Source organism: Burkholderia sp. AU30280 (genome assembly GCF_020420125.1).
GTDB lineage: Bacteria > Pseudomonadota > Gammaproteobacteria > Burkholderiales > Burkholderiaceae > Burkholderia.
This window is the reverse complement of record NZ_JAIZRY010000005.1, coordinates 288,358-344,675: the sequence shown is the minus strand read 5'-3', so window position 1 is coordinate 344,675 and position 56,318 is coordinate 288,358. Positions and strand designations below refer to the sequence as shown.

Genomic DNA, 56,318 nt, shown 5'->3' with positions numbered 1-56,318 from the left:
CGCTGCCCGCCACCGCCGGTTCGACTTAATTTCCACACATAGGTCAATTTCTTGCCTACAGCTGCAGGACCGCGAAGGTTCGGAAACCAATGATGAAACGTTGGTTTTGCAGACACGGTAAAACGCCCATTGCCGACTAGCCGAACCTTATTCATCGGGTTAAACGCCCTGGTTGTGTCAATGAATCAGCGGATCGGCCAGGCACGCGGGCGGAGCCGGGAAGAAGCACTGCTGTATCAAGCATTCGAAGATGGGGCACCATCGACTTCCCTGCTAGCCGTACTGAGTTTGCGCACCCACGCCGTCGTCGCGATCCGCCGAATCACGGCGCAGACCCAATGGGTCGTATTCAGAAACGCGCCCGGTGCTTCGATCTTCATCCCACGTCGACCAGATCTCACGCGGCCCAACGCTCGCCGACTTGCATTGTATTGCTGCGTCTCCAAAGTAAAAAACCGCGAGGCTTTCACCTAGCGGATTTCGTCTTCTATTGGTGCATCCGCCCCACGAGGAGGGACTGCACCGACGTGACATCAATGATCCGGCACATAATCAAAAAAATAATCGACAACAATTTCATTTAATTCACTACCCCCACGACGCCCGAAAAATTCAGCCCCGCATCACCACAAATCCAAAATTTGTTGACCCGGCAAATTCACCAAAATCAAATTTGCATTCTTGCAAATCCCTCTCGATCAACCTATTCTGAATTTCAAATTAACACCCCAGATAAAAATACACATTGAATTATCAAACATCCAAGACCATTCTCGCTTGATCAATTTTTCCCGCCATTGTTAATGGAAACGATCGCGCCAATAAATCACCCACTCGATCAAATCTCTTAAAGGGATGATTGCCGCCACCAGGAATCATCAGTCGAGCTCGCGCAATTATGTGTCGGATTGGGGGGCAGGTTCACCACAGCGTGGTTGAGCCCATATGCGGGGTCCGCACAATCACACGAAAGGAAACCAAAATGAAGAAAACGCTCGCGTCGCTCGCTATCCTGGGAACGCTCACATCACCCTCATGGGCCGAAACAGCTCTCTCTCCCCCAACTTGCCAGAACCCGATCGGCTCGTGGCGCAATGAGCTGGGCTCAACCATGAAAATCGGCGCCGTTTCGGGAACGGGTGCCATTCAAGGCACGTATATTTCGCCTTCCGGAACAACAGGGCAGACTTTTGCGCTCTCCGGTTGGTACTATGCCGCGCCGCCTTCAAATAGCGGGCTTGATCAAGTTACGCTGCTTACTTTTTCCGTAAACTGGAACAATAGCTCAGCCAGCTACAACAGCATTACGACGTGGTCAGGACTTTGTCGAGTGACGAACGGCACGCCGACTATCACTGCGCTCTACTACTACGCAAACGCTTTCGCCCAGTTTTCGTGGAAGCACACCAATGTAGGGCAAGATGTTTTCACACCGAGCGGCTCACAGTAAGGAGGCTGCATTCCCTATTCCCGAACCCACCTCACGTGTCAGTGTCAGGACTTGAAACGAAAGCGCCCCGCTGCCGAAGAATCGGCGCGGGGGCGCGGGTTGAGCCGCTCACAAAAGAGCCCTGAGAACTTTCGCACTCAGGGCTTCGGCATTCATTTCGTCAGGGTGAACGCCCGCCCAACAGATCCCGACAGACAGTTGTCGTTGTTGGTCGCGGCGCTCCCGCGATTCAGTACGCCTGTCGTGCGATTGTTGCGACACGAGTGTGCGGCCGCTCACGTATCCAGTGACGCGGTAAAGGATGCGCGGAATCTACGCGATCCGCTCTTGAAATGGACTCCGTTTCATCCCCGCAATCGCCGACACAATGTGTCGTACACCGATCCATCTACCGTCTCCAACAGCGCGAGCATGTCGTGAAATCGCCACGACCGGTTCCGCCGATACTCGTCGAGCGATATGCCGAGCGCGTGCGCGCCGACCAGCATCATCGACCTGCCGCTAGCCGGAACCGGGACAGTCGGGACAAATGTGCCGCCCCTTCCTATCCGAAGCCGGCGGCGCAGCGATTCTCCCCAACCCGCCGCAGTCGTCGCTTAGTTCGCATTCCAGAAAGACCAACGACACGTTACGCCCTTCGAAGAACGGGATACGTTTCCGATACACACACCTTTTCGCTGCCCCCACGTACATCGCACACGTGCGTTGACATCGTGACGGGACGCACGCGACGCACGACGCCCGCCCCCCGCACTCGACGCACTGGTCGTTCACCCACTCATCCGGCAACCGGAGCGCGAACCGCTCGGCGATGTCGGGCGGTGTGGCGAATTCGGCCTGAAATTCTGAAATCGAAATCGTCCGGTTACAATGCCGATCGACCGGCGCGGACGGAAGGAAAGGCGCGTTACCAAGGTCCATCCGAAAGCGCGGCGGCGTCAATTACCTCGATCTTCGTACGCCAGGCGGAGAAAGAATCCGCCGCTCTTGTGGGACTGCCGACCGGAAGGAAGCGGACGAGTATCACGACAAGCTGAAAGCGGAACGGTGACGCGTGCATAAGCGCGGGGAGCGGCGACGCTACGTCTGCGAGGAGGCCGTGGCGAGATACCTCAACGAGCACGCAGCGAAGCGAAATGACGTCCACTTCGTGGGCCACCCAAGACACTTCGGCGCGTATTTTCAGGGGCGCCGCATCGCCTCCCGAACGTCGGCCGAGATCATGGAAGCGCTTCCGGAAAAGTGTGGCCGCTGGCGTCCGGACAAGGCTGCCTCGGTAGCAACGCGAAACCGGCATCTTGCAACGATTCGCGGCATGCTCAACGCTGCCGCAAGGTGGGAGTGGATCGATCGAGCACCGATACTGACGTGCACCAAAGCGTCCAGCAAGCGGATGCGCTGGATCGCGAAAGAGGAGGCGCCGTGGCTACTTCGCGAACTCAATCGCGACTGGATGCGTGATGTTGCAGCCTTCGGGTTTGCGACCGGGCTTAGACGAGCCAACATTCTCGGCCTCGAATGGTCGCAACTCGATCTGGTGACTCGTCGCGCATGGATTCATCCAGATCAGGCGAAGGTGGGTAAGTCGATCTGCGTTGCGCTGCACTGAGCAGCGAGGCGATCGGACTCATCCGCAAGCAGATCGGCAAGCATCACCGGTTTGTATTCGTCCGAAACGGCAAGCGGATCACGTCGTGGGATCGAGAGCAATGGCCCGCCGCATGCGCTCGGGCCAACGTCGAGAATTTTCGATTCCACGATGTGCGGCACACTTGGGCTAGCTGGCGCGCTCAGCGTGGCCCACCGCTTGAGCGACTGAAGAAACCGGGTGGAGGGTCGAGTGACGACATGGTTCTCCGGCATGCGCATCGAGCGCCAGACCATCTGGCACAACATGCCGAATCGGTTACGGTTCGATCCCAAGGTGGGACCGATTGGCATGTCACACTTGATCACCCAGCGTCATGATCGGCCGCAACGCCATAACCAACAAGGCTTCATCGTTTTGAGTATCACAATCTGTCTCGGGCTATCTGATCCATGTCTCTGACGATCGATTCGAAGCAAGCCGCCGCGCTGCTGGCCGTCGCCGACACCGGCAGCTTCGAGCAGGCGGCCGTACGGCTGCACGTGACCGCATCCGCCGTCACGCAGCGGGTCCGCGCGCTGGAGGCCAGCCTCGGCACGCCGCTCGTGCTGCGTACGCGGCCGTGCCGCCCGACGGTGGCCGGCCAGCGCGTGCTGCAGCACCTGCGCCGCGTCGCGCTGCTGCAGGCCGACCTGCAAAGCACGCTCGCGACCGAGCGCGAATTGCCGATCTCCGTCACGATCGCGCTCAATTCCGACAGCCTCGGCACGTGGTTTCTGCCGGCGCTGACGTCGGTGCTCGCGGGCGAGCGCATCCTGTTCGAGTTGATCGTCGAGGATCAGGACCACACGTTCGCGCTGCTCGAAAGCGGGATGGCGGTCGGCTGCGTGACGACCGAGCCGAAGCCGATGCGCGGCTGCCTCGCGACGCCGCTCGGCACGATGCGCTACCGGCTGCTCGCGGCCGCCGCGTTCGCGGTGCGCTGGTTTCCGCGCGGGCTGAACCGCACGAGCGCGCGCAAGGCGCCCGTCGTCGCGTATTCGCGGCGCGACACGCTGCAGTCGTCGTTCCTGAAGGAGAAGTTCGGGTTGCCCGAGGGCGCGTACCCGTGCCACTACGTGCCGGGCACCCATTCGCACTTCGCGGCGGTGCGCCACGGGCTCGGCTACGCGATGGTGCCGGAGCCGCTGATCGGCAGCGCGCCGCTCGACGCGCAGGGGCTCGTCGATCTCGCGCCCGCGCATCCGACCGACGTCACGCTCTACTGGCACGCGTGGACCGTGCAGTCGCCGACGATGGCGTCATTGTCCGAGCGGGTCGTCGAAGCGGCGCGCCGGCTGCTCGCGCCGCTGCCGTGACGCGCGTTTGAGCGGCGCGGTACGCCTGACGGCGAGAATCGCCGCCGCGCCGCCTATACTTTTTTCATCGGCCTCGCGCGCGCGCCGCGCGGCCGATCACGCACACCCGGCCATTCCCTTTCCCGCAAGGAGAACATCATGTCTCGCCGCTACATCGATTGCCGCGAGTTTCCCAGCGCGATGCATTGCTCGGTCGCGATTTCCGCCGACTCCGACGACGAACTCCTGGAGGCCGCCGTGCAACACGCGGTGCTGGTGCACCAGCACGCCGACAGCGCCGAACTGCGCACGCAACTGCAAGCGCTGTTCCACGACGGCACACCGCCCGCCGACGCACCCCAGCAAGCGTAATCCGCCGGCTCGCCCGATATCGACAGACGGATCGCCACGTCGCCCCCGTCGCCTCTCCGCCTCCTGCTTCGCGCCCCATCGGGCCGGCGCCCCCGCCGGCCGGCGCATTCCACCTTACGCGCGGCGCTGCGCGAAATACGTCCCGACCGCGTCGATAAACGTATCGATATCGGCGCGCGACACGTCGCAGTGCGTGACGAAGCGCGACGCGTACAGCATCTGCGTGAGGATCCCGCGCGCCTTGAGCCACGTCTCGAGCGGCGCGCAATCGGCTTCGGGGAATTGCGCGAACACCATGTTCGTCGCGTGCGACAGCACCTTCACCGAGTCGATGCGTGCGAGGCCTTCAGCGAGATGCGCGGCATTCGCGTGATCGTCCGCGAGCCGCTCGACGTTGTGGTCGAGCGCATACAGGCAGGCGGCCGCGAGAATGCCCGACTGGCGCATCGCGCCGCCGAGCACCTTGCGCCAGCGCTGCGCACGCTCGATCAGCGCACGGTTGCCGACCAGCACCGAGCCGACGGGTGCGCCGAGCCCTTTCGAGAAGCAGATCGACACGCTGTCGAACGGCGCGCACAGCTCGGCGATCGAACGGCCCGACGCGACGGCCGCGTTGCACACGCGCGCGCCGTCGAGGTGGAGGGACAGCCCGCGGCTGCGCGCGAACGCGGCGGCTTCCTGCACATAGCCTTCCGGCAAGACCTGGCCGCCGATCGTGTTTTCGAGCGCGAGCAGGCGCGTGCGGGCGAAGTGATTGTCGATCGGCTTGATCGCCGCGGCGATCTTCGCGAGCGGCAGCGTGCCGTCCGGCGCGTTCTCGATCGGCTGCGGCTGGATGCTGCCCAGCACGGCCGCACCGCCGCCTTCGTACTTGTAGGTGTGCGCGAGCTGGCCGACGATGTACTCGTCGCCACGCTCGCAATGGGCCATCAGTGCGGCCAGGTTGCTCTGCGTGCCGCTCGGGAAGAACAGGCCGGCTTCCTTGCCGGCCCGCTCCGCCATCACCGCCTGCAGGCGCAGCACGGTCGGGTCGTCACCCCATACGTCGTCGCCGGTTTCGGCGGCAGTCATCGCGGCCAGCATTGCCTGGCTCGGACGTGTCACGGTATCGCTGCGTAAATCGATCATCGCTGAGTCCTGGGTAAACGCGGACCGGAACCGATGCGTCCGGCCCTGCCGAAACGAGACTCAGAGTGTACGCAATTCATCCGGCGTGGTGTACCGACGGTCGATGCGCGCACAGCGCACTGGGCGCACCTGCTCGCCATGCCGCACGACACCGCCCCGCCCACCGTCAGTAGCGCGGCGGCGGCGGCTGAACGCCCGCCGGCGGCATCGGCGGCGCCGCGCGCGGTGCGCCGTCATATCCGCCACCGCCATACCCGCCACCGCCACCACCGCCGCTCATCCCGCCCGGCACCGGCACGCGGTTGCCGGTCGCGTACATGCATTGCAGGTAGCCGTAGTCGTAGCGGCGCTGAATGTCGTAGGCCGAGCCTTGCGCCGCACCGGCGCCGACCACGCTGCCCGCGAGCAGCCCCGCGCCCGCGCCGACGGCCGCACCCGTGCCGCCGTTGAACGCCGCGCCTGCCGCCGCACCCAGTGCCGTGCCGACGGCCGCGCTGCCGACCGCGCTCGCGGTCGACGCCTGGCTCGCGCTCACGCCGCCCGATTGCTGGAACGCGTATTGACGGCAGTTCGCATCGTCGGCGCGGAACTGGTCGAACGACTTGCCGGTGCCGGGCAGCGCCATCACGCTCGGCCCGGTCGGCATGTACGCGCACGCGCCGAGCAGGCCGGCCAGCGCCAGCGCGGCCGGCACGCGCAAAGGTCGAAATACGGATTTCATCGTCGCGTCTCCGTCATTGCGGCCGCGCCGGCACCGATCGCCAGCCCGACTTGCAGGTCTTCACATACGGGTAGTAATGCTTCGACGCGTCGCAGTAGTACCAGACGTTCGCGTCGCCATCGTCCTGCGGCTGCCCCTTCTCGACGTACTCGGGCGGCGGCCCCGGATCGACGGGCACCGCGACGACGGGCGGCGGGTAGTAGTAAGGCGCAGGGACGACGGGGTAGTAATACGGGTAGCCGGGGCCGATATAGACCCCGACCCGGGCGGCATGCGCCACGCCGCCCGTCGCGATCGCCACTGCGGCCACCGCGCCCAGTGCGAGCTTCAATCCATTCACGTCACGTTCTCCGGCTGGCGGTTCGTCGATGCGAACCCGATATACCGAACGCTACGCCGCGCGCGATCCGCCATCCATTACAGGCGCACGCGCCAATGTTGCGCGGCGTTACCAATGTGACAGACCCCATCGGCCACGGCCCGCCGGCGCGACCGGGCGTGTTACGCGTTAACGCATTGCAACGGTTCGGCCGTGCACCGGCGCCGCACGGGGCGATGTCACGCGGCGTTTGCATCCGCACCAAACCGTTCCGATGACGCGACGCGCCATATTGACGCACGTGCGTCAGACCGCCACGCCGCGACCGCACGCGCCGCAAGCAGCCTTCTTGATACGAATCAACGATTTATCCCGAAATCGCGCGCGGCGGGCTGGACATCTGCGACGAGTTGGCGCATTTCGCGGCGCAACATCGCGGCACATACTCCAGCCAACCCCGACGCCCGTCCGCCGGGGGCCGCCGGCACCCGCCGGCGGGTATCGTCAGCCTCGGTCAACTGGTATGGACACCGCTCTTTCGGCCCTCGATCTGGCCCGCCTGCAATTCGCGTTCACCGTCTCCTTTCACATCGTTTTCCCGGCGCTGAGCATCGGCCTCGCCAGCTTCATCGCCGTGCTCGAATATCGCTGGCTGAAAACCGGCAAGCAGTACTACAAGACCCTCTGCCTGTTCTGGTCGAAGATCTTCGCGGTCGCGTTCGGGATGGGCGTCGTCTCCGGCGTCGTGATGAGCTACCAGTTCGGCACGAACTGGTCGGGCTTCTCGAGCTTCGCCGGCGCCGTCACCGGGCCGCTGCTGATGTACGAGGTCATGACCGCGTTCTTCCTCGAGGCCGGCTTCCTCGGCATCATGCTGTTCGGCTGGAACCGCGTGAGCCCGCGCGCGCACTTCGGCGCGACGCTGATGGTCGCGATCGGCACGCTGATCTCCACGTTCTGGATCCTCGCGTCGAACAGCTGGATGCAGACGCCGCAGGGCTTCGAGATCGTCGACGGCCGCGTCGTGCCGACCGACTGGTTCGCGATCATCTTCAACCCGTCGTTCCCGTATCGCCTGTTCCACATGGCGATCGCCGCGTTCATCGTCGCCGCGCTGGTCGTGGCCGCGACCGGCGCATGGCACCTGCTGAAGGGCCGCCGCGACAAGGGCGTGAAGAAGATGTTCTCGATGGCGCTGTGGCTGCTGCTCGTGCTCGCGCCGCTGCAGGCCGTGATCGGCGACCAGCACGGCATCAACACGCTGAAGCACCAGCCCGCGAAGATCGCCGCGATCGAAGGGCTGTGGGAAACCGAGAAGGGCGGCACGCCGCTCAACCTGTTCGGCATTCCGGACATGAAGGCGGAAACGACCCGCTACGCGGTGAAGGTGCCGCACCTCGGCAGCCTGATCCTCACGCACAGCTGGGACGGCGAGATCCGCGGCCTGAAGGAATTCCCGCCGGAAGACCGCCCGAATTCGACCGTCGTGTTCTGGAGCTTCCGGATCATGGTCGGCCTCGGCTTCGCGATGATCGGCCTCGCCGCGCTCGCGTGGTTCCTGCGCCGCCGCGGCCGCCTGTATGAATCGAAGGGGTTCCAGCGCTTCGCACTCATGATGGGCCCGACCGGCTTCGTATCGCTGCTCGCGGGCTGGGTGACAACCGAAGCGGGCCGCCAGCCGTGGGTCGTGTATGGCGTGATGCGCACCGCGCACGCCGTGTCGCCGCTGTCGGTACAGCAGGTCAGCCTGTCGATGATGACGTTCGTGATCGTGTACTTCCTCGTGTTCGGCACCGGCGTGTACTACATGCTGAAGCTGATGAAGGCCGGCCCCGCGCTGCCCGACGTGAAGCACGACGACACGCCCGACACGCGCCCCGATCACACCGCGCGCCGCCCGATGTCGGCCGTCGACGAGCCGCTCGAGACCGTCTGAGCCCCACCCTTTCCGCACACGAGAAAACCTATGGACGTCACCGTAATCTGGGCCGCGATCATCGCATTGGGGCTCTTCATGTACGTCGTGCTCGACGGCTTCGACCTCGGCATCGGCATCGTCTTCCCGTTCTTCCCGGACGAGAAGGAACGCGACCTGATGATGAACACGGTCGCGCCCGTGTGGGACGGCAACGAGACGTGGCTCGTGCTCGGCGGCGCCGGGCTGTTCGCGGTGTTCCCGGTCGTCTATTCGACCGTGCTGTCCGCGCTGTACCTGCCGCTGATCTTCATGCTGGTGTGCCTGATCTTCCGCGGCGTGTCGTTCGAGATCCGCGCGAAGGCGCGGCGCACGAAGCAGCTGTGGGATCTCGCGTTCATCGGCGGCTCGGCCGGCGCGACGTTCTTCCAGGGGATCGCGCTCGGCGCGTTCCTGCAGGGCATCAACGTGAAGGACGGCGTGTTCGCGGGCGATGCCTTCGACTGGCTCACGCCGTTCAGCCTGCTGACCGGCCTCGGCCTGATCGTGACCTATGCGCTGCTCGGCTGCTGCTGGCTCGTCGCGAAGACGGAGGGCGACCTCCAGCGGCGCCTGCATCGCGTCGTATGGCCGCTGACGGTCGTGCTGCTCGGCTTCATCGCGGTCGTCAGCCTGTGGACGCCGCTGCAGGATCCGGCGATCGCGCAGCGCTGGTTCGATTCGGGGCTTTTCTGGCGCCTGCTGCCGGTGCCGTTCCTGGTCGCCGGGTGCGCGGTGTGGATGCGCCGCGCGGTGCGCGACCGGCATGACATGACCCCGTTCGTGCTTGCGCTGGCACTCGTGCTGCTCGGCTACGTCGGCCTGCTCGTCACGCTGTTCCCGTACGCGATTCCTCAGACGATGACGATCTGGGAAGCCGCGGCGCCGCGCTCCAGCCAGACCTTCACGCTGGTCGGCGCAGCGGTTATCCTCCCGATCATCATCGCCTACACGACGATGGGCTACTGGGTATTCCGAGGCAAGGTGCGCCATGAAGACCAGCATTACTACCACCACTGATTCCGCCGACCGCCCCGCTGTGGCGCCGCGGTCGCGGATGCGCGGCTGGATGTGGTTCGTCGTCCTGTGGGCGGGCGGCGTGATCGGCGCCGTCACGCTCGGCTATGCGTTCAAGATCTTCATGAACCTGACGCTGTTTGCAGTGAAATAGGCCTCACCCGCGTGGCACGCCGGGGCGGTCGCATGCCCCGGCTTTCACACACCGAGCGGGCACGCCGCTCACCGCTCGCACTTCGTCGTGCACATCGCCTTGTCCACTTCCGTGAAGAACGCCTGGTAGTACTCGGGCTCCAGGACGGTCTTGGTACGCGAATCGCCGGCACTGTCCCACACCGTGCGATCGAATCGTGCACGCACGATCGCCGCGTGCGCGTCACGCCCCGCCCGAACCGTCACGATCGCGGCCACGCGTTCGTGATCGGGCTTCGTCGGCAGCATTCCGATACGCGCCTTCAGCGCACCACGCAACAGCTGACGCCATTTCGGGATCAGCGTGTCGCTGCGCCCCGCTTCCACCAGCCCAGAATCGCGATCGACCGTCACCGGCGCATAACCCTGCGCGCGCAGCACGCCGGCCACCGCGTCGAGCACGCGCGCCTGCGTCGCGTCCGCATAGCGGCGGTCGCTGAGCATGCGCAGCGTCTGCTGCTCGCTATCGGTCAGGTCGACCTCGGTCTGGCTGGAGCTGTAGCGCACCAGCGATCCGCCGCTGCCGATCTGGCGTTCGTTGTCCGGTTTCGTCGCGCATCCGGTCAGCGCCGCGAACAGTCCGGCACAAGCGAGCGCCAGCGCGCCGCGACCGCATACGGGCGGCACTGCGGTCGAGCGGTGCATCACGCGCCGCGCGGCGCGCCGGAGGCGAAGACGGTGGCGAATTCCGGTTGCTCGTGCATCGGGTGGCGATATGATCGTCATCGGGGCGTTCTCTCCTGTCGGCGCCATCATAGGGATGGCGCCCCAGTCGCCACAAACGACATTTTTTGACCCACTGTGTAGCTTTTCTTCTCGATCTCACGATGCGCCGCTTGCCGCCCCTCAACGCGCTGCGCAGCTTCGAAGCTGCCGGCCGCCTGCAGAGCCTCACCCTCGCCGCCGACGAGCTGAACGTGACCCAGAGCGCCGTCGCGCAGCAGATCCGCGTGCTCGAATCGTTCTTCGGGCAGAAGCTGTTCGAGCGCGACGGGCGCTCGTTGCGGCTCACGCCGCGCGCGCGGCACTACCTCGTCGACGTCGCGAGCTGTCTCGGCCGGCTCGCGCAGGCGACGGGGCAGATGTTCGAACCCGTCGGCGGCCATCCGGTGCGGATCAACGCGTCGGTGTCATTCGCGCACGGATGGTTGCTCACGCAACTGGCCGTGTTCCAGGCCGAGCATCCGGATATCGACGTGCAACTCGTCGCGACGCCCGACAACGAGCGCGACCAGTTCGACGAAACCTGCGACATCGTGGTTCGCCGGTATACGCCGGAGCTGCGCCGCAAGGGATTCGTGTCGCGGCCGCTGCTCGCGACCGTCGCGGTGCCGGTGTGCGCGCCCGGCCACCCGGTGCTCGAACAGGCGCGTACGCCGGCCGACCTGCGCCACGCGCCGCTGCTGCATTACGCGGGCTTGCCGCAGGCGTGGCAATACTGGTTCCACCAGGCGGGCTCGGCCGTCACCGAGACGCTGCGCGGGCCGTTCTATCGCGAGTTCTTCCTGATGACCAAGGCTGCCGCGAGCGGGCTCGGCGTGTGCCTCGCGCCGCGCGCAGTGGTGCGCGACGACCTCGAACACGGGCGGCTCGTCGCACTGTTTCCGGAAGTCCACCTGGAAGGGCCGCCGTTTCATTGCCTGTATCGCGACGACGACGATCCGTCGCTGCGCACCTTCGTCGACTGGCTGTTTGCGCGGGCGGAAGCGCTGGAGGGGGCGCCGCCGGGATAGCCAGCGAAGGGGGGAAAGCGGAATCCGATGAAGCAGCCCGAGGCGGATGCGTTGCCGACGACAGGACGGATGCGCCGTCACGTCCGGCTATGTGATGTGTTCTGCCGCAGGACGCCGGGCTACAATCCCGGCATGCCGAAGATGCGGTACATCGTCTGCACCGCCCCGTCGCCCCGACCTCGTTCGATATCCTGAGTCGTCTTCGTCGACACGCCTGCGAGCCTGGCCATTTCCGCGCTCGTGAGCCGCATCGTCTTCTTCAGACGACGCACGGATTCCCCTTCCGCGATCTATCACCGCCCGCGCAGCGCCGCCTCGATCTTCCGGTCGGTCTTGTACTGGCTCAGCGCATACACCGACCAGATCGCGGCCGGCAGCCAGCCGATGATCGTGATTTGCAGGATCAGGCAGATGATCCCGGCGATCGGGCGGCCGATCGTGAAGAACTGGAACCACGGCAGCAGCAGGGCAAGCAGAAGGCGCATGAACAAACCTCTCGGTGCGTCGTTGAACGGGTGATGCGTGGCGAATATGCCGGTGCGGGCGACAGAATTCAAGCCGTTCGTCGCGATGCGTGCCTGCTACACTCGCGCGTCGTCAAACGAAGCCGACCAGAACAACAACGGAGAGAGGGCAATGAACACCCCGTCGTCACACCGCGGCCGCATCCGGCGGCCCGCCATCACGCACCCGAAAAAAACCTGGCATCGCTGCGCTGCGGTCGCGCTCACCGCCTTCGCCGCCGTCGGCGTCGCGCACGCCGAGACAAAGCCGACAACGCGCTACGCGATCAACCTGACCCGCGACAGCGGCAGCGAAATACCGCTGAGCAACGAGCCCTACAGCTGGACCACGCACGACGGCAAGGCGCTGGCCAAGGGCGTGACCGATGACAAGGGACGCGCCGCCGTCGCACGGCAGGCAGGCGAGACGCACTATGTGCTGGAGACCGTCAACACCCGCTGGATCTACACGGTCGACAACGCGTGCTGGACGCACCGCGACGATGCCTTCGCCCGCTGCGCGAAGCTGACCGACACCGTCGACCTGGTCGCGCAGCGCATGGCCGACGACGCGCGCGACGAGGAGGCCGCCGCCATCCGGCGCCGCGATGCCGCGCTCGCCCGCTACCGCGCGGCCGCGGCTGCCCATGATGACGAACTCGCGTGGCTGGGCCCGCTGCCGGCCGAATGGTCGAGGGACGACGTCCAGAAACAGCTCGACGACGTGTACGGCAAGATCAAGCACGAACTCGACCATCTCGGTGACGCCGACATCGACGTATCCCGCTTCGTGTGCAGGTCGCCCGACCAGATCGGCCCCGCACCCGACCAGCAGGCCGTGATCGACTACATGCGCAGCCTGCGCGAGCCGGGCTCGACGACGCCCGCGCAGTGGACGGCGCTCGTCGAGGCCGCGCGCCAGGGCAACTGGCTCGCGCGGCTGCAGATCTTCGTCGCGCTCGGCGCGCGCCCGAAAGACGATCTCGTGTCGGTCTACCGGCGCATCCAGCTGATGGCGTGGCTGCAGGCGAACCACATCGGTGCGCTGTACACCTACTACCTGGGCGAACTCGCCGCAACCGGCTATTTCGAAGGGCCGAGCCCCGGCGCCACGTCACCGATTCCGTTGTATGCGGCGATGCGCGGCAGCTACGCGGCGATGAAACGCGCGGGCGATTCGCTCATGGCGCAGGACGAGCCGGACGTGCAGGCGATCGGCAAACGCATGCACGATTGCGCGTTGCAAATGATGCCAGTGCTGTTCGCGAAGTAGGCGCGGACAGCGCCTCACAGCCCCTCACGCGGCGCACAAGCGGCCCGCCGCGCGGCCGGCGGCGGGCTGTGCCGCGGCGTCGCGTCGCTCAGCGATCGATGCCGAGCCCCGGCAGCACCTCCGTGCCCTCAGCCACCACCGCATGCAGCAGGCGCGGGTTCGCACCGAGCAGCCCGAGGATCGTCGGCGCGACCTGCTTCGTGCCGACCGTGTCGGTCACCGTGCGTGCGCGATGCAGGCCCGGATACGACACGAGCAGGCCAAGGTGGCTGTCATCCGGTGCGTTGCCGCCGTGCTCCTCGTCCTTCTTCGTGCTCGACGTGTAGATCACGCCCGGATTCGGCTGGACGATGATGTCCGGCGTGCGGCCGTTGGCCGGATCGCCGAAGCGCTCGGCGAGCGCCGCGCCGTACAGGATGTCGGCCTGCGAGCCATCCGCGCAGATCCCCGGCGCGTTGCAGCCCAGGTTCGCCTTCAGCGTCTGCACCACGGCCGTGCGCTGGTTGCGGTCGCGCAGCCAGATCAGGCCGACGTCGTCGGTCTGCACGAAGCCCGTGTCGACCAGGCCGGAGCCATCGTTCAGGTTGCCCGTCTTCGTGTTGTTCTGGCCGAAGTTGCCGTTCGGGTCGAGGTAGTTGTTCGTTTCGAGCAGCTTCGTCAGCGTGTCGCCGTTCTTCACGAGCTTCGTGTGATCGGTCGGCGACTGGCCGTGCTTCGACGTGACGATCACGGCCGTCGACGAATACAGGTTCGCCTGCTTCAGCGCCGTGACGACATGGCCGATCGCGTTGTCGACGTACGTGATCGCGTTCGCGACCTGCCCGTTCGGCGTGAAGTTCGCGTCGAGATAGCCGCCGCCCGTCGCGACCGTCGCCTTCTGCGCGACGCTCAGCGTCTGGAAATCGGCGCCGAACAGCGTCGGCACCGGTGCGCGCTTCGTGCCGGTCGAGTCGCGGCCGTTGATCTGGTTGATCAGCGCCTGCACGTGCAGGTTGTCGAAGCGCGCGGTGTGCGAGTAGACATCCGTGTAGTTCGTGCCCGTGGCCGGGTCGATCGAGTTGATCTCGGTGCGCATCAGATCGTCGACGCCGGTGCCCGACGGCCCGTTCAGCCAGTCGTAGCCCCATGCGTGCTTGTCGGCCCACGCAGTGGTCGCGTTCGGGATGCCCGCCTTCACGGCCTCGAACACCGTGTTGGTCTTCACGTAGTTGTGCGGATAGACCGGCACGCACTTGCCGTTGACCTTCGCGTTCGGGATCGCCTGCGGGTTGAACGCACCGCCGCCGTCCAGGTGGACAAGCGCGCCGCCGTTCTGGGCATCGATGCCGGTCGTCTCGTCGAACACGACGTTCCAGCCCTGCTTGCCCGAGCAGCTCGTGTCGCCCGGCGCGTAGAGGTTGCGGTCATACGACACGTCGTAGAACAGGCCGGCCGTCTTCGGCGAGCCGCCCGTCACGAGCGCGGCGAGGCCCGGGAACGAATCCGACAGGCCAGGCGTATAGGCATTCGCGTACGTCACGCCGCTCTTCGCGAGCACCGCGATGTTCGGGCACGTGTTCGCGCCGATGCAGCGCGCGAGATCCTGCTCGTGCAGGCCGTCGACGCTGATCAGCAGCACGTGCTTCACGACGCGGCTCGCGTGGTCGCGGTCCTCGCGCTGGCTGTCGCCGTCCTGCTGCGCCGCGTGCGCACCCGCGCCGGCAAGCGCCAGCGCGCCCGCCACCACCGCCACCAACCTCCGCTGCTTACCAAGGAAAGACATGATCACCCCACCTCATCGATTGACGTTGAACTGCGTGACTTGCCATCAGGCGCGCAAAATATCGCCGGATCGTGCGGCGGTCGCATGAAGCGGGGCTTTCTGTTTTCTATCAAACGTAACGAATCGCAAGTGACACGAAGCGGTCGCAAAGCAAGGTGGCCTGGCGCACGCCGCAACGTGCGCGTTCGCCTGCCTGCACCGCGCGGGGGCATCGGTCAATCCTGACGCAGCGTCACTTGCCGCATGATTTTTTTTCCGGCTTGGCGCGCGACTATTGGCGTGTGATAAAGGGTTTTCCCTGACCCGGAGCACGAGTATGTCGACCCTGGAAGCCCTCCGGTTCGTGCTGGACGATGCACGCACCCCCGAAATCATTCGCCACCACGTCGTCGACGCGTTGCAGTACGCGTTGCGCAACTACGGACAGGTGTTCACGGCGAAGGAAGTCGAATGGCTGGCGCAGTGGGACGACGCGCGTCTGCCGCTGGCCGCGAAGAAGGAACTGGGCAAGCGCGAGGAACCGGCGATCGCCGCGCGCTGAAGGAAGCACGCCGCCGCGCCCGAACGGATGGCCGGACGCGGCGGCGGCGGATGGCCCGCTTACTGCAGGCCGAAGTCGACGCGGGTGGTCGCGCCCTTGTCCTCGATGCCCTTCGCATCGAGCTTCGGCGCGACGACGAACACGCGGCTCGAATCGATCTTCCCGTCGAGGTACTGGCGCACGGCCTGTGCACGCTGCTGCGCGAGCGCACGCAGCGCGTTGTCGTCGGCCGGCGCATGTTCGGCGAGCGCCTTCTTCATGTCGGCGTCGGGCAGCGTCTTCTGCAGGCCGATCAGGTTGCGCGGCTTCTTGAAGTCGGCGGCCTTGTACGCGCGCGTCAGGTACTTGCTGTACTCGGCCGGCTCGACCTTCACCGACATCGGGTCGATGCTCTCGCCCTGCCCGACCACGTCCTTCAGCTTCTGCTGGCGCACCAGCCGGTCGACGTACGCGTCGCCGAGCCCGGACGTGTCCTTCGCCGGATCGACGCGGCCGATCAGGTCGAGGCGGATCGACGGCTTCTCGGTCAGCATCTTCACGACGGTGTCGAGCTTCTTCTGCTGCGCGTCGTCGAGCTGGTACGAGCCCGGCGCGAATTCGACGTAGCCGAGATCCTCGCCGCCGCTGCCGAACGCATGCGCAAGCAACGAGAACGGCGACGTGACGGCCTTCGCGATCAGGTTCAGCACCGCGCGCCAGATCAGCCCGCCGACGCTGAACTCCGGATTCGACAGCGAGCCGGACACCGGCAGGTTCACGTCGATCTGGCCGCGCGTGTTCTTCAGCAGCGAGATCGCGAGCTTCACCGGGAGCTTGGTCGCCGTGTCGTTCTCCACATGGTCGCCAAACGTGAGCTGGTCGATGAAGATGTGGTTGTTCGCCTTCAGCTGGTCGTTCTCGAGCGCGTAATGCAGGTCGACGTTGAGCTTGCCCTTCGTGATCGGATAGCCCGCGTACTTCGCGGAGTACGGCGTCAGGTTGGTCAGCTCGATGTCGTGCGCGGTCGCGGTGAGGTCGAGCGCCGGCTTCTCGATCAGCGGATTCACCGAACCCTTGATCGAGATCGGCCCGTTGCCCGCGAGGTTCGCGGCGACGTCGACCGGCGCGGACGTCGTCGAATCCGTGCCGAACGCGCCGACCGTGCCCTTGATTGCGACGAGGTTCGCCGTGTAGTTTGGCTTGATGAAGTTGTCGGTGTACGTGACGCGGCCGTTCTGCAGCAGCAACTCGCCGAAATGCATCCGCACCGGGTTCTGCGGCGGCTGCGCGGCCTTCACGACCACCGTCGCCGACGCGGCGGCCGGCGCGGACGCCTGCTGCGCAGCCGCCGGCGCAGATGCGGCCTGCGGCGACAGCGCCACCGGCTCGCCCTTGCTCGCGTCACGCGTGAGCGATTGCGCGGGGCCCGATTCCTTCGCGACCACGTCCTTCAGATTCAGGCGCCCTTGCGCGTCGAGCAGCACGCGGCCGTAGAAGTTCGAGAACGTCACGCGCGCGGCGTCGACGTCGGTGCCCTTCTCGTCATAGTTCGCCTTCAGGTTCGTCAGCGCGAGCGAGCGCCAGCCCGCGAACGGGTCGGAGGTCGCCTTGTCGAGCATCCGCACGTCGACGAGCGCGACGTCGCCGCGATAGGTCGCACGCGGCGCGTCCTTCACCTGCGCGAACGTCAGGTTGCCCTGCGCGTTGAGCAGCGCGCTGGCGATCGTCGCGTTCAGTGCGCTGCCGAAGTACGGCTCGAATGCGGCCGCGTCGAGGCGGTTGCCGTTGATCTTCAGGCCGAGCTTCAGCGGCTGCGCGGTCACGTCGCCCGTCACGTTCAGCGAACCCTTGCGGTTCAGCGTCGCCTTCAGCTGCACGGGCAGCGGCTTGGTCATGTCGTCGCTGATCTTCTGCACCGACAGGTTCAGCGGCTTGAGCGCCAGCTTCACCGGGCGCGGCGTCGACAGGTCGGTGAAGTTCGCGGCCGCATCCTTCACGTTCAGCGCGTCGATCCGGTAATGCCACGAGGGCGCGGCGGCCTCGGCCTTGCGTGCGACCGTGCGCTTCGGCACCGACGCCTGCGCGGGTTCGGCCAGCGCCGCGAGGTCGATCTTGCCGTCCTTCAGGCGCTGCACGTCGAGCGCGAGCCCGCTGGCGTCGACGCTCGCGATCTCCGCGGTGCGCGTGGCCACGTCGACCTTCGCGATCTTCGCGCTCGCGTCGGGCAGCACGATCGCGGGCGCCTTCGCGTCGGGCGTCGCGATCTTCAGCGACTTCAGGCTGACCGTGCTGTCGGCGACCTGCGCGGCGAGCGGCGTCTTGCCCCAGTCGGCCTTCGCGTTGACGGTCGCGCCGAGCGTGCCGTCGAGCACACGCGCACGGGTCGCTTCGCCGAGGTACGGCTGCAGCGCCGGCAGCGCGAGCACGGCGACCGTCAGCTTGCTCTCGACCTGCTTCTCCGCGAGATTGAACGTGCCTTCGGCCGTCACGTCTCCGCCGCGCGACAGCGACGTCGACAGCGTGTATTTCGCGGGCGTCTTGCCCTGCATCGAGAAGCCGTCGAGCGTCGCGGCGAGCTTCGTGAGCGACAGCGCGGTCGGCGTCGCCGGCACGCGGTCGTCCACGTTGACCGTGCCGCCGTCGATCGCGAAGTGACGGATCGTCAGGTCGAGCGGCGGCGCCTCCTTCGCGCCGGCTTCGGCCTTTGCGCCGCTGGCGGCCGTTTCGGCGGCGGCGGAAGCGGTCGCGGCGCCCGACGCCGCCAGCTTGCCCTCGGCAGCCTTCGGCGCGGCTGCCGGCTGCGCGGCGAGCTTCTCGACGTTCAGCACGCCCTGCTTGTCGCGCGACAGGTCGACCACCGGCTGGTCGATCCGGATCTCGTCGAAGTGCATCGCGTTGCGCAGCGGCTCGAGGCTGGCCGCCGCGACGTGCACGCCGCGCGCGGCGAACAGCGGCGCGGACGCGTGGTCGGTCACCTTCGCGTCGTTCAGGTCGACGGTGCCCGATACGCGCAGCGCGGGCGTCTCGCCGCTCATCACGAAATCGATCTTGAGGTCGCTGCTCAGCAGGCCGCTCGTCACGGCCACCGGCAGCTTCGCCGGCACGTACGAGATCAGCTTCGGCACGTCGAGGCCGTCGAATTTCAGCGCGATCTCCGATTCGCGCGACTCCGCGAACGGCTTGGTCTTGCCGTCGATCGCGATCGGGCTGCCGTCGAAGCGCGCCCGCAGCTTCGGCTCGACGAAGATATCGGTCTTCGATGCCAGCGTCGCGATGTACGGAATGCCGAGCGTCCAGTTGTCGACGACATGCTTTTCGTTCAGCAGGCGGTCGTCGAAATCGATCCGGCCGTTGTTGACCTGGATGTTCGACACCGAGAACTGCGTCGGCTTGCTTTCGGGTTTGGGCGACGGCGTCGAGAACTTCTCGATCAGGTCGGTGAAGTTGAAGCGCTGCGCGTCGTAGCGGACGATATGAAAGCGCGGCGAGTCGAGGCGGACTTCATTGACGATCGGCGCGCCGCGGAACAGCGACGACCACGACGGCCGCACGACGAGCTTCGCGATGTCGATGAAGTCGCCCTGCCCGCCCTTGTCGCCGAGATGGATGCCGTCGGCTTCGAGGTTCAGTGTGTACGGGTTCAGCGCGATGCGCTGGATCGTGGCGGGCCGGTCGAGCTGCTTGCTCAACTGCTGCTCGGCGATATGGCGGATCAGCGGCGGCGCCGCGAAGAACCCGAGCAGTCCGAATAAAACGAGGAAGATCAGCAGGCCGATGCCGATGCGCCGGGTCCGGCGCGAGCGTGCAACGCCACCGAGGGCATGGAGGGTCGAGGATACGGTTTCTTTGTCTGCGCTTGCCATGCTTGAATGTCTCGGGATGGAATGCCGGGCCGCACCGGACAACCGGGCGGCCGTGCACGCTATCCCGAAAGTATAGGCTCAGGAGGTGACGGTACGGGGTTCGGGCGCCGTCGCGCCCGCCGGTCGGACAACGCCGCCGGTCATCCGTTCATTTCCGGACGACGACGGGCGGCATCCACGAGCCGTCGCTCGCCTGCGGCTTCGGCGCGTACAGGCGCAATGCGAGTGCGAAATCGGTACGCGGCGCCGGCAGCCAGTTGGCCGCATGCGTGCCGCCCGGCGACGCCGACACGATGATGTCGATCGAGCCGTCGCGGTTGCGGCGCAAGCGGTCGCGATCGCCGAGCGAGCGGCGCGCCGATCCGACGTCGGGCAGCGCGCCGTTCGTCGTATAGGGCGTCAGCGTCCAGAACGCGCGCACCGGCGGCAGCACGCCCGGCGCGAAATGCAGCACGTAGCGGTTCGCACCGTTCAGCGCATGACCGTCGCTGTCGACGCGGACGACCGCGAGCGTTTCGTCGTCGCGCGTCGCGGTGCCGAACTGCGTGTAGGCCGCGTACGCGCGCAGCGTGTAGTCCTGACCGTACTTGCCGGCCGTATCGCCGATCCAGCTCCAGCCGTTCGCGTTCAGCAGGTTCGACGGCGGGGTCGCGAGCCGCGCGCGCGCCTCGGCGACGCCGGCCGTCGCGGCCGCGAGGCGGTCACCCGTCCACAGCACCGGGTAGCCGGCCGACACGCCGATGTCGCCGAGCAGCTCCAGTGCGTGCGCGTCGTCGCCCGGTGCCGGGTTGTCCTGCAGCGCCTGCGCGAAGCGCGCGAAGAACGCCTTCGGATCGAGCGCCGCCACCTGCTCGGCCGCCGTGCCGCCGCCCACCGCTTCGGACGGCCCGCTGCCCGCATGGACCGCGACCGACGCGCCGCGCGCCGCGCCTGTAAAGACAGACAGCGGCACCACGCGGATCGCACGCTGCAGTTTCTTCGCGTTCGTCAGGTCGCGCCCGCCGCTGGTCTGCAGCCGGACTTCGAGCCACGCGTTGGCCGACGGGACGTCGATCCGGACCGCGCCCTTCGGCAGCGTGCCCTGCCAGTCCTTCGCGGCGAAGGCAATCGTTTGCGATCGCGGGCCGCCGCGCGCCCCGCGTGCGGCCACGCTCGACGACGACCACAGCACGTTCGTCCACATGTCGAGTGCGCGCGCATCCCAGTAACGGCCGCGGGTGTCGGGCAACGTGACGATCACGGGTTCGGCAGCGACGTCGAGCCAGCCGGTCGAGTCGAGCGTGTCGACGCCCGGCAACGGCGGATTGACCGCGCCGACAGGCGGCAGCGCCTGCGCGTGGCGCAGCGTGTTGAGCGGCGCCTGCCCCGGTTGCGCACCGTCGCCGCCGGTCGCCGCTTCCTTCGCGACGTCCATCAGCACGAGCGGATACGCGTAGACGTAGGAGTCGGCGACTTCCGCGCGCATCCAGCCGGTTTTCCGCTGGATTGCGTCCGGTTGCGACGCGCACCCTGCTAGCAACGCCGCCATGGCCAGCGACGCGCACACGCGCCGCAGAGAAACTGATTCCTGCTGGTTTTCAATCATCGATTACTGGCCGAATATCGTTCTTTTCAGTCAACGCCTTGTTCGACTTGCGAATGGCGAAAACAAGGCGCCCCAGCCTGCCCGGACAACCGTTTCGCTACGGTTCGTAACGGTGGGCGCTGATGTCAGGCCGGTATCATAGCGCCTCAGGGCATCCCCCAATATGCCGATTAGCTGGCGGCGCGTATCCGAGCGCCGTGCAGGTTCGAAATCTTTCGCCGGATCCTCAGGCAAATTGGGGTGGCATCGAAGCGGTTTCAGCCGGCTTCGTATCTGTCTCGGCGCCGATCGAGCCGGCATCCGGATTGACAAGGGGTGTCGCTATTGACGCCATTCCGCATGGCAAGCGATTGGAAGATCCTCGAGCAAATGGGGCGCGAGCCCGCGAATGTGCGATTCGGCGATCGGTTCAAGGTCTGCGACGCACACTTCGGACCGGCCCCGCCAATCCGGTTCATGCCATGCCATTTGCGAGACACAGTGGCAAGGCGCCCTTGAGCGAACAGAACGATCGCGTGCAGGCACATGACGCCCGGCTTTCCGCCCGGAAGCCGGGCGTTGGCTTTTTCCAGTCCGTGGCACCCTGTGAACAGTAATGGCCTCGAGCCGATCCGCCCGCCTTGCATCGCATCGCCATGCACCGCTTGACCTTACCATCATGGGAATGTTGATACTGGGATCATTGGCGGCATGAGCCGCGCAATCAGGGAATCCGACATGACTGAACCACTTGCCTCCGCAGCGCTGCATACGATCGAGCTGAGCGTCGACGGCATGCATTGCGGCGGCTGCACGGGCCGCGTGCAGCGGGCGCTGGCCGCGGTGCCGGGCGTCGTCGAAGCGACGGTCGACCTCGACACTCACACGGCGACCGTGACCGCGCAAGAAACGGTCGAAGCCGCACAACTCGTCGATGCGGTCAGAGCAGCTGGCTATCGCGCCGCCGTGCGTGCGCCGGTGCTCGAAGCCGCCACGACCGTGCATGCCCATCCTGTCGAAGCGTCGCCCACGCCGATGGCTGCGGCCACTTCCATTGCCATTGCCAGCCGGCAGCGGCCGGCCGACAGCACCGTCATCGAACTCGATATCGACGGGATGACCTGCGCATCGTGCGTGTCGCGTGTCGAGAAAGCGCTGGCGAAGGTACCGGGCGTCACGCGCGTGTCGGTCAACCTCGCGACCGAACGGGCCACCGTCGACGCCACGGCAAACATTTCCGCCGCGCAACTGGTGGACACCGTCAAGCAGGCCGGCTACGGCGCGACGCCGACCGTAACGGATGCCGGCGTCGCCGCGTTCACACCTTCGTCGCCTGCCGCGCCCGCCAGCATCGAACTCGATATCGACGGGATGACCTGTGCGTCCTGCGTGTCGCGCGTCGAGAAGGCGCTGGCGAAGGTGCCGGGCGTCACGCGTGCGTCGGTCAACCTCGCGACCGAACGGGCCACCGTCGACGCCACACCCGACGTGACCGCCGCCCGGCTCGCCGAAGCCGTGAAAGAAGCCGGCTATGGCGCGACGCCGGTTGCCGGCGGGGCAATCCCGCCGGTAGCCGCCACCGCCCCCGCCGATCTCGAACTCGACATCGGCGGGATGACCTGCGCGTCCTGCGCCGGCCGCGTCGAAAAGGCGCTGGCCGCCGTGCCGGGCGTCGCGCGCGCTTCCGTCAACCTCGCGACCGAGCGTGCGTCGGTGCACGGCGCCGGCGCGCTCGATGCCGCCGCGCTGATCGCGGCCGTCACCACAGCCGGCTACCGCGCGTCGCTCGCCGCCGCGTCTTCAGACGGTGCGACGACCGGCACTGCCGCGCAACCGGCCAGCTCGCCGCAAGACCCCGACGCCCGCAAGCGCCGCGAAGCGATTCGCGAACGCAACCTCGTGATCGGGTCCGCCGTGCTGAGCGCGCCCCTTGTCGCACCGATGCTCGTCGCGCCGTTCGGCATCGACCTGATGCTGCACGGCTGGCTCCAGCTCGTGCTCGCCTCGATCGTCCAGTTCGGCTTCGGCGCGCGTTTCTATCGCGCCGCCTGGCATGCGGTGAAGGCGCGCACCGGCAACATGGATCTGCTCGTCGCGCTCGGCACGTCGGCCGCGTACGGGCTGAGCCTGTGGATGCTGCTGCGCGACCCCGCGCATCCCGGCCATCTGTATTTCGAGGCGTCGGCCGTCATCGTCACGCTGGTGCGCTTCGGCAAATGGCTCGAATCGCGCGCGAAGCGCCAGACCACCGACGCGATCCGCGCGCTGAACGCGCTGCGTCCCGACCGGGCGCGCGTCATCGAGCACGGCGTCGAGCGCGACGTGCCGCTGGCGCAGGTGCGCGTCGGCACCCGCGTCAGCATCCGCCCCGGCGAGCGCGTGCCCGTCGACGGCCGGGTCGTGTCGGGCCGCTCGCATATCGACGAATCGCTGATCACCGGCGAAAGCCTGCCCGTGCCGAAGGACGACGGCGACGCCGTCACGGCCGGCTCGATCAACGGCGAAGGCGCGCTCGTCGTCGAAACCACGGCGATCGGCGCGGAAACGACGCTCGCGCGCATCATCCGCCTCGTTGAATCCGCGCAGGCCGAGAAGGCGCCGATCCAGCGGCTCGTCGATCGCGTGAGCGAGGTGTTCGTGCCGACGATCCTCGGCATCGCCTTGCTGACGCTGGCCGGCTGGCTGGTCGCCGGGGCCGGCACGGAAACCGCGATCCTCAACGCGGTCGCGGTGCTCGTCATCGCGTGCCCGTGCGCGCTCGGCCTCGCGACGCCCGCCGCGATCATGGCCGGCACGGGCGTCGCGGCCCGGCACGGCGTGCTGATCAAGGATGCGCAGGCGCTCGAACTCGCGCAGCGCACGACCGTGATCGCGTTCGACAAGACCGGTACGCTGACCGAAGGCAAGCCGTCCGTGACGGCGTTCGAAGCCGTCGGCGTGCCGCATGACGAAGCGCTCGCGCTCGCGGCGGCGGTACAGCGCCAGAGCGACCATCCGCTCGCGCGCGCCGTCGTCGCCGCGCACGATGCCGACCTGGCCGCACGCGGCGCTGCGGTGCTGCCGTCGGCCGTCGCCGCCGATGCGCGTGCGGTGGCGGGACGCGGCGTGGAAGCACGCGTCGGCGGCCAGTTGCTCGCGCTCGGCAGCACGCGCTGGCGCGACGAGCTCGGCATCGCGGTGCCGCCCGCGCTCGACGCCCGCACGGCGGAGCTCGAACGCGCGGGCAACACGATCTCGTGGCTGATGCGCGCCGATGCGCCGCGCGCGTTACTCGCGCTGATCGCTTTCGGCGACACCGTGAAGCCGGGCGCCCGCGACGCGATTGCGGCGCTGTCGGCGCGCGGCGTCGCGAGCGTGCTCGTGACAGGCGACAACCGCGGCAGCGCGGCCGCCGTCGCGGCGACCCTCGGCATCGGCGAGGTGCATGCGCAGGTGCTGCCCGACGACAAGGCGCGCGTCGTCGCCGAGCTGAAGCGCACGCATGGCGGGATCGTCGCGATGGTCGGCGACGGGATCAACGATGCGCCCGCGCTCGCCGCGGCCGATGTCGGCATCGCGATGGTGACCGGCACGGACGTCGCGATGCACACGGCCGGTATCACGCTGATGCGCGGCGACCCGGCGCTCGTCGCCGACGCGATCGACATCTCCCGGCGCACTTACCGGAAGATCCAGCAGAACCTGTTCTGGGCGTTCGTCTACAACCTGGTCGGCGTGCCGCTCGCGGCGCTCGGCTGGCTGAACCCGGTGATCGCGGGCGCGGCGATGGCGTTTTCCAGCGTCAGCGTCGTGACCAACGCGCTGTTGTTGCGGAGATGGAAGGGGCGCGCGCGGTGACGCGTGCCGGTGACGTATGCCGAGCGGCCGGATGGCCGTTCGGCACTTTCGCCAAGCGGAAGTAGCGAGAGAGTGGGCCGGTATTGGCCGATCGCGGCGAGTCGAATCGCCAGCGCATGACGATGCGGTGCCGGCGGCGGCTTCAGTCCGAAATGACTGGCTTGATCAAGGTCGTCGTGATCGGCGCGAAGCCGCAAGCACGATACAGCGCGCGGGCCGCCGCGTTGTGATTGAACACCGACAGCCCGATCTCGGTGACGCCGTACCGGCGCGCCTCGGCATCGAGCGCTTCGAGCGTGCGCGTGGCCCAGCCCTCACGGCGCCGGGATGGGGCGATGTCGAGGTCGTAGATGAACAGCGTGCGGTTCGGCCCTTCGGGCACGATCGCGTACCAGAGGTCGCCCACCGCGTCGCCGCTGGCGCCGTCGATGAGCACCACGAGGGTCTGGCCGGAGGTACGCAGGCCGTCCGGCAGCAGCGTGTCGAAACAGGCGCGCGCCCGGTCGGCCGCGTCTTCGACAGCATTTTGTCCGGATGAAACGAGATCGTTCGCGTAGCCGTCGATGGCTCGCGTGCGGTACGCGTGGAATTCGCTGGCCGTCATCGGTCGCATCTGCAGCATGGCCCGGTCACCATGAACGGAATCGAGCTTCCAGTGTAGCGGGACGGTCGCACCGGCGCGTGATGCGGCGGCGGAAAGCGGGCAGGCAGGTGCGGCGAGCGCCCGCGCTGACAGCGAATCAGCGAATCAGCGAATCAGCGAATCAGCGAATCAGCGACGGTACAGGACGATCGGCACGAGGTGCGCACGGCGCACGCGCTCGGCTTCGGCACGACGCGCTGCGTACGAGTATTCGGCGTCGAGCGGCAGGTGCGGGGACACGAAAAGGTCGTCGATCTTTTGCAGCAGGGCGAGGATGAAGCTCATGTGAGACTCCTGACAGATGTGGCTAGGGTTTTCCCTTAGATTGACTCCATTCTAAGGGTTTTCCCTGAACTCTGCCAGCGCGCCGCATCAGTTTGCCGCGTGGACGCGACGGCCGATCGCCGAAACATAACGGCGATCCTTGCGCCGTCGGCGCTCCCAGGATAGGGTCGAAACGATTAACGCGTACGGCGAGCACGCTTCGCGACGGCCGCCTCGCGATTCGCGTTGCGCTGAAGCCTGTCGACCTGCGACAGAAGCGCTTCGTGATGCTCCTCGAGCGTCATCAGCGTTGCCTGCTGCGTCGACAGATCGGCCGCGAGGCGATCGATCCGCTGCTGCTTCGTGGCTGCGTCCTGCTTCAGGTGCGCGATCTGCCGCGTCTGCATCACCAGCGCGACGAGCCCGGCCAGCACGACGACGGCCAGCGCCAGCAGCAGGCGGTTGACGCGGCGCATCTCGCGATCGGCCACGCGCGTCAGGCCGTCCACGTCGGCTTGCAGGGCGGCGAGCCGGTCGGTCAGCGGGCGCAGGTGTATATCCGGATCGAAGGCTGGCACGGCCGGTTGCGCGCGCTCCGCCGACGGCTTCGTGACAAAGGAGGCAGCGGAAGCCATCGGCTGCGTGACGGGGGATACGGTGGCGTCGGCACGCGGCGCGGCGTCATGGGTGTTCGCGGTGTTCGCGGTGTTCGCGGTGTTCGCGGTGTTCGCGGTGTTCGCGGTGTTCGCGGTGTTCGCGGTGTTCGCGGTGTTCGCGGTGTTCGCGGTGTTCGCGGTGATTGCCGGCTTGGCCGGCTGCGTCGACATCTGCGGCTCGACCGTCGCCACCGGGTCCGGCGTCGTGCTCGCCCCGGCCGCCTCCGGCGCCGTGTCGACGCCCGTCACGACCGGCGCGGATTGCTCCGCTGTCACGTCGCTTGCACCGGCAGTCGCCCGGCGCTTGCCGCCCGACGACGCACGACGTTCCTTCACGGCGCCATCGGAAGATCGCCGATCGCGGGATTTGACGGCAGCAGCAGCCACAGCCTTCTCGACTTCACCGCCAGCCGCTTGAGATTCGGTCGCCTTCGCCGCAGCATCATCGGTTGCTTGCAGCTGGGTCGCCACCGTGGCGGCGCCATCGTCCGCAGGCACATCGGCGGCCTTCGTCGCAGCGCCATCGGTTGCTTGCAACTGGGTCGCCACCGTGCCGGCACCATCGTCCGCAGGCACATCGGCGGCCTTCGTCGCAGCGCCATCGGCCACGGAAATATCGACAGCCTTCATCGCAGCGGCGCCAGAAGCCGGCACGACGCCGGCGTTCGCAACGTCCTCGCCTTCAAGCGCCGAAACGCCATGCGCCACGGTCGTGATTTCCCGGATCTCCGCACCGTCTGCTGGTTCCGCCAGTCCTGCCGTGGCCACACCTTCCGGCGTGCTGAACCCGTCCAGCGCGGCCTGCCGTCCGGAGGCCACATCGTCCGCGACATCGACGGCCGCGTCGATTTGCGAACCCGCTTCGTCACGCGCCGCAGCCGGCGCGCGCTCACCCGGCTCGAGCACCGGATCGCCAAAAAGGTCGAGCGTCCGTTCGTCCCGCGACGCCTCACCGGCCGGGGCACTGCCAGGCCGCGCCGTCGCCCTTGCGGATGTACTGCCCGCGGCGGCAGCCGAACGCTGACGAGAACGGGCCGACGAACGATTGGAACGGAAGCGGGAGCGAGGCGAGGAAACGGATTCGGTCATGGAAATCGGATGGCAGGGCCCGCAAGCGCGGACCCGGATGTCGAACGGAATCGGTGATCGTCCATTGTCGCATGCCCCGCAACCGATTCAGCCTATTCGTCGCCCGACAACCCGTTGCCCTCTTCGAAACGCGTCACGCCCTTCAGCGCACGCAGCTTGTCGCAGATCGCCCGGTATTCGAGTTCAGACACCCGCGCGAGCGCGATGCGCACCTCGTCGTGCTCGCCCGTGTCGTCGGCGCGCTGCACGATGAACTGCTTCACGCGCGCACTGTCCGAGCCGAGCGCCGCGTGCAGCGAATCGAAGTTCAGCGTGCCGCTCACGACCGTCAGCGCGAGCTGGCGCCGCTGGCGCACCGTGAAGTAGCGCCGCTCCAGCGGCTTGATGCCGGCCAGGATGATCAGGATGATGAGCGTCGCCGAAATCGACGCGACGTAGAGCCCGCCGCCCACCGCGAGGCCGATCGCGGCGACCGACCACAGGCTCGCGGCGGTCGTCAGCCCGCGCACGATCTCGCCGCGCAGCAGGATCGAGCCCGCGCCGAGGAAGCCGATGCCCGACACGACCTGCGCGGCGATCCGCGACGGATCGAGCACGATGTGCTCGTTGCTGCCGAGCACGTCGGCGAACCCGAACGCCGACACGATCATGATCAGCGTCGAACCGACACAGACGAGCATGTGCGTGCGCAGGCCGGCCGCCCACGCCAGGCGCTCGCGCTCGAAGCCGATGACGCTGCCCAGCGCCGCCGCGAGAACGAGCCGCATCACGAGTTCCAGGTTGCTCAGCATGCGATTTATCTCCTTTTTTGGTGCCGGCCGTGCGGAATGTTTTATCCTTGGCCCCGGCCGCTCCGCTCCTCCGGGCCGCGCCGACACGTTTCGAACCCAGTGCTCAACCCCGTCATGTCCGTTTCCGACTCCGCTTCCGCCCAGGCCGCCCAGCTGCGCCACCACTTCGCGCACGTCGTCTTGCCGATCTGGCGGGGTTCAGGGTTCGACCACACGTTGCAGCTGCCGTTCGAGGCCGTCGATCCGGCCACCCACGCGCCGATGCCTGTCACCCGTTATCGCGCAATGGCCTGCGCGCGGCAACTGTTCGTGTTCGCGCAGGCCGGCGACACCGCGCACGCGGCCGCGCTGTTCGACGCGCTGGGCCGGCACTTTCGCGACCCGCGCCACGGTGGCTGGCACTACAGCGTGGACGCGCAGGGCGCACCGCTCGACACGACCAAGGATCTCTATACGCACGCCTTCATCGTGTTCGCGTGCGCCGCGTGGTATGCGGCGTCGGGCGACGCCGCCGCGCGCCAGGCGGCCGAGGAGACCGCCGCGCTGATTCAGGACCGTTTCACGCCGCGCCCCGGCGACGCGCTGCTCGATGCGGCGCGCCACGCCGATTTCTCGTCGTCCGGCAGCGGGGCGCTGCAGAATCCGCTGATGCACCTGACCGAAGCCTGGCTCGCGGCGGCCGATGCATTCGGCGACGCGGCGTTCGACGACGCGCTCGCGCACACCGCGCAGGCCGTCGAGCGCACATTCGTCGACACGGCAACCGGCTGCGTGGCCGAGCTGCCGCTCGGCGCGGCCGACAACCGTTTCGAGCCCGGCCATCAGTTCGAGTGGTTCTATCTGGTCGATGCGGCCGGCGCGCGGCTCGCACAGACCGGGCTCCCCGGCGCGCTGGCGCGCGCGTTCGCGTTCGCGGAGCAATACGGCGTCGATGCGCAGACGGGCGGCGTCTGCGCGGCGCTCGACGCGCAAGGCGCGTGTATCGACGGCACACAGCGGATCTGGGCGCAGACCGAGTACCTGCGCGCGCTCGCGACGCACGGCGGCACGCCGGCCTCCGCGCCGCTCGCGCGGCAGATCGAACGCTTCGCCGCGCGCTTCCTGCATCCGCGCGGCTGGTTCGAGTGCAAGACGGCTGACGGGCAGGTGTCGCGCGCCGACATGCCGTCGACGACGCCCTACCACCTCGCGACCGCCTACGCGGCGCTGCCGGCCGGCGCGTAACCTGCGTCGGCGCGCGACGGCGCCGCGCGCTCGCCGCGTGCGGCGCGGCCATCGCCCAGTTCGAACACCGACACCGCCTGCATCAGGTGCGCGGTCTGGTCGTTCAGCGACGCGGCCGCCGCCGCGACCTCCTCCACCAGCGCCGCGTTCTGCTGCGTGAGCTGATCCATCTGCGTGACGGCCTGGTTCACCTGCTCGATCCCGACGCTTTGCTCGACCGACGCCGCCGTGATTTCGGACATCGTCTGCACGACGCGCGTGATCGACGCCGACACCGTCCGCATCGCATCGCCGGCGCGCTCGACGAGTTCCGCGCCGCCGTTGATCTGCGCGACCGAATCCTCGATCAGCGCCTTGATCTCCTTCGCCGACTGCGCGCTGCGCTGCGCGAGCGAGCGCACTTCGCCCGCGACGACCGCGAAGCCGCGCCCCTGTTCGCCTGCGCGTGCAGCTTCCACCGCCGCATTCAGTGCAAGGATGTTGGTCTGGAACGCGATGCCGTCGATCACCGAGATGATCTCCGCGATCCGCCCCGAGCTTTGCGCGATACCGCGCATCCGGTCGATCACGCTGTCGACCACCCCGCCGCCGTGGCTCGTCGCCTCGAGCGCCGCGTCGGCCAGCGCGCTCGCCGCGCGCGCACTGTCGGTGTTCTGCCGGACGGTCGCCGTCAGTTCCTCCATGCTCGCGGCCGTTTCCTCGAGCGATGCGGCCTGGGTGCCCGTGCGCGCCGACAGGTCGGCGTTGCCGCCCGCGATCTCGCCCGCGCCGAGATGGATCGCGTCAGACGCTTGACGCACCGTGCGCACGGTACCCGCGATGCTCGTCTGCATCGCGGCGAGGCCGCGCAGCATCCGGTCGATCTCGAACACGCCGCCTGCCCGCACGACTTCATCGAGCCGGCCCTGCGCGATCCGCTCGAAATGGCGGCCGGCCTCTTCCAGCGGCGCGACGACCGCGCGCCGCGCGGCCGCGTAGATCGCCGCGCTCGCCGCGAGCATCGCCACCAGCAGCACGATGCCGACCGACTTGAACCAGAGCATGCCGCCGTCGATCGTGTCGAGCGCCGTGCGGCTCGATGCGGCGCCATAGTCGGTAAAACGGCGCAGCTCGGCGACGTAGGCGTCCTGGATGCTCTGCGTCGGCTGATCGAGGAATGCCTGGATGTTGTCGGCGTCGAGGAACTGTACGAGCTCGCCCAGCGCGCCGCGCAGCGCGCGATAGCGCTCGGCGAGCGCCGCGACGCGCGCGCGGTTCGTATCGTCGACCGGCTGCGCGGCCGTCAGCGCGGCGAACGCCTTGTCCGCTTCCGCGAGCGAAACGCCCGCATGGCGAATGATGTCCTCGGGTTTCGGGCCGCCGCGCACCATCCGCGTGCCGGCGCGCGACAGGTTGATGCGCGCGTCGAGCAACTGCTGGGTCGCCTGGCTGGCCGCCTCGACCTGCGTGATCGCGACGTTCGACAGATCGTCGACCCCGCTGCGCGTCGATTTGAGCGCCCAGAAACCGAGCGCCTCGATCGCGAACAGGAAAAGGCAGAACACGGTCAACACGCCGAGCAGACCCGACGCGAGCTTGATTTTTCCAAACATGGGGGAGATTCCTGGAAAGCGGACGATGAGGCAATGCCCCGGCATTAGCGGCATTTCTTCGTCGGACTTTAGGTGCGGACGGCGGCGAAGTTCGCGTTGCCCGCGCATTCCCGTCGAATTGCCCGCAAACAGGGAAATCTACGGCATTCGACGCAATAATCGCGTCGCCTCGCGCCGGAAATTGCACGAAATGCGGACGAATTTCCTTGCTTATCCGCATCCCCCTTCCTAGAGTTCAGCGCAAGCGGGCGCTCATTTCGAGGAAAGTCGATGACCGACATCACGGACCACGCGCGCGGCGCATTGCGCGCGCAACCGTTCAGCATGCTGCTGGGCACGGAGCTGATGCACATCGGCGACAACGAAGTGTCGCTGTGCCTGCCCGTGCGCGAAGAACTGCGGCAGCAGCACGGTTTCGTGCACGGCGGCGTCATCAGCTACCTCGCGGACAATGCGCTGACGTTCGCCGGCGCGCTCGTGCTCGGCCCGCGCGTGATCACGGCGGAATACAAGATCAACTACCTGCGGCCGGCCGTGAACGGCACGCTCGTCGCCCGCGCGAAGCTCGTCTATGCGGGCCGGCACCAGGCGACCTGCCAGTGTCATGTGTTCGTCATCGACGGCGATCACGAGCGGCTCGTCGCGATCGCGCAGGGTACGATCAACCGCGTCGGCGACGGCAAGATGCCGGATGCGCCTGAGGAAACGGCGTGAGCGGCTGCCCTGCCCGAGGTCAATGGGAGAAAAGGCGAACACGCAGCGCGTATCGCGCTAGCGTTTCCTTGGGGCGAGATGAACCGCATCGCGCACTTCGTATACGAGACGATAGCCGACACTGCGCAGCTCGATCTTGTAGCGGTCCGGATGACCGTGCAGCTTCGCCGAGGGAATACGACGATTCTCGAGCGGTTCGGCGAGTCTGGCCTTGAACTGATCGCGAACGGTGCGATCGAGCTTCTTCCACTCCTTCAACGCAGGTTCGAGAAAGGCGAGCTCAAAGGTCATTCAGCTTGACCTTGACGGTTTTCTCCTTGGCGTGCGAGTCAGCCAGCGCGTTGTCTTCGATATCTTCGAGACGTTCGACCATCGCCTCCCATGTCTTCGCCGGAATGCAATAGAACGCAGGCTCGTTGTGATTCAGGATCGCGACCGGGAAGCCCTCGCCCGCCGCAACGGTTCCCATCGGGTTCCGCTTCAGCTCCGAGACGCTCGCCGTCACACTGGCCAGGATGGTGTGGGGCATGTCCGCTCCTTTTTCGATTGAATTTCCATTGCACTTTATTTGGCACCATATTTAGCACGATTCCAGGTGCCATACCGGCCATGCCGAATTCGCTCCCGAGCCGTAAAGTTCGGCACGCCTACTCGGCCTCACCGCCCGTCAGCGGCAGAAACCGCGGCGCCACCCGCGCGCGCACGTTGCCGTTCTCATCCGTCCGATAGATCCCGCGCGCCGCGTTGTGCGGATGCGCGGCCGCGTCGGCCACGCTCAATACCGGCGCGAAACACGCGTCGGTGCCCTCCAGCAGCGCGCGCCAGTGCGCGGACGGCTGCTGCGCGAACACGTCGGCGAAACGCGCCTTCAGCGCCGGCCAGCGCGCGCGGTCGTACTGCGACGCCGGATCGACGTCGGTGAGCCCGAGCCGGGCGACCAGCAGCGCATAGAACGGCGGTTCGAGCGCGCCGATCGTCACGCATTCGCCGTCCGCGCAGCGATACACGTCGTAGAACGGTGCGTCGTGGAAGAGGCTCGGCTGCGCGCCGTCGAGCTGCCCGTTCGCGCGCGCCCACAGCGCAAGCGAACCGAGCATCGACACGATGTCGACGATCGCGCCGTCGACCACGCGCCCCAGGCCGCCGCCGCGCACATCGAACAGCGCGCAGACGATCCCGAACGCGAGCCCGAGCGCGCCGCCCGCATCGCCGACGACGGTCGGCGGCAGGCCCGGCCGGCCGTCGTTCGGTGCCGATAGCGACAGCAGCCCGGTCAGCGCGACGTAGTTCAGGTCGTGCCCGGCCGCGGCCGCGAGCGGGCCGTGCTGGCCCCAGCCGGTCATCCGCCCGTACACGAGCTTCGGGTTGCGACGCGCGCAATCGTCGGGCCCGAGGCCGAGCCGCTCCATCACGCCGGGCCGCAGCCCCTCGATCAGCGCGTCGGCCTGCGCGATCAGGTCGAGCGCGACGTCGCGGCCGGCCGTTGATTTCAGGTCGAGTTCGACGATCGTCTTGCCTTCACGCAGCAGGTCGCCGTCGCGGGCCTTCAACGCGTCCGGCGCGCTCGTGCGGCCGGACGGGCGTGCGACCAGCGTGATCCGCGCGCCCATCCCGGCGAGCATCCAGCCCGCGAGCGGGCCGGGGCCGAGGCCTTCGAATTCGACGATGTGGATGCCTTCGAGAGGAAAATTCATCGACATACGATTCTCCTTTAACGGTTGCAGATCAATCAAGGGCGTCGCTCGATCGTATAGACCTCCAATCCATGAGAAACCGTCCGCAATGCAGCCGACATCCCGCAAATCCAACACGGAGGTGATTCGCGTACATATTGACCAGGCCGCATCGGTAATTAATCATCAATATGTTTTTAAGGTCGGAAAACCAATCCACTCGTTCCGGGAAAAATCCATGAGCGTCACAAATAGCGAATTCTTCAAGATCCTGAAAGCTCTTGACGAAATGAAGCCCTTGTCACCCAGATCGACACAGACTAGATTCGAAAAATGGGTAGCCCGCATCGCCAGTGTTTTTCGATGGTCTGGTGCGGGTCTATTTGTCGTGTTGTTAGCCTTCGCCGGATGGGTCAAATTTTTTCGCCCTATCCACGGAAGTTGGCTGACAGTCGCGATATTCATCGGGATCGCATCAATGATTTTCTCCTTGGTGTCTCTCATTGTCGACGTCATACCAGCCGCAACAATGCTCGCACGCTTTAAGAAGAATTCCCTCGAACAACTGATCTTGGAAATCGATCACGACTCGGAGCAAGCAAAAAAGCTTCTGATTTTTGACAAGAAAACACTGGAAAAAACGGATTCTTGGCTCTCGATCAGGATCACTCGAATCAGGGAGCGACTAGGCTTTTTCCTAGGAGGAGCGGACAAAGTCGCCATTTTGGCCCTCGGGAGTATGGGCTGGGCCACGGTCAACGCAATCAAGAACCTGGAACAGGGCTGGCAACAAGACTTGTTCCTCTACGGCGTTGCATTTCTGGGTGGCCTTGCCATTGGTGGCGTCATGCTGAACCTAATCGTACGACGGTACACCTATCAGCGAGATTTGCTCGCTCTAGCGCTGGACCGCCTCAACCGACGCGACGAACTGGATCGCTTGCGTCAGGAGCAGCGCCGCAGATAGCGGGAAAGTCGACAGCCTCCTCAGTCTGTTCCGAATGGGGTGGTGGGCCGCATGTGTTCCTCGACGCGCGGCCTTCCTGTCGCGATATCACCACGAACGCACACCCTAGAACGCATCCCCCGGCACCCTCACCCAGCCTTCCATCAGCACGCGTGCGCTGCGGCTCATGATCGCCTTTGTGACGGTCCACTCGCCGTTCTCGAACTGCGCTTCCGCGCCGACGCGCAGCGTCCCCGACGGATGCCCGAAGCGCACCGCGTTGCGTTCGCCGCCGCCCGCCGCCAGGTTGACGAGCGTGCCGGGGATCGCCGCGGCCGTGCCGATCGCGACCGCCGCCGTGCCCATCATCGCGTGGTGCAGCTTGCCCATCGACATCGCGCGCACCAGCAGGTCGACGTCACCCGCGTTCACGCGCTTGCCGCTCGATGCAACGTAATCGGCCGGCTTCGCGACGAACGCGATCTTCGGCGTGTGCTGCCGCGTCGCGATTTCATCGAGCGTGTCGATCAGGCCCATGCGCAGCGCGCCATGCGCCCGAATCGTCTCGAACTTCTCGAGCGCCTTCGCGTCGCCGTTGATCGCGTCCTGCAGCTCGGTGCCCGTATAGCCGATCGCTTCCGCTTCGACGAAGATCGTCGGAATGCCCGCGTTGATCATCGTCGCCTTCAGCGTGCCGACGCCCGGCACCGCGAGATCGTCGACGAGGTTGCCGGTCGGGAACATCGACCCGCCCGCCCCCTCTTCCTCGGCGGCCGGGTCCATGAATTCGAGCTGCACCTCGGCGGCCGGGAACGTGACGCCGTCCAGCTCGAAATCACCCGTCTCCTGCACCGCGCCGTTCGTCACCGGTACGTGCGCGACGATCGTCTTGCCGATGTTCGCCTGCCAGATTCGCACGGTCGCGATGCCATCGCGCGGCACGCGCGCGGGATCGACGAGCCCGCCGCTGATCGCGAACGGGCCGACTGCCGCCGACAGGTTGCCGCAGTTGCCGGTCCAGTCGACGAACGCCTTGTCGATCGAGACCTGCCCGAACAGGTAGTCGACGTCGTGGCCGGGCCGCGTGCTCTTCGACACGATCACCGTCTTGCTGGTGGACGACGTCGCGCCGCCCATCCCGTCGATCTGCTTGCCGTACGGATCGGGGCTGCCGATCACGCGCAGCAGCAGCGCGTCGCGTGCGGCGCCCGGCGCCTGCGCGGCGTCCGGCAGATCCTGCAGCCGGAAGAACACGCCCTTGCTGGTGCCGCCGCGGATATAGGTCGCGGGAATCCTGATTTGAGGAATGTGAGCCATGTCTGTGTTCTCAAGTTGCGCGGGTCACGCCGCCTGCGACGATTCGAGGAAGTCCTGCGCGAAGCGCTGCAGCACGCCGCCCGCTTCGTAGATCGACACTTCCTCGGCCGTATCGAGCCGGCACGTCATCGGCACCTCGACGCGCTCGCCGTTCTTGCGGTGAATCACGAGCGTCAGGTCGGCGCGCGGCGTGCGCTCGCCGATCACGTCGAAGGTTTCGGTGCCGTCGATGCCGAGCGTCGTCCGGTTCGTGCCCGGCTTGAACTCGAGCGGCAGCACGCCCATCCCGATCAGGTTCGTGCGGTGGATCCGCTCGAAGCCTTCGGCGGCGATCGCCTCGACGCCCGCGAGCCGCACGCCCTTCGCGGCCCAATCGCGCGACGAGCCCTGGCCGTAGTCGGCGCCGGCCACGACGATCAGCGGCTGCTTGCGATTCATGTACGTCTCGATCGCTTCCCACATCCGCATGACCTTGCCTTCCGGCTCGACGCGCGCGAGCGAGCCCTTCTTCACCGCGCCGTCGACCACCGCCATCTCGTTGACGAGCGTCGGGTTCGCGAAGGTCGCGCGCTGCGCCGTGAGGTGGTCTCCCCGGTGCGTCGCGTACGAGTTGAAGTCTTCTTCCGGCAGGCCCATCTTCGCGAGGTATTCGCCGGCCGCGCTGTCCAGCAGGATCGCGTTCGACGGCGACAGGTGGTCGGTCGTGATGTTGTCGCCGAGCACCGCGAGCGGGCGCATCCCCTGCAGCGTGCGCTCGCCGGCCAGCGCCCCCTCCCAGTACGGCGGGCGGCGGATGTACGTGCTCTGCGGCCGCCAGTCGTACAGCGGCGCCGCGCGCTCGCCCACATCGGCGCTGCGCGCGAACATCGGCTCGTAGACCTTGCGGAACTGCTCGGGCTTCACGCTCGACGCGACGATCGCATCGATCTCCTCGTCGGTCGGCCAGATGTCCTTCAGCGTGACGGGCTTGCCGTCCCGGTCGTGGCCAAGCACGTCCTTCTCGATGTCGAAGCGGATCGTGCCGGCGATCGCATACGCGACGACGAGCGGCGGCGACGCGAGGAACGCCTGCTTCGCATACGGGTGGATGCGGCCGTCGAAGTTGCGGTTGCCGGACAGCACGGCCGTCGCGTACAGGTCGCGATCGACGATCTCCTGCTGGATCTTCGGGTCGAGCGCACCCGACATCCCGTTGCAGGTCGTGCACGCGAACGCGACGATGCCGAAGCCGAGCTTCTCGAGTTCGGGCAGCAGGTTCGCTTCTTCCAGGTACAGCTCGACCGCCTTCGAGCCGGGCGCGAGCGAGCTCTTCACCCACGGCTTGCGCGTCAGGCCCTTCGCGTTCGCGTTGCGCGCGAGCAGGCCCGCCGCGATCACGTTGCGCGGGTTGCTGGTGTTCGTGCAGCTCGTGATCGCGGCGATGATCACCGCGCCGTCGGGCATCTCGCCCGCCTTCTCTTCCCACTCGCCGGCGATCCCGCGTGCGGCGAGGTCGGACGTCGGCAGCCGCTTGTGCGGGTTCGACGGGCCGGCCATGTTGCGCACCACGCTCGACAGGTCGAACGTCAGCGTGCGCTCGTATTGCGCGTTGTCCAGCGTATCGGCCCACAGGCCCGCCGCCTTCGCATAGGTCTCGACGAGCTTCACCTGCTCGTCGCTGCGGCCGGTGAGGCGCAGGTAGTCGGTCGTCTGGCCGTCGATGAAGAACATCGCGGCCGTCGCGCCGTATTCGGGCGCCATGTTCGAGATCGTCGCGCGATCGCCGAGCGTGAGGCTCGCCGCTCCCGCACCGCGGAATTCGAGGTACGCGCCGACCACCTTCTCCTTGCGCAGGAACTCGGTCAGCGCGAGCACGATGTCGGTCGCGGTGATGCCGGGCTGGCGCTTGCCGGTCAGCTCGACGCCGACGATGTCGGGCAGGCGCATCCACGACGCACGGCCGAGCATCACGTTCTCGGCTTCGAGGCCGCCGACGCCGATCGCGATCACGCCGAGCGCGTCGACGTGCGGCGTATGGCTGTCGGTGCCGACGCAGGTGTCCGGATACGCAACGCCGTCTTGCGCCTGGATCACCGGCGACATCTTCTCCAGATTGATCTGGTGCATGATGCCGTTGCCCGGCGGGATCACGTCGACGTTCTCGAACGCCTTCTTCGTCCACTCGATGAAGTGGAAGCGATCCTCGTTGCGGCGATCCTCGATCGCGCGGTTCTTCGCGAACGCGTCCGGATCGAAGCCGCCGCATTCGACGGCGAGCGAGTGGTCGACGATCAGCTGCACGGGCACGACCGGGTTCACCTTGGCCGGGTCGCCGCCGCCGTCGGCGATCGCGTCGCGCAGGCCGGCGAGATCGACGAGTGCGGTCTGCCCGAGGATGTCGTGGCACACGACGCGCGCCGGGAACCACGGGAAATCACGATCGCGCTTGCGCTCGATGATCTGCTTCAGCGAATCGGCAAGGATCGCCGGATCACAGCGGCGCACGAGGTTTTCGGCGAGCACGCGCGACGTGTACGGCAGCGTGTCGTAGGCGCCGGGCGCGATCGCTTCGACCGCGGCACGCGCGTCGAAATAGTCCAGCGACGTGCCGGGCAAGGGTTTGCGGTGGGCGGTATTCATGGTGTGGGGCGGGAAATCAGGGGATGACGTCCGGCGCGCGCCGGCCGCCGGCGCGCGGCGCCGGCGCCCCGCCGGCCGCCCCTCCCGGGGGGCCGGCCCGCGGCTGGCGGATCAGCGCTTCTCGATCGGCACGAACTGCAGGTCTTCCGGACCGGTGTAGTTCGCGCTCGGGCGGATGATCTTGTTGTCGATGCGCTGCTCGATGATGTGCGCGCTCCAGCCGGACGTGCGCGAGATCACGAACAGCGGCGTGAACATCGCGGTCGGCACGCCCATCATGTGATACGACACCGCGCTGAACCAGTCGAGGTTCGGGAACATCTTCTTCGCTTCCCACATCACCGATTCGAGGCGCTCGGCGATGTTGTACAGCTTCAGGTCGCCCGCTTCCTTCGACAGCTTGTGCGCGACGCCCTTGATCACCTTGTTGCGCGGATCGGAGATCGTGTAGACCGGGTGGCCGAAGCCGATCACGACTTCCTTGTTCTCGACGCGGCGGCGGATGTCGGCTTCGGCGTCGTCCGGCGAGCTGTAGCGGCTCTGGATTTCATACGCGACCTCGTTCGCGCCGCCGTGCTTCGGCCCGCGCAGCGCGCCGATCGCGCCGGTGATCGCCGAGTAGATGTCCGAGCCCGTGCCCGCGATCACGCGGCCGGTGAACGTCGACGCGTTGAATTCGTGCTCTGCGTACAGGATCAGCGACGTGTGCATCGCCTCGACCCACGACTTCGACGGCGTCTTGCCGTGCAGCAGGTGCAGGAAGTGGCCGCCGATCGAATCGTCGTCGGTTTCCGTCTCGATGCGCTTGCCGTTGTGCGAGAAGTGATACCAGTACAGCAGCATCGAGCCGAGCGATGCCATCAGGCGGTCGGCGATGTCGCGCGCGCCCGGCAGGTTGTGGTCGTCCTTCTCCGGCAGCACGGTGCCGAGCACCGACACGCCCGTGCGCATCACGTCCATCGGGTGCGCGGACGCCGGGATCTGCTCGAGCGCCGCCTTCAGCGCGCTCGGCAGGCCGCGCAGCGCGCGCAGCTTGGTCTTGTACGCGGCCAGCTCGGTCATGTTCGGCAGCGTGCCGTGCACGAGCAGGTGCGCGATTTCCTCGAATTCGCACGATTCGGCGACGTCGAGAATGTCGTAGCCGCGATAGTGCAGGTCGTTGCCGGTCTTGCCGACCGTGCACAGCGCGGTGTTGCCGGCCGTCACGCCCGACAGCGCCACCGATTTCTTCGGCTTGAATGCGCCTGCGGCGGCCGGTGCAGCTGCGTCTTTCGTCTCGCTCATGTTTCCGTTCTCCAATGTGTATCGGGGGTATCAGCGGTCGGTTGAACCGGCGCCGCGGCGCCGGGCCCGACCGATGCAAAGCCGTCGGGCGGACTTGGCGCTTCAGCGCCTAGTGCGGCCCCATGCAAAGCTCTCCGGAATCGTGTCCCGGCGCGCGGGCGCGTTACTTCTTGCCCTGCGCGAACAGCTCGTCGAGCTTGCGCTCGTATTCGTGATAGCCGAGGAAGTCGTACAGCTCGGCGCGCGTCTGCATCGTCGGCACGGCCGCCTTCTGCGTGCCGTCACGACGCACCGTCTCGTAGAAATTCAGCGCGGCCTTGTTCATCGCGCGATACGCGCCGCAGCAGTACAGCGCAATGTCGACGTTCGCCTCGCGCAGCTCGTCGGTCGTGAAGAACGGCGTCGAACCGAACTCCGTCAGGTTCGCGAGGATCGGCACCTTCACGGCGGCCTTGAAACGACGATAGTCGTCGAGCGTCTTCATCGCTTCCGGGAAGATCATGTCCGCACCGGCTTCGACATAGGCCACCGCGCGCTCGATCGCCGAGTCGATCCCTTCGGCGGCAGCGGCGTCGGTGCGCGCCATGATCACGAACTGGTCGTCGGTGCGCGCATCGACCGCGGCCTTGACGCGATCGACCATTTCTTCGATCGGCACGACTTCCTTGCCCGGGCGGTGGCCGCAGCGCTTCTGGCCGACCTGGTCTTCCATGTGCACGGCCGCGACGCCGGCCTTGATGAACGAGCGGACCGTGCGCGCGATGTTGAATGCGCCGCCCCAGCCCGTGTCGATGTCGACGAGCAGCGGCAGGTCGGTCGCGTTGGTGATCCGGTTCGCGTCGATCAGCACGTCTTCCATCGTGCTGATGCCGAGGTCGGGAATGCCGAGCGAGTTCGCGGCGACGCCGCCACCCGACAGGTACACGGCCTTGAAACCGACGGCCTGCGCCATCTTGGCGGCGTAGGCGGTGATCGCGCCGACCACCTGCAGCGGCTGCTCGGCCGCGACTGCCGCGCGGAATTTCGCGCCGGCGCTCTGAAGATGCGTATTGCTCATGAACGGCCTCCTGAAGGAACGACCATTAACAGCAAGGACCGGGCCAGCTCGCGCAACGTCGCTAACTCACTGATTCTTAAGCACCCGGCACGGGCGGGGCAGCGCCTGATGATTTCAATTTGGCAATTTCATGTTTCAAAAATGAAATCGCGCGCGCATAATCGACCGCCATGGACCTCTCCTCGACCAAGCCCGTCGGCCCGACCGATCGCGCGGCGCGCCCGCGTATCTGGGCGATGGGCATCAGCCGCCTGCGCGAACTTTTTCGCGAGATCGCCGGCGAATTCGACGAACGCGCCGACGTGCGCATCGTCACGCGCGCCTATGAGGATGCGCTCAGCGCGATCGCCGAGGCCGGCACCGCGCGGCCCGACGTGATCGTCGCGGCCGGCTCGAACGGCGGCTTCCTGAAGACGCGTGCGCAGGTGCCGGTGGTGGTCGTGTCGCCGACCGGCTTCGACGTGATGCAGGCGCTCGCACGCGCACGGCGCGACGCGTCGCGGATCGCGCTCGTCAGCGCCGGGGAAACCCCGCCCGAAGTGCGCCGCTTCGTCGCCGCATACGGCCTCGACGTGCAGTTTGCGTCATATCAGTCCGCACAGGAAGCGGAAGCCTGCGTGCACGAACTGCGCGACCGCGGCATCGAGACGATCGTGGGCCCCGGCCTCGTCACCGACCTCGCGGCCAGCGCCGGCATGGGCGCGGTGTTCCTGTATTCGCACGCCTCGGTACGCAAGGCCGTCGATACCGCGCTCGAAGTCGCGTATGCGACGCATGCGGAAGCGTTCCGCCGCCAGCGGCTCGACAACCTGCTCCAGCACCTGCGCGACGGCGTGGTCGCGCTCGATGCGCACGGCCGTGTCGAAGCGATCAACGAGCGGCTTGCGTTGGCGCTCGGGGTCGAACCCGCGGCGGCCGTCGGCCGCGCGCTCGTCGACCTGCGGCCCGAGTTGCGCACGCTGCGCGGCGAGGATGGCGATGCGCTCGCAACCGTGCGCGGCGTGCGCTACGTCGTGCATCGCGGGCCGCTCGTCGATCGCGGCGTCACGTCGGGCAGCGTGCTGACGTTCCAGGAATCGCGCGCGGTCGAACGGCTCGATCGTGCGCTTCGTTCGCAGCCCACCACGCAGCAGTTCGCGGCGCGCTACGCGCTCGACGACGTGGTCGGCGCATCGGCGCCGATGGCGCGCGTGCGCGATCTCGTGCGCCGCTACGCGAAATCCGACGCGACCGTGCTCGTGCTCGGCGAAAGCGGCACCGGCAAGGAGATGATCGCGCAAAGCCTGCACGCGCTGTCCGCGCGGCGCAGCTACCCGTTCGTCGCGGTCAACTGCGGCGCGTTTCCGGAAGCGCTGCTCGAAAGCGAGTTGTTCGGCTATGAGGAAGGCGCGTTCACCGGTGCGCGGCGCGGCGGCAAGACCGGCCTGTTCGAAGCCGCCCATCGCGGTACGCTGTTTCTCGACGAAATCGGCGAAATGCCGCCGTCGCTGCAGAGCCGGCTGCTGCGCGCGCTGCAGGAGCGCGAGGTGATCCGCCTCGGCTCGACCGAGCCGATCCGCATCGACGTGCGCGTGATCGCCGCGACGCACCGTCCGCTGCTCGCGGCCGTCGAGGCCGGCACGTTCCGTGCGGATCTGTATTACCGGCTCAACATCCTGAACGTCGGCCTGCCGCCGCTGCGCGAGCGCGCAGCCGACATCCCGGCGCTCGCGGCCACGCTGCTCGTGCAGGCCGCACGGCGCGAGCCGCGCCTCGCCGAACGCCTGCGCGACGCAAGCGACGCCGCGCGCGTGCTGGGCGCGACGCAGGCAACGCTCGCGCGCTACCGGTGGCCCGGCAACGTGCGCGAACTGCAGAACGTGATCGAGCGGATCGCGGTGGAGCTGGCCGAGGAAGCCGATGAAAACGATGCCGCCGCCGCATGTGCCGCGCTCGCTCCCGACGCGCTGCAGGCGATCGCACCCGAGTTGTTCGCGGCGCCGCCCGACGCGGCCGACAGCGACGATGCGCAGACGCTGCACGCGCGCCGCCGCCGCGCGGAAGCCGACGAGATCCGCGCGGTACTCGACGCGTGCGGCGGTGACCGCGACCGCGCGTGCGCGATGCTCGGCATCAGCAAGACGACGCTGTGGCGGAAGTTGTCGGCGAAGTAGGGCGGCTGACGCGCAGTGAACGGGCCGACCGTCAGTCGGCCTTGTGATAGTGGCGGTACGCCTTCGCGCGATTGCCGCACGACGACATCGAACACCAGCGGCGGCTGCCGTTCTTGCTGTCGTCGATGAACAGCCACTGGCAGGCGTCGTTCGCGCAACGCTTGACCTTCGCAAGACGCGCACCGCCGAGCAGGTCGATCGCCGACCAAAGCACCGGGCTCAGCAGCCCCGCGAGCGTTGCGCCCGTATCCCCGATCCGCCACGCATAGCCTCCGTCGACGCGCGCCAGCGCAACGCGCGGCGACGCTTCCGCCAGGAAGCCGCCGAGCAGCGCGAGATCGTCCTCTTGCGGCTCGCGCCGCTCGGCCTGCGCATAAAAGAGCCGATACAGCGCCTCGCGCAATGCGAGCGCACGCGCGAGCATCGCCGGCTCGCCTTCCGCCACGCCGCGCACGCGGCACTTGTCGGCCAGGCCGGCCGGCACCCCGGCTTGCTCGCGGCACCACGCCAGCAGGTCATCCATCGTTCCGAAGGTTTCCGTCGGCGGGTCGCTGCCACGCCAGTACAGCGTGTTCGCGAAATCGATGCTCAGGGTTTCGGGTGGCGCCGGAATCAGGCAGTCCGTCGTGACGGAAGGTTGCGTATCGCTCATGCCCGGATCGTATCTAACCACCATGCCGGTTGACAAGCCCGCGGACGCTTTCTAACATAACCCGCATGGTGGTTAAAGAGGTTTGCTGCACCGACGTCTCCCTTCAGTTCAAGGAGCCACAGATGATCGATCGCCTTTCCTGCGGAGTTATCCACAACGACCGAAACCGTGCGTTCTACGACAGCGCGCTCGGCGCGCTCCGCTACAAGCGGCTGGCATGGTGCCTATAGGCGGGTTTGCCGCACTGACGTCCCCCTTCAGTTCAAGGAGCCAACAGATGATCGATCACCTTTCCTTCGGCGTCGCCCACATCGGCCGCAGCCGCGCGTTCTACGACAGCACGCTCGGCGCGCTCGGCTACAAGCGGCTGTACAGCGACGACGGCTCGATCGGGTACGGCGCGACCGAGCCGCAGCTGTGGTTGCAATATGCGCCTCGCCCCGTCGCGCCTGATCCCGACTCGGGGATGCACCTGTCGTTCAAGGCCGCTTCGCCCGTCGAGGTCGACGCGTTCTACCGCGCCGCGCTCGAGCACGGCGGCCAGGACAACGGCGGGCCCGGCAAGCGCGAGCACTACGGCCCCGGCTACTACGCGGCGTTCGTCGTCGATCCCGACGGGTATCGGCTGGAAGCGCATTGCGAACTCGACAACGTCGTGTGATCGAACCCGCGCACACCGCGTACGAACGGCAAGGGCCCGATTCCGCATTACGCGGATTCGGGCCCTTGGTTTTGACGCGTCAGCGTCAGCATCCGGTTTCCGGCGACCGCCTGCTGCGGTCGCTCAACGGGATCGCGGCTCGTTCGGTTACTGTGCGCCGCGCGTGTGCTGCAACTGCTCGCCGAGCCCTTCGACGCCGAGGCGCACGATCTGGCCGGCCTTGAGGAATACCGGCGACGGCTTGATGCCCATGCCGACCCCTGGCGGCGTGCCGGTCGTGATCACGTCGCCCGGCTGCAGCGTCATGCAGCTCGACAGATAGGCGATCAGCTGCGCGACGGTGAACACCATCGTGCGCGTGTTGCCGTGCTGATAACGGTGGCCGTCGATTTCGAGCCACAGTTCGAGACGCTGCGGATCGGGCACCTCGTCGCGCGTGACGAGCCACGGACCGATCGGGCCGAACGTGTCGAAGCCCTTGCCCTTGTCCCACTGGCCGCCGCGCTCGAGCTGCCATTCGCGCTCGGACAGGTCGTTGACGACGCAGTAGCCCGCGACGTAATCCAGTGCGCGCGCTTCGTCGACGTCCTTGCAGGTCGCGCCGATCACGACGCCCAGCTCGACTTCCCAGTCGGTCTTGACCGAGCCCTTCGGAATGTCGATGCCGTCGTTCGGGCCGCAGATCGAACTCGTCCACTTGCCGAACACGACCGGCTCCTTCGGCACCGGCATGCCGGCTTCGGCCGCGTGATCGGCGTAGTTCAGGCCGATGCCGATGAACTTGCCGACGTGCCCGACGCACGCGCCGATGCGCGGCTCGCCCGGCACGAGCGGCAGCGTGGCCGGATCGATCGCACGCAGCCGCGCGAGACCCGCGTCGGACAGCACGTCACCGGACAAGTCCGGCACATGCGCGGACAGGTCGCGAATCCGGCCGTCCGCGTCGAGAATCCCGGGCTTTTCCTGGCCGGACGGGCCATAGCGAAGCAGTTTCATCGTGGTCAACCTCTGTTGTCGAATGGGACAGGATTCCGGCCGACGCGGCCCTTCGCGGCCGCACGCCGGACTGATTGTCGATCGTCGATTGCCCGCGTCGGCGCCGCATCCGGCATGCCGTCGACACGCGAGGGTCGCGCGGGCGCAGCGATCGTGGCGCCGCACGGAAGTATGGCGCACATCGAACGGGCGGCCGCCGGTCTGCGCATCGGCGACGACGGCCCGGCACCCGCGACATGGTCCGGCCCGTACCGGCCGGCTTCATGCGCGGCCGCACCGTCGCTGGCCCGCCAACCTTTGTACCACCGGCCGTGCGCGATGAAATGACGCGCGACGGATACCGACTATTGGTGCGCCCGCGGACGCTGCGGCGCAGCATCGCGAATAGCGCCGCCGCCCGATTTCCTTTCGAACACCTTGAACCAGTGCCACCTGTTACAAATACCGGGTATTCGGGGCTTCCCTGTCATCCTGAAAATCAACTGATCCGTTCTTATCCGGTAACGATCGGTAAAAAGACGCTGCATTGCACACTAAATGTTTGTTGTTAAGCTCAAACGGTGGCCTCCGTTGCCACACGCGGGCTCGACACAAGCGAGTTGCAGAATTGGTCAGCGTGCGTCGCCAACCGACCGACGGCAATCCCCCAACCTCACACCGACAATGCAAACAACCAACGACCTGCTTCCCGGCTGCGACGCTCGGGAATCGATGGGCGCAATCGACCGCTATCGCGCGCCCGCGCTCGACAAGGGTCTCGACATTCTCGAACTCCTGTCGGAGCAGAAAGAAGGCCTCACCCGCACCGAAATCACGAAGGAACTCGGACGCAACGCGAGCGAAATCTACCGAATGCTCGAACGCCTCGTCGCGCGCCGCTACGTGATGCGCTCGACCGGCGGCGACCGCTACACGCTCAGTCTCAAGCTGTTCTCGCTCGCGCACCGGCATCCGCCGATGAGCCGGCTCATTGCCGAGGCGTTGCCGCCGATGCAGCGTTTCGCCGACGCCTCCGAACAATCGTGCCACCTGTCCGTCTACGATCGCGGCAACCTGCTCGTGATCGCGCAGGTCGACGGGCCCGGCCCGTGGGGCGTGTCGGTCCGGCTCGGCTCGCGCGTCGGGCTCGCCGATACGGCATCGGGGCGCGTGATGCTGGCGTTCCAGGGCGCCGAGCAGCGCGCGCACATGCTCGTCGAGCACCGCAAGGTCAAGGGCGAAGCGCCGGTGAACGAGCAGGAACTCGCGTACGCGTGCCAGTCCATCCGGCAGGACGGTTACCTGCGCCAGGACAGCCGCCAGGCGTACGGCGTGACCGACCTGACCGCGCCCATCCTCGGGCCGTCCGGCCATGCGATCGCGGTGCTGACGTGCCCATACATGCGCCGGATCGATACGCACATGGCGCCGTCCGTCGACGCGGTCGTCGAAGGGTTGCGCGACACGGCCGCCCGTTTGTCGATGTGCCGCGACGAGACCTGCTGACGCGCAGGCCCGGCGGAGCGCACCGGGTATGGCGCCATTGCGCCGATCCCGGTCGCGCGCAACACCTGCGCGCGGCGCGACGCACGGTGCCATATCGTGCGCCCATGGCGCTACGCTAAAATAGCGGCCCTCTCAAAAACTACGGCGGCCGGTTGTCGCGGCCGTCGTGTCCGATGGATGTCATGGCCAAACTTCTGAACGATCAAGAATTCCAGCGTTTCTCCGAACTTCAGCAGAAGCAGGCAAGCTTCACGATCACGCCCGAAGAGGCGGACGAGCTGCGCGATATCGTCGCGCGCGCGCAAAAGAAGCGCGACGATCGCGCCGCTGCAATGCAGGCGATCGAGAACTACATCGAGCAGTTCGACATCACGCCCGACGAACTCTTCTCGCCCGAGCAGATCGGCGACGCGGCCCGCACCTACGGGCTCATCACAGCGACCAAGAAGGAACGCACGCTGCCGCCGTCGATCACGTTCAACGGCAAGCCGTACCAGTGGACCAAGACGCTTCCGGACGACGTGCGCGGCGCGCTGTTCGAAGCATTCACGTCCGGCGAATCGGTCAAGCGCTTCATCGCGATGCCGAAGGACACCGCGCGCTGTGCACTGACGATCGCCCGCCTCGAGCGCGAAACCGGCGCCGTCTATGCCGATCCGCACCTCGAGGAACTCGCGATTTCGCGCGACCAGGTGAACGACGCGGCATCGAAACTCGCTGCCTGAAGGTAGCCGCGGGCACGGTTCATGCGTGCCCGCCCCCTGCGTGACGCCGGCCTTGGCCGGCGCTGCGCTTGCGGGAACCGCGCGTCCGGGTGCTCCCGAAAAGTCTCACCTTGGCGTCCCGCAGGCGCTCACCCAAGCCTCCCGAAAAAGCTCACCCAGACTCCCGAAGAGCCTCACCCGAGTCTCCCGGATGTTCTCACCGACACTTCCCGCAGATCCTCACCCATGCGCCCCGGAAAGGCTTCCCGATGCCTCCCGGAGACACTCACCGGCGCTTCCCGGGAAGGCTCACCGAGCGCTCCCGTATCGGCTCACCACCGCCATCCCGGAGAAGCTCACCGGCGGCTCCCGAAAAATCTCACCTTTTGGGCAAGTTCGAATTTTCGAGGGTGGAATGCGGTGGTAAATGCGTGCGGACACCTTGCGGAAAGCAGCGACGCGGGACGGATATCGCGCCGAGCGGTACGCGTCTCGCGGTGCCTGATCGGCGCCATTTGCGCGTCGATATTTCCGTTGCGAACAGGCGCCGACACGTTCGCGGTTGCTTCGCTCGCCAGACAGGTTCGACTGCCCTGCATTCCTGTCTGAAACCATCCACAACGTGCCGGGAGGCGGAGGCGTCGACTGCATGCAGCCTCTCCGTGCGTCGCGCCGACGGCACCCGCTACGGCTGCAACTTCATCCTGAAGCCCACGACGCCCGGCTCTTCCGTCGTCGACACCGCAAACCCGCACGCCTTCGCCAGCGAGATCATCGCCGAGTTCTCGCGCAGCGCCTCGCCGATCATCCATGCGGTTCCGCGCGAGCGCGCGTAGTCGATGATGCGCGTCATCAACAGCCGGCCAAGCCCCTTGCCCTTCTGATCGGGTCGTACCGCGATCGCGAACTCCGCCGTCTCGTTGTCGGGATCGGCTACCGCGCGCACCACCGCGAGCGTGTGGTCGCGCCCCGACACATCGGTGAACGACACGATGAACGCCATCTCACGGTCGTAATCGATCTGCGTCATGCGCGCGACCTGCGAATGATCGAAGCTGCGCACCGCACCGAAGAAACGCATCCGCAGATCGTCCGGTGTCATCGCGCCGAGCAGTTCGTTGTGCGCGGCCTCGTCCTCCGGACGGATCGGGCGGATCGTCACCGTCTCGCCGTGCCACTCGAGCGTCTGCTCGAGGTGACGCGGATACGGCATGATCGCGAGCCGGCTGCGCCCTGCCGCCAGCGTGATGCGCGGTGCGATCACCTGCGCGCGGTCGGACAGCACGCGCAGCGTGACCGACATCGCAACGACTTCGCGCACGTCGCAGACGACCTGCGACAGCGCCGTCAACGCGTCGAGCGTCGGCTCGATGGGTGTGCTGCGTGCATACGGCGAGCGCTCCATCACCGCGCGGGCGAGCACGGTGTTCAGCGGCGGCAGGCCATAGACGACGAACGGCGCCGATACGCCGTCCGCGGGCGGCACGGCATAGCGAAACACCGGGCCGAAGTTCGAATCGTCGTACATGTCGACGGTGACATCGACGACTTTCCTCCCGGCCGGCTCGACGGCCGGCTCGCCCTGCAGGCCGAAATGGGACAGCCAGCGCAGCGCGACTTCGCCGGTCATCTCATGCTGACCGGCTTCGACCATCCGGCGCGCATCGGCCTGCGCGGATGCAACGCACTCGGCCGGCTGCAGCGGCGTACCCTCCGGCGTTTGCATCAGCAGTTGCCGCCCGAGGTTGTAGTCGACGAGACGCGCATACGCGCGCGCGAGCCGCTTCGGCGTGGTATGCACGGGAATGCCGTTCGCGTGCAGTGCATCGCGCGTCGCCGCGTCGACCGCGCCGAAGAAACACGCGAGGATGCCGCGATGCGCGTACTGCCGTGATTCGATCAGCGCGCGCGCAACCGCATCGGCCGGCGCGCTGTGGGAAGTCGAATGGACGACGAACAGCGTGCCTGTTTGCGGGAACGGCGCGAGCGCCTTGAGCGCCGCGGCAAAATGCTCGGGGCGCGCATCGTCGCCCAGCGCCAGCGGATTGCCGGGTGACGCGAGATGCGGCAGCGCAGCCGACACGGCCGACGTGGCCGCGGGCGACCAGTCGGCCAGCACGTCGCGTACCTCGGCCACCGCATCGACCGCGAGTTTCGCGACACCCGCATCACTCGTCACGAGCGTGGCCGCGCCGCGCGCCGTGACGCGGCCGACGCCGAGCGTCTCGATCTCGTCGAGCAGATCGTCGAGCGCATCCACACGCACCATCCCCGCGCGCTGGAACGCCGCCGTATAGAGTGCGTCGCCGGGATCCGCGCGGCCGGTGCGCAATGCGAGCACCGGCTTGTTGCGTGCGGCCGCGCGCGCGGCCGACATGAACTTGCGCGCGGCGCGCACGGTATCGAGTTCGAGCAGGATCGCGCGCGTGCCGGGGTCGCTCGCGAGATAGTCGAGCACGTCGCCCGCATCGACATCGGACTCGCCGCCGAGCGCGACGACATGCGAAAAGCCGAGGCCCCGCGCATCGGCCCAGCCGAGCACCGCGTTCGTCAGCGCATTCGATTGCGACACCCATGCGACGCCGCCCGATCGCGCCGTGTAGGCCGGCGCGCCGAAATGCGCATGCCGCGCAGGCGACAGCACGCCGAGGCTGCCCGGCCCGACGATACGGAGCACGAACGGCTTCGCCGCCTTCAGCGTGCGATCGAGCGCGGCGCGATCGGCGTCGGTGCGCGCCTCGCCGACGATCACCGCGGCGCGCGTGCCGAGCTCGCCGAGCTTGCGCACGATGCCGGCCCAGGTCGCGGGCGGCGTGCAGATCACGGCCACCGACGGCGGCGCGGGCAAGCGGTCGACATCGGCAACGACCGGATGCCCGTGCAGGTCACGATACTTCGGATTGACGGGCCACACGGGCCCCTCGAAGGCACCGTCGAGCACGCGCGACCACACCATCGCGCCGATACTGCCCGCGCGCGACGACGCGCCGACGACCGCAACGGACTTGGGCTGGAACAACGCGTCGAGATGGCGAACGGTCACATCGGCTCCCTGCGGTAACGAAAGACGACCCGATCGGCATGCGGCACGCACAGGCCGTACGCCGATCGACGCGAACCCCAAGCATAGGCGAAGCGCATGCGGCTGCCTATATGCCGAACGGCCGACTGTTCGACCCACGTCAACGCCCGCACCATGGGCCTGCGACACGAGCACGGAAGCCATCGGCGCGCACGGTGCAGGCATGCGGCGCGACGCTGCGTCCGCTTCCTCAAAGGTGAGGATTTACAGGAGCCATGGTGAGTATCTTCGGGAAATGCACGGCGCCACGCGCAAACACGCGAAAGGTGATCGGAATTCGCTGCACGCGCGCACCACGAGAATGGCGCAGGCCAATGCGCATGTGCTGCGCAATTGCACGGCTGTTTACCGGAATTCGCCGCGATATGCCGTCGAATCGCAGCGAATACGCAAAACGTGATTCGTTAATTGCGCGGCGTCGCCGTTCAATACGCCATCGGGAATCGCGCCGGGAATGCACAAAAACAAAACGGTGCGACGGCCGCATGGCCGTTCGCACCGTCAGTCAGTACGCGAAAGGTGAGGTTTTTCGGGAGTCAGTCCTTGATCAGGAAACGTGCGCGGTTCTTGCCGAGCCACGTCGGCGCGCGCCCGCGGCCACTCCACGTTTCGCCCGTCTTCGGGTTCAGGTATTTCGGCGGCGACGTACGCTTCGGCTTTGCTCTGGCAGCGGCCGCGCTCACCGGACGAAACCCGAGCTCTTCCGGCGTGATGTCGTATTCCTCGATTTTCGCGCGGATATCGGCAATCGCATCGGCAATCGCTTTTTCGCGTTCCTTGTCGATCTTTTGCTGAAGCCGTTCGAGCTGCACGGTCAGTTGCCTGTAGGTCGCCATATCGATGGGACTCCGTGAGTGTTATTCGTGAAAAATAGATGACTCTCAGCCAACAGTAAAACGCTTCGCCCGATCGTGGTTTCCTCGGCGGGTTATCTCGGGATCAATAACCGCTCTTCTTCTTGCACGCGAAGAGAAGATTTCGCGTGCCGTCATCACTCGATTGCTGCAGCACTTCGAAATCCCCGTTGCAGATCGCCCGGGCGTTGTCCGTGCAATTGCTCCAGTCGCTACCGGTGCATTGCACCTGGGTAGTCGGACGCCCGTCCGAAGTGAACAGCGGCGCGCTGCCGCCACACCCGCCGAGCCCTGCAACCAGTGCCAACACGATGGCCGCCCGAGGCCGCCGACAGACCGACGCAAGCATGTGTTTCATCGTTGTTCCCGTCAACCTTTTTTTGAATGTCGCGAGTATGCCATGCGCAGCCGTTCGGCCGTCAGTTCGGCGTACGGCCGGGTTGCCCGCGCGCCTTGTACGGCAAGCTCTTGCTCGGATCGTCGGTGATGCGAACGAACACCTGCTCGACGTCGGGAAGCGCCTCGAGTTCGCGCTGCAACGCCTGCCGATCGAACGCCGTGTCGGCACATCCTTCGACATAGATGAAACGTCGCTGCACCGTGATCCACAAGCTCGTGCCATGCAGCCGATCGGAGCCGGCGAAGTGCGCCTTCACGGCGTCGGCGATCGGTGCGTCATACATATAAGAATTCGGCTTCGAGCAGCGATGCGCGAGCCAGCAGGTGGTGCCGCGTTCGGCGCGGTAATGCGCGTCGTCCGTCATCTCGGCCCGGGTCATCCATGGGCCGAGCGGCAACGGGCATTCGGCCACGTCCCGCGACAGCGCGATGAACGGATCGTTGTACCAGTTGCGCCGCGCCTCGGGCGCGTCGGTGTCGCCGGACTGCGCGAACGCGGAGGTCGCCAGCAATAGGGTCAGCCAAGCCGCGATGCCGATCCGTTTCATCGTGATCTCCTGTTCGATGCTTCGCGTCGAAGCGCGTCGGTTTTGCCGATCGGCTTACCGGTCGATGCCCAGCGCCGCCAGTTTCTTGTACAGCGTCGCGCGGCCGATCCCGATGCGCGCGGCCGCTTCCACCACCTTTCCGTCGCAGGCCGCGAGCGCATCGGTCAGGAACTGGCGCTCCCACGCCGCCAATGCATCGGCATACGAGGCGGCCGGCGCGGCAGGCACCTCGCCCGCGCGCCGTTCGACCGGCGACGCGGCCAGCGGCCGAGCCGGTACGGCACTCTCCATCGATACGCGCACCGGCCCAAGGAACGGCGCGAGCGCGCGCGCATCGATCACCGACCGGTCCGACAGCATCAGCGCGCGTTCGAGCGTATTGCGCAACTCGCGAACGTTGCCCGGCCACGGATACGCGCACAGCATCCGCAGCGCATCGTCGGTCAGCTCGCAATGGGCGGCGCGCCCGTGCTGCGCGGCCAGCTCCTCGAGCGTCGCGTAGACGAGCGCCGCGATGTCGGACGCGCGCTCGCGCAGCGGCGGCGCGTGGATCGTCAGCACGTTCAGCCGGTAATAGAGATCCGCGCGAAAACGCCCGGCCGCGACCAGCGCCGGCAGGTCAGCGCTGGTGGCAGCGATGATCCGGACGTCCGCGCGCACGATCCGGTTCGAGCCGACCGGCTCGAATTCCTTGTCCTGCAGCACGCGCAGCAGCTTGCCCTGCAGCGGCAGCGGCATGTCGCCGATCTCGTCGAGAAACAGCGTGCCGCGATCGGCCAGCTCGAACTTGCCGACGCGCCCCTTGCGATCTGCGCCCGTGTAGGCGCCGGGCGCCGCGCCGAAGAATTCGGTTTCGAGCAGCGTGTCGGGAATCGCGGCGACGTTGACGGTCACGAGCGGCTGGAGCGCGCGCGCCGACGCCGCGTGAATCGCATGCGCGAGCAGCTCCTTGCCGGTGCCCGTCTCGCCGAGCAGCAGCACCGGCGAATCGACCTGCGCGGCGCGGCGCGCCTGGCGCTTGGTTTCGAGGCTCGCGGCGCTCGTGCCGACGAAGCTCGCGAACGTGTATTTTGCGCGGCGCGCCTGCGCAAGCGATCGCTGCGTCGCGATCAGTTGCTGCTGAAGCTGTGCGTAGCGGGAGAAGATCGGCGTGAGCGTCTTCAACTGGTCGAACAGCGCGAAGCCGATCGCGCCGACCGTCTCGCCCGCCTCGTTCTTCAGCGGCAGGCGCGTGACGACGAGCGGCTCGCGGCCCGTCTCCATGATGTCGAGCAGGATCGGCTGCCCGGTCGAGACGACCTCGCGCATCAGGCTGTTCGGGATCACGGCCTCGCAGTCGAGGCCGACGGCCTGCTGCGGATCGGCGAAACCGAAGCGCGCCGCGTACCGCTCGTTCATCCACACGACGCGCGCATCGCGATCGACGACCACCGTGCCCGCACTCGAATCCTCGAAGGTCCGGAACAGCGACTCGGCGGCGCGCCGCAGCACGTCGCCGTAGTTGACGGGCAGGCGGGCCCAGTCGTTCATCATCGTGTCTTCGTCTCCGTGTATTTTCGACCGGTTGTCTCCAGAACGAGACGGATTATCTCACTCTGGAGACATGCCGCAAGGCGTTGTCCGGGAAAGCCCTGCCCGATTCGACGGGCTGGCCGGACGGCCATTTCGTCTCCGGATGGAGACGTTTTATGTAGAATCCTCAGACAACGACCGGCGCGGGCCCTCCGGTCTCCGGCGGACCCACGTCCGGCGGCGCAATCCGGCCGATGGCACGAAACCTGCACGAACCTGAGCCGGTCCGCGACGCGTCGCGCGATCGAACAACTATCAAAGCCATTAGGAGACTCCCCTTGTCTTTCGTGATCGTCCTCGCCGCGCTGGCGTTCCTGATGTACGCCGCGTATCGCGGCTACAGCGTGATCCTGTTCGCGCCGATCGCCGCACTCGGCGCGGTGCTCCTGACCGAACCCGCCGCCGTCGCACCGGTCTTCTCCGGCATCTTCATGGAGAAGATGGTCGGCTTCGTCAAACTGTATTTCCCGGTATTCATGCTCGGCGCCGTGTTCGGCAAGGTGATCGAACTCTCCGGGTTCTCCGAATCGATCGTTCATGCGGCGATCCGCTACATCGGCCGCTCGCGCGCGAATGCGGTGATCGTCGCGGTGTGCGCGCTGCTCACCTATGGCGGCGTGTCGCTGTTCGTCGTGGTGTTCGCGGTCTATCCGTTCGCGGCCGAACTCTATCGCCAGAGCAACATCCCGAAACGGCTGATGCCCGGCGCGATCGCGCTCGGCGCGTTCTCGTTCACGATGGATTCGCTGCCCGGCACGCCGCAGATCCAGAACATCATCCCGACCACGTTCTTCAAGACGACCGCGTGGGCCGCGCCGGCACTCGGCACGATCGGCTCGCTGTTCATCGTCGTCGTCGGCCTCACGTATCTCGAATGGCGCCGCCGCTCGGCGATGGCGAAGGGCGAAGGCTACGGCACGTCCCTCGTCAACGAGCCGGAGCGCGTCGAGGCGACGTCGCTGCCGCACCCGGCGCTCGCGATCCTGCCGCTGATCCTCGTCGGCGTGTCGAACTTCGCGTTCACGAAGCTGATCCCGCAGTGGTACGGCGCCGCGTCGTACACGGTCGCGCCGGACGTGCTGCCGGGCGTGCACACGCCGGTGACGACGTCGATCAAGACCGTCGTCGCGATCTGGTCGGTCGAGGCCGCGCTGCTGCTCGGCATCGTGCTGGTCGTACTGACCGCGTTCAATCGCGTCAGCGACCGCTTCGCAGCCGGCTCGAAAGCTGCCGTCGGCGGCGCATTGCTCGCCGCGATGAACACCGCGTCGGAATACGGCTTCGGCGGCGTGATCGCCGCGCTGCCGGGCTTCCTGGTCGTCGGCGATGCGCTGAAAAGCATCCCGAACCCGCTCGTCAACGCGGCCGTGTCGGTCAGCTCGCTCGCCGGTATCACGGGCTCGGCGTCGGGCGGCATGAGCATTGCGCTCGCCGCGATGTCGGACCTGTTCATCAAGGGTGCGCAGGCCGCCAATATCCCGCTCGACGTGCTGCACCGGGTCGTCGCGATGGCGAGCGGCGGCATGGACACGCTGCCGCACAACGGCGCGGTGATCACGCTGCTCGCGGTCACGGGTCTCACGCACCGCGAGTCGTATCGCGACATCTTCGCGGTCACGATCATCAAGACGCTCGCGGTATTCTTCGTGATCGCCGTGTACTACACGACGGGGCTCGTGTAACACCCGCCCCAGCGGCCCACCTCCGGGCCGCTGTCCGCCGGCTGCGCACATGCGGCCGGCGTCTCCTCCGCTCCCCCCTTTTTGCCGGACGCCGTCCAGGCGCTCTCGCCGGCTCACGCATTGTTGTCCGCAGCAGAACACTACGTTGGGCGTAGCGGCATTTTTCGCGAATCGGGCGAGGCCTACACTGCTTTCGACGGTCGCCGTACGCGATCGGCGCCGTCGAAAACCTGGAGGTATCCGCTCATGAATCCACTGATCCGCACCATCGCCCTGGCTGCCGCATTCGCCGCTCCCCTCGCCGCGCACGCGCAAGCCAACCAGCCGCTCACACGGGCCGAAGTTCATGCTGAAGTGGCTGCATTGAGAAAGGCCGGCTTCCAGCCGAGCGACTGGTTCTACCCGGCCAGCATTCAGGCCGCCGAGGCGAAGATCGCCCGGCAGCAGGGTGCGCCGCGGGCCACGGGCGCCGGTTACGGCAATCGCGGCGCGTACGCCACGGGCCAATAGCCCGGTTTCGCATCCGCC

At 66.9% G+C, this 56,318-nt stretch carries 49 protein-coding genes and 2 pseudogenes; 21 read left to right on the top strand and 30 right to left on the bottom strand.

Going from position 1 to position 56,318, the window contains the following annotated elements; genetic code table 11:
* The first annotated feature begins 982 nt into the window (after window positions 1-982).
* Window positions 983-1,450 (top strand): avidin/streptavidin family protein, encoded by a 468-nt coding sequence (locus tag LGN17_RS14380; RefSeq protein ID WP_175952634.1) that lies wholly within the window; start codon window positions 983-985, stop codon window positions 1,448-1,450.
* A gap of 344 nt (window positions 1,451-1,794) precedes the next feature.
* Here LGN17_RS14380 and LGN17_RS14375 read toward each other — a convergent pair.
* Window positions 1,795-2,266: pseudogene (locus LGN17_RS14375) on the bottom strand (hypothetical protein); the annotation flags it as partial.
* Between the two features lie 238 nt (window positions 2,267-2,504).
* Between LGN17_RS14375 and LGN17_RS36705 the strand changes: the two are divergent.
* From LGN17_RS36705 to LGN17_RS14360, 4 genes are all read left to right on the top strand, one after another.
* Window positions 2,505-3,059, top strand: coding sequence for a tyrosine-type recombinase/integrase (locus LGN17_RS36705; RefSeq protein ID WP_319000826.1), 555 nt, complete (start codon window positions 2,505-2,507; stop codon window positions 3,057-3,059).
* Window positions 3,041-3,418 (top strand): tyrosine-type recombinase/integrase, encoded by a 378-nt coding sequence (locus LGN17_RS36500; protein ID WP_319000828.1) that lies wholly within the window; start codon window positions 3,041-3,043, stop codon window positions 3,416-3,418. The genes LGN17_RS36705 and LGN17_RS36500 overlap by 19 nt, the downstream gene beginning before the upstream one ends.
* 72 nt (window positions 3,419-3,490) lie before the next feature.
* The gene (locus tag LGN17_RS14365; protein WP_226197388.1) at window positions 3,491-4,396 is read left to right on the top strand and encodes an HTH-type transcriptional regulator ArgP; all 906 of its coding nucleotides are present in this window, start codon (window positions 3,491-3,493) and stop codon (window positions 4,394-4,396) included.
* 138 nt (window positions 4,397-4,534) lie between these two features.
* Window positions 4,535-4,747 (top strand): DUF1059 domain-containing protein, encoded by a 213-nt coding sequence (locus LGN17_RS14360; RefSeq protein WP_226197387.1) that lies wholly within the window; start codon window positions 4,535-4,537, stop codon window positions 4,745-4,747.
* Between the two features lie 114 nt (window positions 4,748-4,861).
* Here the strand turns inward: LGN17_RS14360 and ltaE are convergent, their stop codons facing one another.
* The 3 genes from ltaE to LGN17_RS14345 all read right to left on the bottom strand — a co-directional run bounded on the left by ltaE (window position 4,862) and on the right by LGN17_RS14345 (window position 6,936).
* Window positions 4,862-5,875, bottom strand: a complete 1,014-nt coding sequence (gene ltaE, locus LGN17_RS14355; RefSeq protein WP_226197386.1) for a low-specificity L-threonine aldolase — start codon at window positions 5,873-5,875, stop codon at window positions 4,862-4,864.
* 166 nt (window positions 5,876-6,041) lie between these two features.
* Window positions 6,042-6,596: a YMGG-like glycine zipper-containing protein gene (locus tag LGN17_RS14350; RefSeq protein WP_175952638.1), complete on the bottom strand. Its 555-nt coding sequence runs from the start codon at window positions 6,594-6,596 to the stop codon at window positions 6,042-6,044.
* A 13-nt stretch (window positions 6,597-6,609) separates the two neighbouring features.
* Window positions 6,610-6,936 carry a hypothetical protein gene (locus LGN17_RS14345; protein ID WP_174952206.1) on the bottom strand — a complete coding sequence of 109 codons (327 nt, stop codon included), beginning with the start codon at window positions 6,934-6,936 and terminating at the stop codon, window positions 6,610-6,612.
* A 502-nt stretch (window positions 6,937-7,438) separates the two neighbouring features.
* On the opposite strand from LGN17_RS14345, the gene LGN17_RS14340 reads away from it, so the two are divergent.
* From LGN17_RS14340 to LGN17_RS14330, 3 genes are read left to right on the top strand one after another with little or no spacing between them, the layout of a single operon-like run.
* The gene (locus LGN17_RS14340; RefSeq protein WP_226197385.1) at window positions 7,439-8,851 is read left to right on the top strand and encodes a cytochrome ubiquinol oxidase subunit I; all 1,413 of its coding nucleotides are present in this window, start codon (window positions 7,439-7,441) and stop codon (window positions 8,849-8,851) included.
* 30 nt (window positions 8,852-8,881) lie between these two features.
* On the top strand, window positions 8,882-9,889 hold the full coding sequence (cydB, locus tag LGN17_RS14335) for a cytochrome d ubiquinol oxidase subunit II (RefSeq protein ID WP_175952641.1): 1,008 nt from the start codon (window positions 8,882-8,884) through the stop codon (window positions 9,887-9,889).
* Complete coding sequence (locus LGN17_RS14330; RefSeq protein WP_226197384.1) at window positions 9,861-10,040, top strand: hypothetical protein; 180 nt, start codon at window positions 9,861-9,863, stop codon at window positions 10,038-10,040. The genes cydB and LGN17_RS14330 overlap by 29 nt, the downstream gene beginning before the upstream one ends.
* Before the next feature lie 68 nt (window positions 10,041-10,108).
* On the opposite strand, the gene LGN17_RS14325 is transcribed toward LGN17_RS14330, so the two are convergent.
* The gene (locus LGN17_RS14325; RefSeq protein WP_226197383.1) at window positions 10,109-10,723 is read right to left on the bottom strand and encodes a hypothetical protein; all 615 of its coding nucleotides are present in this window, start codon (window positions 10,721-10,723) and stop codon (window positions 10,109-10,111) included.
* 182 nt (window positions 10,724-10,905) lie between these two features.
* On the opposite strand from LGN17_RS14325, the gene LGN17_RS14320 reads away from it, so the two are divergent.
* Window positions 10,906-11,811: a LysR substrate-binding domain-containing protein gene (locus LGN17_RS14320; RefSeq protein ID WP_226197382.1), complete on the top strand. Its 906-nt coding sequence runs from the start codon at window positions 10,906-10,908 to the stop codon at window positions 11,809-11,811.
* Window positions 11,812-11,930: 119 nt separating this feature from the next.
* Here LGN17_RS14320 and LGN17_RS14315 read toward each other — a convergent pair whose 3' ends face one another.
* A complete protein-coding gene (locus tag LGN17_RS14315; protein ID WP_226197381.1) occupies window positions 11,931-12,083 on the bottom strand; it encodes a hypothetical protein in 153 nt (50 codons plus the stop codon).
* Window positions 12,084-12,104: 21 nt separating this feature from the next.
* Window positions 12,105-12,296, bottom strand: a complete 192-nt coding sequence (locus LGN17_RS14310; RefSeq protein ID WP_175952644.1) for a YqaE/Pmp3 family membrane protein — start codon at window positions 12,294-12,296, stop codon at window positions 12,105-12,107.
* Between the two features lie 151 nt (window positions 12,297-12,447).
* On the opposite strand from LGN17_RS14310, the gene LGN17_RS14305 reads away from it, so the two are divergent.
* On the top strand, window positions 12,448-13,587 hold the full coding sequence (locus LGN17_RS14305; RefSeq protein ID WP_226197380.1) for a hypothetical protein: 1,140 nt from the start codon (window positions 12,448-12,450) through the stop codon (window positions 13,585-13,587).
* 88 nt (window positions 13,588-13,675) lie between these two features.
* On the opposite strand, the gene LGN17_RS14300 is transcribed toward LGN17_RS14305, so the two are convergent.
* Window positions 13,676-15,349 carry an alkaline phosphatase family protein gene (locus LGN17_RS14300; RefSeq protein WP_264165935.1) on the bottom strand — a complete coding sequence of 558 codons (1,674 nt, stop codon included), beginning with the start codon at window positions 15,347-15,349 and terminating at the stop codon, window positions 13,676-13,678.
* 316 nt (window positions 15,350-15,665) lie between these two features.
* On the opposite strand from LGN17_RS14300, the gene LGN17_RS14295 reads away from it, so the two are divergent.
* Window positions 15,666-15,890, top strand: coding sequence for a hypothetical protein (locus tag LGN17_RS14295; protein ID WP_027790361.1), 225 nt, complete (start codon window positions 15,666-15,668; stop codon window positions 15,888-15,890).
* Between the two features lie 59 nt (window positions 15,891-15,949).
* Here LGN17_RS14295 and LGN17_RS14290 read toward each other — a convergent pair whose 3' ends face one another.
* Together LGN17_RS14290 and LGN17_RS14285 are read right to left on the bottom strand one after the other, a co-directional pair.
* Window positions 15,950-19,732, bottom strand: a complete 3,783-nt coding sequence (locus LGN17_RS14290; protein WP_226197378.1) for a DUF748 domain-containing protein — start codon at window positions 19,730-19,732, stop codon at window positions 15,950-15,952.
* A 148-nt stretch (window positions 19,733-19,880) separates the two neighbouring features.
* Window positions 19,881-21,317 (bottom strand): DUF1254 domain-containing protein, encoded by a 1,437-nt coding sequence (locus LGN17_RS14285; RefSeq protein WP_226197377.1) that lies wholly within the window; start codon window positions 21,315-21,317, stop codon window positions 19,881-19,883.
* A 717-nt stretch (window positions 21,318-22,034) separates the two neighbouring features.
* On the opposite strand from LGN17_RS14285, the gene LGN17_RS14280 reads away from it, so the two are divergent.
* Window positions 22,035-25,133 carry a heavy metal translocating P-type ATPase gene (locus LGN17_RS14280; RefSeq protein ID WP_226197376.1) on the top strand — a complete coding sequence of 1,033 codons (3,099 nt, stop codon included), beginning with the start codon at window positions 22,035-22,037 and terminating at the stop codon, window positions 25,131-25,133.
* Window positions 25,134-25,275: 142 nt separating this feature from the next.
* Here LGN17_RS14280 and LGN17_RS14275 read toward each other — a convergent pair whose 3' ends face one another.
* The 4 genes from LGN17_RS14275 to LGN17_RS14260 all read right to left on the bottom strand — a co-directional run bounded on the left by LGN17_RS14275 (window position 25,276) and on the right by LGN17_RS14260 (window position 28,576).
* On the bottom strand, window positions 25,276-25,755 hold the full coding sequence (locus tag LGN17_RS14275; RefSeq protein WP_226197375.1) for a GNAT family N-acetyltransferase: 480 nt from the start codon (window positions 25,753-25,755) through the stop codon (window positions 25,276-25,278).
* A gap of 150 nt (window positions 25,756-25,905) precedes the next feature.
* Window positions 25,906-26,061 carry a hypothetical protein gene (locus tag LGN17_RS14270; protein ID WP_006481665.1) on the bottom strand — a complete coding sequence of 52 codons (156 nt, stop codon included), beginning with the start codon at window positions 26,059-26,061 and terminating at the stop codon, window positions 25,906-25,908.
* Between the two features lie 176 nt (window positions 26,062-26,237).
* Entirely contained in the window at window positions 26,238-27,785 is a 1,548-nt protein-coding gene (locus tag LGN17_RS14265; protein ID WP_226197374.1) for a flagellar hook-length control protein FliK, read from the bottom strand.
* A gap of 92 nt (window positions 27,786-27,877) precedes the next feature.
* Complete coding sequence (locus LGN17_RS14260) at window positions 27,878-28,576, bottom strand: MgtC/SapB family protein (RefSeq protein WP_226197373.1); 699 nt, start codon at window positions 28,574-28,576, stop codon at window positions 27,878-27,880.
* A gap of 114 nt (window positions 28,577-28,690) precedes the next feature.
* Here LGN17_RS14260 and LGN17_RS14255 point away from each other — a divergent pair, with 114 nt between their 5' ends.
* A complete protein-coding gene (locus LGN17_RS14255) occupies window positions 28,691-29,800 on the top strand; it encodes an AGE family epimerase/isomerase (RefSeq protein ID WP_226197372.1) in 1,110 nt (369 codons plus the stop codon).
* Here the strand turns inward: LGN17_RS14255 and LGN17_RS14250 are convergent.
* Window positions 29,773-31,392, bottom strand: coding sequence for a methyl-accepting chemotaxis protein (locus LGN17_RS14250; RefSeq protein WP_175952654.1), 1,620 nt, complete (start codon window positions 31,390-31,392; stop codon window positions 29,773-29,775). The genes LGN17_RS14255 and LGN17_RS14250 overlap by 28 nt on opposite strands.
* A gap of 270 nt (window positions 31,393-31,662) precedes the next feature.
* On the opposite strand from LGN17_RS14250, the gene LGN17_RS14245 reads away from it, so the two are divergent.
* The gene (locus LGN17_RS14245) at window positions 31,663-32,106 is read left to right on the top strand and encodes a PaaI family thioesterase (RefSeq protein WP_011353771.1); all 444 of its coding nucleotides are present in this window, start codon (window positions 31,663-31,665) and stop codon (window positions 32,104-32,106) included.
* An 84-nt stretch (window positions 32,107-32,190) separates the two neighbouring features.
* Here the strand turns inward: LGN17_RS14245 and LGN17_RS14240 are convergent.
* From LGN17_RS14240 to LGN17_RS14230, 3 genes and pseudogenes are all read right to left on the bottom strand, one after another.
* A pseudogene (locus tag LGN17_RS14240) lies at window positions 32,191-32,397 on the bottom strand (type II toxin-antitoxin system RelE family toxin); the annotation flags it as partial.
* On the bottom strand, window positions 32,387-32,635 hold the full coding sequence (locus LGN17_RS14235) for a type II toxin-antitoxin system Phd/YefM family antitoxin (RefSeq protein ID WP_226197371.1): 249 nt from the start codon (window positions 32,633-32,635) through the stop codon (window positions 32,387-32,389). The gene LGN17_RS14235 and the pseudogene LGN17_RS14240, both read right to left, overlap by 11 nt.
* A 118-nt stretch (window positions 32,636-32,753) precedes the next feature.
* Window positions 32,754-33,806 (bottom strand): CaiB/BaiF CoA transferase family protein, encoded by a 1,053-nt coding sequence (locus tag LGN17_RS14230; RefSeq protein ID WP_226197370.1) that lies wholly within the window; start codon window positions 33,804-33,806, stop codon window positions 32,754-32,756.
* Window positions 33,807-33,888: 82 nt separating this feature from the next.
* Between LGN17_RS14230 and LGN17_RS14225 the strand changes: the two genes are divergently transcribed.
* A complete protein-coding gene (locus tag LGN17_RS14225; RefSeq protein ID WP_226197369.1) occupies window positions 33,889-34,746 on the top strand; it encodes a hypothetical protein in 858 nt (285 codons plus the stop codon).
* A 105-nt stretch (window positions 34,747-34,851) separates the two neighbouring features.
* On the opposite strand, the gene prpF is transcribed toward LGN17_RS14225, so the two are convergent.
* From prpF to prpB, 4 genes are all read right to left on the bottom strand, one after another.
* The gene (prpF, locus tag LGN17_RS14220) at window positions 34,852-36,042 is read right to left on the bottom strand and encodes a 2-methylaconitate cis-trans isomerase PrpF (RefSeq protein ID WP_226197368.1); all 1,191 of its coding nucleotides are present in this window, start codon (window positions 36,040-36,042) and stop codon (window positions 34,852-34,854) included.
* A 24-nt stretch (window positions 36,043-36,066) separates the two neighbouring features.
* A complete protein-coding gene (gene acnD, locus LGN17_RS14215) occupies window positions 36,067-38,661 on the bottom strand; it encodes a Fe/S-dependent 2-methylisocitrate dehydratase AcnD (protein ID WP_226197367.1) in 2,595 nt (864 codons plus the stop codon).
* A gap of 111 nt (window positions 38,662-38,772) precedes the next feature.
* The gene (prpC, locus tag LGN17_RS14210) at window positions 38,773-39,945 is read right to left on the bottom strand and encodes a 2-methylcitrate synthase (protein ID WP_175965148.1); all 1,173 of its coding nucleotides are present in this window, start codon (window positions 39,943-39,945) and stop codon (window positions 38,773-38,775) included.
* A gap of 163 nt (window positions 39,946-40,108) precedes the next feature.
* Complete coding sequence (gene prpB / locus LGN17_RS14205) at window positions 40,109-41,002, bottom strand: methylisocitrate lyase (protein ID WP_175952661.1); 894 nt, start codon at window positions 41,000-41,002, stop codon at window positions 40,109-40,111.
* A gap of 170 nt (window positions 41,003-41,172) precedes the next feature.
* Between prpB and prpR the strand changes: the two genes are divergently transcribed.
* Window positions 41,173-43,155, top strand: a complete 1,983-nt coding sequence (gene prpR / locus LGN17_RS14200; protein ID WP_226197366.1) for a propionate catabolism operon regulatory protein PrpR — start codon at window positions 41,173-41,175, stop codon at window positions 43,153-43,155.
* A 31-nt stretch (window positions 43,156-43,186) separates the two neighbouring features.
* On the opposite strand, the gene LGN17_RS14195 is transcribed toward prpR, so the two are convergent.
* Window positions 43,187-43,807, bottom strand: coding sequence for a CGNR zinc finger domain-containing protein (locus LGN17_RS14195; RefSeq protein ID WP_226197365.1), 621 nt, complete (start codon window positions 43,805-43,807; stop codon window positions 43,187-43,189).
* Window positions 43,808-44,084: 277 nt separating this feature from the next.
* Here LGN17_RS14195 and LGN17_RS14190 point away from each other — a divergent pair, with 277 nt between their 5' ends.
* On the top strand, window positions 44,085-44,468 hold the full coding sequence (locus tag LGN17_RS14190; RefSeq protein WP_226197364.1) for a VOC family protein: 384 nt from the start codon (window positions 44,085-44,087) through the stop codon (window positions 44,466-44,468).
* A 147-nt stretch (window positions 44,469-44,615) separates the two neighbouring features.
* Here LGN17_RS14190 and LGN17_RS14185 read toward each other — a convergent pair whose 3' ends face one another.
* Entirely contained in the window at window positions 44,616-45,464 is an 849-nt protein-coding gene (locus tag LGN17_RS14185; RefSeq protein WP_226197363.1) for an ureidoglycolate lyase, read from the bottom strand.
* Between the two features lie 663 nt (window positions 45,465-46,127).
* On the opposite strand from LGN17_RS14185, the gene LGN17_RS14180 reads away from it, so the two are divergent.
* Window positions 46,128-46,949: an IclR family transcriptional regulator gene (locus LGN17_RS14180; protein ID WP_226197362.1), complete on the top strand. Its 822-nt coding sequence runs from the start codon at window positions 46,128-46,130 to the stop codon at window positions 46,947-46,949.
* Between the two features lie 173 nt (window positions 46,950-47,122).
* On the top strand, window positions 47,123-47,674 hold the full coding sequence (locus tag LGN17_RS14175) for a hypothetical protein (RefSeq protein ID WP_034181621.1): 552 nt from the start codon (window positions 47,123-47,125) through the stop codon (window positions 47,672-47,674).
* Window positions 47,675-48,338: 664 nt separating this feature from the next.
* Here LGN17_RS14175 and LGN17_RS14170 read toward each other — a convergent pair.
* The 6 genes from LGN17_RS14170 to LGN17_RS14145 all read right to left on the bottom strand — a co-directional run bounded on the left by LGN17_RS14170 (window position 48,339) and on the right by LGN17_RS14145 (window position 54,069).
* Window positions 48,339-50,696 (bottom strand): GNAT family N-acetyltransferase, encoded by a 2,358-nt coding sequence (locus LGN17_RS14170; protein ID WP_226197361.1) that lies wholly within the window; start codon window positions 50,694-50,696, stop codon window positions 48,339-48,341.
* 229 nt (window positions 50,697-50,925) lie between these two features.
* The gene (locus LGN17_RS14165) at window positions 50,926-51,222 is read right to left on the bottom strand and encodes a hypothetical protein (RefSeq protein WP_226197360.1); all 297 of its coding nucleotides are present in this window, start codon (window positions 51,220-51,222) and stop codon (window positions 50,926-50,928) included.
* Between the two features lie 49 nt (window positions 51,223-51,271).
* Window positions 51,272-51,571 carry an H-NS family nucleoid-associated regulatory protein gene (locus tag LGN17_RS14160; RefSeq protein WP_226197359.1) on the bottom strand — a complete coding sequence of 100 codons (300 nt, stop codon included), beginning with the start codon at window positions 51,569-51,571 and terminating at the stop codon, window positions 51,272-51,274.
* A gap of 103 nt (window positions 51,572-51,674) precedes the next feature.
* Window positions 51,675-51,947, bottom strand: coding sequence for a hypothetical protein (locus tag LGN17_RS14155; protein ID WP_226197358.1), 273 nt, complete (start codon window positions 51,945-51,947; stop codon window positions 51,675-51,677).
* 61 nt (window positions 51,948-52,008) lie between these two features.
* Window positions 52,009-52,536 carry a BON domain-containing protein gene (locus LGN17_RS14150; RefSeq protein ID WP_226197357.1) on the bottom strand — a complete coding sequence of 176 codons (528 nt, stop codon included), beginning with the start codon at window positions 52,534-52,536 and terminating at the stop codon, window positions 52,009-52,011.
* Window positions 52,537-52,590: 54 nt separating this feature from the next.
* Window positions 52,591-54,069: a sigma-54 interaction domain-containing protein gene (locus tag LGN17_RS14145; protein WP_226197356.1), complete on the bottom strand. Its 1,479-nt coding sequence runs from the start codon at window positions 54,067-54,069 to the stop codon at window positions 52,591-52,593.
* 317 nt (window positions 54,070-54,386) lie between these two features.
* Here LGN17_RS14145 and LGN17_RS14140 point away from each other — a divergent pair, with 317 nt between their 5' ends.
* Both LGN17_RS14140 and LGN17_RS14135 read left to right on the top strand, forming a co-directional pair.
* Window positions 54,387-55,790: a GntP family permease gene (locus tag LGN17_RS14140; protein ID WP_175952672.1), complete on the top strand. Its 1,404-nt coding sequence runs from the start codon at window positions 54,387-54,389 to the stop codon at window positions 55,788-55,790.
* Between the two features lie 246 nt (window positions 55,791-56,036).
* Entirely contained in the window at window positions 56,037-56,300 is a 264-nt protein-coding gene (locus LGN17_RS14135) for a DUF4148 domain-containing protein (protein WP_226197355.1), read from the top strand.
* Window positions 56,301-56,318: the final 18 nt, after the last annotated feature.

What these genes read in the sequence shown, in the direction of transcription:
- LGN17_RS14340 (WP_226197385.1), top strand. Translation starts at nt 7,439, where the DNA reads ATGGACACCGCTCTTTCGGCCCTCGATCTGGCCCGCCTGCAATTCGCG.
- LGN17_RS14330 (WP_226197384.1), top strand. Translation starts at nt 9,861, where the DNA reads ATGAAGACCAGCATTACTACCACCACTGATTCCGCCGACCGCCCCGCT.
- LGN17_RS14265 (WP_226197374.1), bottom strand. Translation starts at nt 27,785, where the DNA reads ATGACCGAATCCGTTTCCTCGCCTCGCTCCCGCTTCCGTTCCAATCGT.
- LGN17_RS14270 (WP_006481665.1), bottom strand. Translation starts at nt 26,061, where the DNA reads ATGAGCTTCATCCTCGCCCTGCTGCAAAAGATCGACGACCTTTTCGTG.
- LGN17_RS14180 (WP_226197362.1), top strand. Translation starts at nt 46,128, where the DNA reads ATGCAAACAACCAACGACCTGCTTCCCGGCTGCGACGCTCGGGAATCG.
- LGN17_RS14365 (WP_226197388.1), top strand. Translation starts at nt 3,491, where the DNA reads ATGTCTCTGACGATCGATTCGAAGCAAGCCGCCGCGCTGCTGGCCGTC.
- LGN17_RS14225 (WP_226197369.1), top strand. Translation starts at nt 33,889, where the DNA reads ATGCAGCCGACATCCCGCAAATCCAACACGGAGGTGATTCGCGTACAT.
- LGN17_RS14320 (WP_226197382.1), top strand. Translation starts at nt 10,906, where the DNA reads ATGCGCCGCTTGCCGCCCCTCAACGCGCTGCGCAGCTTCGAAGCTGCC.
- LGN17_RS14285 (WP_226197377.1), bottom strand. Translation starts at nt 21,317, where the DNA reads ATGATTGAAAACCAGCAGGAATCAGTTTCTCTGCGGCGCGTGTGCGCG.
- LGN17_RS14245 (WP_011353771.1), top strand. Translation starts at nt 31,663, where the DNA reads ATGACCGACATCACGGACCACGCGCGCGGCGCATTGCGCGCGCAACCG.
- LGN17_RS14165 (WP_226197360.1), bottom strand. Translation starts at nt 51,222, where the DNA reads ATGCGGCCGTCGCACCGTTTTGTTTTTGTGCATTCCCGGCGCGATTCC.
- LGN17_RS14250 (WP_175952654.1), bottom strand. Translation starts at nt 31,392, where the DNA reads ATGTTTGGAAAAATCAAGCTCGCGTCGGGTCTGCTCGGCGTGTTGACC.
- LGN17_RS14190 (WP_226197364.1), top strand. Translation starts at nt 44,085, where the DNA reads ATGATCGATCACCTTTCCTTCGGCGTCGCCCACATCGGCCGCAGCCGC.
- LGN17_RS14235 (WP_226197371.1), bottom strand. Translation starts at nt 32,635, where the DNA reads ATGCCCCACACCATCCTGGCCAGTGTGACGGCGAGCGTCTCGGAGCTG.
- LGN17_RS14280 (WP_226197376.1), top strand. Translation starts at nt 22,035, where the DNA reads ATGACTGAACCACTTGCCTCCGCAGCGCTGCATACGATCGAGCTGAGC.
- cydB (WP_175952641.1), top strand. Translation starts at nt 8,882, where the DNA reads ATGGACGTCACCGTAATCTGGGCCGCGATCATCGCATTGGGGCTCTTC.
- LGN17_RS14310 (WP_175952644.1), bottom strand. Translation starts at nt 12,296, where the DNA reads ATGCGCCTTCTGCTTGCCCTGCTGCTGCCGTGGTTCCAGTTCTTCACG.
- LGN17_RS14155 (WP_226197358.1), bottom strand. Translation starts at nt 51,947, where the DNA reads ATGAAACACATGCTTGCGTCGGTCTGTCGGCGGCCTCGGGCGGCCATC.
- LGN17_RS14290 (WP_226197378.1), bottom strand. Translation starts at nt 19,732, where the DNA reads ATGGCAAGCGCAGACAAAGAAACCGTATCCTCGACCCTCCATGCCCTC.
- prpR (WP_226197366.1), top strand. Translation starts at nt 41,173, where the DNA reads ATGGACCTCTCCTCGACCAAGCCCGTCGGCCCGACCGATCGCGCGGCG.
- LGN17_RS14135 (WP_226197355.1), top strand. Translation starts at nt 56,037, where the DNA reads ATGAATCCACTGATCCGCACCATCGCCCTGGCTGCCGCATTCGCCGCT.
- LGN17_RS14350 (WP_175952638.1), bottom strand. Translation starts at nt 6,596, where the DNA reads ATGAAATCCGTATTTCGACCTTTGCGCGTGCCGGCCGCGCTGGCGCTG.
- LGN17_RS14185 (WP_226197363.1), bottom strand. Translation starts at nt 45,464, where the DNA reads ATGAAACTGCTTCGCTATGGCCCGTCCGGCCAGGAAAAGCCCGGGATT.
- prpB (WP_175952661.1), bottom strand. Translation starts at nt 41,002, where the DNA reads ATGAGCAATACGCATCTTCAGAGCGCCGGCGCGAAATTCCGCGCGGCA.
- LGN17_RS14275 (WP_226197375.1), bottom strand. Translation starts at nt 25,755, where the DNA reads ATGCTGCAGATGCGACCGATGACGGCCAGCGAATTCCACGCGTACCGC.
- LGN17_RS14150 (WP_226197357.1), bottom strand. Translation starts at nt 52,536, where the DNA reads ATGAAACGGATCGGCATCGCGGCTTGGCTGACCCTATTGCTGGCGACC.
- LGN17_RS14175 (WP_034181621.1), top strand. Translation starts at nt 47,123, where the DNA reads ATGGATGTCATGGCCAAACTTCTGAACGATCAAGAATTCCAGCGTTTC.
- LGN17_RS14305 (WP_226197380.1), top strand. Translation starts at nt 12,448, where the DNA reads ATGAACACCCCGTCGTCACACCGCGGCCGCATCCGGCGGCCCGCCATC.
- LGN17_RS14160 (WP_226197359.1), bottom strand. Translation starts at nt 51,571, where the DNA reads ATGGCGACCTACAGGCAACTGACCGTGCAGCTCGAACGGCTTCAGCAA.
- LGN17_RS14360 (WP_226197387.1), top strand. Translation starts at nt 4,535, where the DNA reads ATGTCTCGCCGCTACATCGATTGCCGCGAGTTTCCCAGCGCGATGCAT.
- LGN17_RS14260 (WP_226197373.1), bottom strand. Translation starts at nt 28,576, where the DNA reads ATGCTGAGCAACCTGGAACTCGTGATGCGGCTCGTTCTCGCGGCGGCG.
- LGN17_RS14325 (WP_226197383.1), bottom strand. Translation starts at nt 10,723, where the DNA reads ATGCACCGCTCGACCGCAGTGCCGCCCGTATGCGGTCGCGGCGCGCTG.
- prpC (WP_175965148.1), bottom strand. Translation starts at nt 39,945, where the DNA reads ATGAGCGAGACGAAAGACGCAGCTGCACCGGCCGCCGCAGGCGCATTC.
- LGN17_RS14300 (WP_264165935.1), bottom strand. Translation starts at nt 15,349, where the DNA reads ATGTCTTTCCTTGGTAAGCAGCGGAGGTTGGTGGCGGTGGTGGCGGGC.
- LGN17_RS14295 (WP_027790361.1), top strand. Translation starts at nt 15,666, where the DNA reads ATGTCGACCCTGGAAGCCCTCCGGTTCGTGCTGGACGATGCACGCACC.
- LGN17_RS14195 (WP_226197365.1), bottom strand. Translation starts at nt 43,807, where the DNA reads ATGAGCGATACGCAACCTTCCGTCACGACGGACTGCCTGATTCCGGCG.
- ltaE (WP_226197386.1), bottom strand. Translation starts at nt 5,875, where the DNA reads ATGATCGATTTACGCAGCGATACCGTGACACGTCCGAGCCAGGCAATG.
- acnD (WP_226197367.1), bottom strand. Translation starts at nt 38,661, where the DNA reads ATGAATACCGCCCACCGCAAACCCTTGCCCGGCACGTCGCTGGACTAT.
- LGN17_RS14145 (WP_226197356.1), bottom strand. Translation starts at nt 54,069, where the DNA reads ATGATGAACGACTGGGCCCGCCTGCCCGTCAACTACGGCGACGTGCTG.
- LGN17_RS14230 (WP_226197370.1), bottom strand. Translation starts at nt 33,806, where the DNA reads ATGTCGATGAATTTTCCTCTCGAAGGCATCCACATCGTCGAATTCGAA.
- prpF (WP_226197368.1), bottom strand. Translation starts at nt 36,042, where the DNA reads ATGGCTCACATTCCTCAAATCAGGATTCCCGCGACCTATATCCGCGGC.
- LGN17_RS14255 (WP_226197372.1), top strand. Translation starts at nt 28,691, where the DNA reads ATGTCCGTTTCCGACTCCGCTTCCGCCCAGGCCGCCCAGCTGCGCCAC.
- LGN17_RS14380 (WP_175952634.1), top strand. Translation starts at nt 983, where the DNA reads ATGAAGAAAACGCTCGCGTCGCTCGCTATCCTGGGAACGCTCACATCA.